We start from the raw sequence: 56,996 nt of genomic DNA, 5'->3' as shown, positions 1-56,996 counted from the left end.
CCGTCTCACACTTTCGGTCCTCGCCAGAAGTAAACCACAATGCGCATTAGATATCCACCAAATGAATATATATCTCACAAAGGCGCTAAGATGGTGGTGAAAGGGAGCCCGTACAATAGGGCCGAAAGCGGAGGGAAGTCATGACGACGAAGGAACCGGGCGGTACACAAGCCCTTGAACGAGCAATGGCGCTCCTGGCCTGCTTCAGCGACGAAGCCGGCGAGTTGAGGGTATCCGAACTGTGCACCAAAACCGGACTCAACCAGTCGACGGTGTCCCGCATGATGTCGGCGCTGGAACGCACCCGCCTTGTGGTCCACGACGGGCGGACCGGCCTGTACCGTCTGGGACCGACGGCGATCAGCCTGGGAAGCGTCGCACTGAACGGTTCGGTCATCTACCGCGCCGGCCGACAGATCGCCCAGAACCTCGCCCAGCGAACCGGGCTGGGGGTCAACATTGCCGAGCTCAGTGATGATTCCCTCTACTACTTGGCGAACTTCGAGGGCGAGCGGTCTCCGAAATCATTCTCCATGGCCGGGCGGGTGGGGCCGCTGCACGCTACTGCCATGGGCAAGGCCCTTCTGGCGACCTGGGATGATGCAAGGATCCGGGCGTACTTCGAGACCGAGCGGGTGGGCTACAGGCCGCGCACGATCGTCGACGTCGAGACCATGCTTTCTGCGGTTGAGGATATTCGTGGACGCGGTTACGCCACCGAAGTTGAGGAACTCACCTTCGGACGCGCCTGCGTGGCGGCGCCGATCCGGGACCAGGGCGGCGCGGCCGTGGCCGCCATGTCGATCTCCGGATCGCTCTCAACAGTGGGTGTCGGCACGCCTCGTCAGGCTGAATTGGCCCAGCTCATCATTGAGGCATGCGACGAAGTCTCGGTTGCGTTGGGGTACAGCGCGTCCACGAGCCGGATGCTCGGATAGGGGCGGCTCCGATGATTATCGAACTCGTGCAGGCATTCCCGCTCTATGTCGACCCTGTGCAGGGAAACTACCTGGGTGCGAACGGGCGCGCCGATGGCCGCAAATACCTCCTCAACCCCCCATATCGAAGCCTGTACTCCGCGGGCTATGAGACCTTGGTGGTCAAGGTCATTGCGGACGGCGTTGTCGGCTGGGGTGAGGCGCTTGCTCCAGTCGCCCCGCACGTCGCGGCGCAGGTGGTGGAGCGGCTGCTGTGCCCCTTGCTGATCGGCCAGAATGCCCGGGATGTGCCCGTGCTTTGGCATCGAATGTCGGAGTCGATGCGTGAGCGCGGGCATCTGACCGGCCATCAGGCAGACGCCATGGCCGCAGTTGACATTGCACTTTGGGACCTCCGCGGCCGTGCCGAAGGCCGCCCGGTCGCCGATCTCATCGGCGGTCGCTTCCGTGAAAGCATCCCTACTTATCTCTCAGGGTTGCGCGGAGACAACGACGCCGAGCGGGCCGACACCGCCGCGGAGTTCGCCGAGCGCGGCGTGCGGAACATCAAGCTCCACCTCGGTCGCGGGGTGAAGTCCGACCTTGCCACCGTTGACGCCGTGCTGGGCGCAGTGCCGGATGCGCGCATCGCAGTCGATGCACACTGGTCCTATTCCCTGGGCGAGGCCAAAGCCCTGGGTCGTGGCCTGGATGAGCGGAACGCCTGGTTTTTTGAGGCTCCCTTGGCGCCGGAGGACGCCGAGGGACATCGGGACCTCGCTGCCCACATCGCGACGCCGGTCGCAGTTGGCGAGGCCATGCGCAGCCGGTTCGAATTCGCCGACTGGCTGCAACGCCGGGCAATGCAGATCAGCCAGCCCGATATTGCACGGACGGGCATCACCGAGGGCATGGCGATCGCCGGGCTAACTGATGCGTTCCACGGCCGTGTCGCGCCGCACCACTCTGCGGCCCTCGGAATCGCGATGGCTGCGGGACTGCACGTGTCCGCAGCCACGCCCTCACTGCTGGCTTTTGAGTATCAGGCACACACCATGACGGTCGCGAGCCGCATCCTCGGGCAACCGCTCGAGGCGGCCCCCGACGGGAGCTATACCGTGACCGACGCGCCCGGGCTCGGCGTGGAGGTGGACGAAGACGCAGTTCGGAGCTTTATCGCTGACTAGCCAGGCGCCCAGGGCCCGGCCTCAGCCCCATCGCGGAGCGAGGCATCCCGCCGACGGGGCGGCTACAGCGTAAAGGTAGCCGCCCCCGTCAGCGTGGTCCTCTACGCCGACGCTGGCCGTCGTTATGACCAGGATGTCGCCAGCCAGTGCGACCGCGGTGGGCCGAAGCGCCGGCACCCGAACGCGCTGCATGATCCGGCCGCGGGGGTCGAGGCGAATAGCTTCTCCGGCATCCCAGACAGCCACCCATAGGCAACCGTCTTCATCGATCGCCATGCCGTCGGGGTTGCCGTTGTCTATACGCGCAACTGTGCGCCGGCCCGAAAGCGTGCCATCCGGTCCAATATCGAACGCGTCGACGGTGCGGTGAGGGAGCGTATCGATGTAATAGAGGGTCCTTGCATCAGGAGTGAGGCAAATCCCGTTGGAAACTGTCACGCCGTTCAGCCGCTCCACGACCGTTCCGTCGGTCTCCAGGGAATACAAAGCTGCCACGGGTTCTCGTGGAACTGCCTGGGTACCTGACCAAAATCGACCCGTGGCATCGCACACGCCGTCGTTCATCACGCCGCCCCCGACTGGGAGTGCGGCGATCTCAAGTGACTCGCCGGCCGTCGAAAGGCGGTGGAAGGCCCTGCCAGCTCCTACCAGCCAGTCCTCGCTCCCCTTCACCCGAGCCGCCGATCCGATGTGACCACGCACCTGGAACGCCCGCTCGGGCACGACCACTCCTCCAGAAAAGCGCCCTACGTGCAGCGTGCTGGTAATCAAGTCCACCCAAGCCAGTTCGTTCGGCGCGGTCCACCGGGGAGACTCGGCCTGGGCGTACTTCTCGATGCTGATGCGGTCGGCTAGAGCTGTCATACGTAGGTCCAATTCTGATGGGTATTTACTAGTGACCACACTCGGCCATATTATGGCAGGATAATGCATAATGTGAATGTCCATTTTGCAAAGAGAAAGGTCGGCCACCGTGCCCACTTCGCTGCGCGGGCTCATGCCCATCCTCGCGACACCGTTCCAGGCGGACGGTTCGCTCGATTTGCCGGGCCTTCGGTCCATTACCCAGTTCCAGCTCGAGGCGGGCGTTACCGCCGTCGCCGTGTTCGGCATGGCCAGTGAAGGATTCGCCCTCACCCGGCCCGAACGTCGGGAAATTCTGAACTCCGTCCGGGAAGTCACCGCCGATGAAATCCCCGTCATCGCCGGGGTGAGCGGCACATCCACTGCGACTTCCATCGAGCTGGCCCTCGAGGCCCAGGACGGAGGCGCTGATGCCCTTATGGTCATTCCTCCCTACATGGTGAAGCCCGCCGCCGGCACTCTGCCGGCGTTCTACGCTGAATTGGCCGCCGCCGTCGAGGTTCCGATCATGGTGCAGGACGCTCCCAACATGACCGGGGTGGCGATTCCGCCGCACATCATTGCGGAGTTGAGCCGGATCCCTGGGGTTGAGTCCGCGAAGGTGGAGGCACCCCCGACAGTGCCCAAGATCGACTTGGTCCTCAGCGCCGTGACCGACCCCGAATTCTCAGTGGTTGGCGGACTCAATTCACAGTTCGTGCTTGAGGAGTATGCCCGTGGAGCCGTCGGCACTATGCCGGCGTGTGAGTTTTCCGACGTGCTGCAGCCAGTCCTGCGCGACTGGACCGCAGGCCGGGCTGCCGAGGCCCGCCAAGGTTTCCAGCGTCTGCTTCCCCTCATTCTTTTCGGCCTCCAGCCGGGCCTTGCCTGGGCAGTTCACAAGGAAGTTCTCGTGGCCCGGGGCCTCATTGAAAACCCGTTCGTTCGCTACCCTGCATCGCCCATCGACGACCGTACCCGCGCTTCGCTGGCCGACATTCTCGCGGATCTGCACTTGCCCTCTCTGGCCAAGCCGTTGGCGGTCCTGTGACCGCCGCTGCGGCTCCCCGCCGGGTGCTGGTCGTCGGGGCGAATTCCGAGATCGCTGCAGCGATTGCCGATATATTCTCGGCCGCCGGCGGTCAAGTTGCCGGCGTCGGACTCGACCACTCACGCACCGAGCACTACACTCACTTTGCTGTCGCGGACGTCGCTGTTTCCACGGAAGCTGACCGGGTTGTGCAGTGGGCAATCGAGTCGATGGGCGGCCTTGACACCGTGGTGCTCGCGGCGGCACGCATCACGATGGCAAGCGCGGAGGAAACGACCGACGAGATGTGGCGTTCATCGCTGGCGTCCGTTCTCGACACAGCGTTCTTCGTCTCACGGGCTGCTCTTCCGCACCTCAGCGCGGGATCCACCATCGTCGCGGTGAGCTCGGTAAATGGACACATCGCGGCACCAGCGTTGCCGGCATACGCTACAGCGAAAGCCGGCTTGGAAGGACTCGTCCGGCAGCTTGCGTTCGAATACGGCATGCGCGGCATCCGCGTCAATGCCGTGGTCCCGGGAACCATCAAAGCGCCCCCATACCCTCCGCAGGACGGTTACCCGCTCGGCCGCACCGGTACGCCACAAGAAGTCGCAGAAGCCGTGAAGTTTCTTGCCACGCCCGTCTCATCCTTCATCACGGGGGCCAGCCTGCCGGTGGACGGAGGTTTGATGATCTCCTCTCCCGCGGCCTGGCTGCGGCCGGACCTCCGGGAGCGCTGGCTGCCAGAAGAACGACGGTAAAAAATCACTAAGGCACTAAGTGCCTGCCGTCGCGTGCAGGTCCTGCCTCCAATCAAGGACCCACGGGGGCTCCGCGGCCTGGCTGCGACCTCCGAGTCGGGAGGGACAGCCCCGGAGCCACGGCTGTTCAACCATTTTTCACAAGGCTTACCGCTGAGCCGTATCCAGCAAGCTGAATAGGAAACCGCCCACCATGCCCATCATCACTGCCGCCCGGGCCTACCTGGTCGACCTAGAGGTCGAGACAGTCCGCACCGATGCCGTTCAAAGCTTCCTCAAACAAGAGACCGTATTCGTCGAGATTGACACAGACGACGGTATGACCGGGACCGGTTACGCCTACACGATCGGAACGGGCGGCCACGCAGTACTGTCGATGCTGCGCCAGCACCTGCTCTCCCAACTTCCCGGCCGGGATTCGAGCCACATAGAAAACCTGTGGCACACGCTCTTCGCATCAACCAGGGCCACCACTGTCGGGGCCATCACCTCGCTGGCCCTGGCGGCAGTAGACACGGCGTTGTGGGATCTGAAGTGCAAAGTTGCGGGGGCGCCCTTGTGGCAAGTCGCCGGCGGGTTCCGCCAGGCAGTCCCGTTGTACGACACAGAAGGCGGCTGGCTGCACCTGACGACCGATGAACTTGTCCGGGGAGCCCTCGCTTCCCGGGACGCCGGATGGGGAGGGCTCAAGCTCAAGGTAGGAAAACCCAATGCCCGCGAAGACAAAGAACGCTTGCTCGCCGTACGTGACGCCGTCGGTGACCGCATGGACATCATGGTTGACGCCAACCAATCGATGACTGCTGCTGAAGCGATTCGTCGCGCGCACGCCTTCGAGGATGTTGATCTGTTCTGGTTGGAGGAACCACTGCCCGCCGACGATGTAGCCGGCCATGTACGGCTGGCCGCGTCGACAAGTATTCCCATCGCTGTCGGGGAGTCCCTCTACTCCGTCGGGCAGTTTCGGGACTATCTGGAGCGCGGAGCGGCTGGCATCGTGCAGGTCGACGTAGCGAGAGTGGGGGGTATCACGCCTTGGCTCAAAGTCGCGCACCTGGCGGAGGCGTTCAACGTGTCCATTTGTCCCCACTTCCTCATGGAACTCCACGTAAGTCTGGTTGCCGCCGTCCCAAACGGGCGGTATGTAGAGCACATACCCCAGCTGCGGGCAGTCACACACGGGGAGATGACCATCGAAAACGGCCATGCCCTTGCCCCCCAGACCCCAGGGCTCGGCATCGATTGGGATCGGGACGCTGTCGATAACAGGAGGGTTCTATGATTTCAACGAATCTGACATGTCCTCGATTTATCCGGGAAGCGGGCGTGGGCAAGCCATGCGTGGCGAGGCCGGGTCCTCAGCGCCCCCTGGAAAAACACGACGATCCCCTCTCGCATTCAGCTGGTTCCCACACGGTCGTGTCTGCGCTGCACGCCAATCCCGGAACGACAGGCGTTGGACTGTCCAAAACACGCATAAGTTTCCACGCATCGATGTGCCACTCGCGCAGTTGGAGTCAGCTGTGGAGGTGATTGCACTGCATACCCGCCTGAAAGAGGGACGCATTGACGAATACGAAGCCGTGCACGCGGTCATCCCGACAGAACTTGATTCGGCTCTACGCCGCGCCGGCGTCAAGAGCTGGCGGATTTGGCGGGACGGGCTCGACCTATTCCATTGGGTCGAAGTGGATGATTTCGCGATGATGAAAGCAGCCTTGGCCGCTGAACCTGCCGACGTTGCCTGGCAGGAACAGATAGCGGAGCTGCTTCAGGCACAAGAGAGCTATACAGACTCGGACAGCGGATTGCCGCTGGTCTGGGAGCTACCGATACGCCCGGCAGAACTTTAAAGCCTTCCCGAACACTGGAGTTCGAATGAGAACTTGTCAATGACCGCCGAACCATTGAATGGCCCTGCCGTAGTCGATGCCCACCATCATCTGTGGGATCCAGCCGTGCGCAGTTACGAGTGGATGGACGACAGCGTCGCCGAAATCAGCAGGAGGTTCGACGTCGACGATCTCCAGCAGGCGGCGGCGCCCACTCCGGTCGCGGCAACAATAGCGGTGCAGGCCACGTCCGAGATGGAGGAAACCCGGGACCTTCTGGGCGTCAGTTCCAGGCAGAATCCCGTCGCCGGTGTTGTGGGGTGGGTAGATCTATCTGCCCCGGACGTAGCGGATCAGCTCTCGGAGCTGATGGAATTGCCCGGGCGGCTGGTGGGCATCCGCCATCAGACGCACGACGAACCAGACCCCTGGTGGCTGTTGCGCGACGACGTACTTGGCGGCCTGTCCGCGGTGCGCGATGCCGGTCTCGTCTTTGATTTGCTCATCCGCCGCCGCGAAGCCGATGCAGCTATCCGGCTGGCCGAACTCATCCCTGACCTTGCCCTGGTATTGGACCATGCTGGCAAACCGTCGATTTCCTCGGGCGAGTGGGACCAGTGGCGAGAGTGGGTGAACCGCCTGGCAGCCCATGAGCAAGTCAGCTGCAAAGTCTCAGGACTCGTCACGGAAGCCTCCCACGGTCGGTGGCGTTCACAGAGCCTGCCCGATTATGCCAAAGAGGTGTTTTCCTCCTTTGGTGCAGAGCGTTCTCTGTTCGGCTCGGACTGGCCCGTGTGCCTGCTCGCAGCGAGCTACACCGATGTATACGACCTTGCCTCCGCTGCGGCAGCCACATTGTCAACAGCCGAGCACGACGCGTTCTTCGGAGGTACTGCCGGCCGCGTCTACCACCTGCCCCAATTAGACCAAATGCCGGACAGGCGCTCCGCCGGTCTGCAGATCAACCAGCCCCCGAAGGAACTCCAATGACGTCCCAAGCAGAACACCCGACACCTGGCACAGGGGAAAACATCCGGCGTGCCCTGACTGCCGGCCGGCCACTCGGCAACCGAGGTCTGCGCGTCGGGCCCTGTTCCTTCGGAGCTGCCCCGATCGCCAACCTCGGGCGTCAGATCACCGAGACAGATGCACATGCAGCGGTCGACACCGCCTGGGATGCGGGAATCCGCTATTTCGACGTTGCCCCCCACTACGGGCTAGGGCTCGGAGAGCAGCGCCTTGGCGCAGCTCTGGATGGCCGCCCCCGTGGGGACTATGTTCTCTCCACGAAGGTCGGACGCCTGCTGGTGGATAACCCGGAAGGGGTCAAAGAAGACCCCGAAGGGTTCGCGGTGCGCTCACCGCTGACCCGTCGGATGGACTATAGCCGCGACGGGGTTCTGCGGAGCATCGAGCAGAGTCTGGTTCGGCTAGGTGTGGACTACATCGACGTCGTATTTGTCCACGACCCTGACGACTACTACCGCGACGCTTTGGAAGGGGCTTTTCCCGCACTAGAAGAACTCCGCTCACAAGGCATCATCAGGTCCTACGGCGCGGGTATGAACCAGTCCCGGATGCTTGCCGATTTTGTACGGGAGACTGACCTGGACGTCGTGATGTGCGCAGGCCGCTACAGTCTTCTCGACCAGGGCGCGCTCGACGACCTCATTCCGGCCGCTACCGAACGTGGAGTGTCGATCGTCGCAGCCGCGGTGTTCAACTCGGGCATTCTTGCCCGGAACCGGCCCTCCACCCAGGCAACCTACAATTACGGGCCCGCCCCGGCCCATGTACTGTCGCGGGTGAACGCCATCGCCGATGTCTGCGAACGGCACGCAGTAGCATTACCCGCGGCCGCGGTCCACTATCCCATTCGTCACCCGGCGGTCTCGACCGTCTGCGTCGGGGCACGCTCCGCTGAACAGGTCTCCCGCAACGTCGCGCTCTTCGAGACGCGGATCCCCGAAGCACTCTGGGAGGAACTGGCGTCCGAGGGGCTCGTGCGCACAGAGACTCCCTGACCAGCTGAGCACCAACGCCGAAGCCGTAAACTTACCGGGGCTGACCAGCGGGCCGGCCGGTCAGCCCCGTCGCTTCCCGCGTTTCGCCGGTGCAGTGTTTCGCGGATTCCGCTCCGGCCGGATATGGCCCTAACTGCCTGGCCCCGGACACCACGCATGCCGCCGGGACTCCGGGTCGGGGAGATTACTTGATGGGACCTAGGCGCAGTCCCTGCATGCCGCCGTCGACAGCCAGCGCGGTTCCCGAGGTCGACCCTGATCTCGGGCTCGCCAGATACGCCACTGCCTCCGCCACTTCCCCGGCCTCTACGAGCCTTCCATGGGGTTGACGGGCCTGGAGTGCAGCACGGTCCGCTTCCGGGTCCTGCGCTTGGCTGAGCAATCGGGACACCCATGGCGTGTTTACTGTTCCGGGGTTCACGCAGTTCACGCGTATGCCTTCACGCACATGGTCAGCCGCCATGGCGAGGGTCAGAGAAAGCACGGCGCCCTTGGAAGCTGAATACAGTGCACGGTTGGGGAGTCCAGCTGTGGCAGCAATAGAACAGATGTTTACGATCGCGGCCGCGGGCGATTGGCGTAACGACGGGAGGGCAGCCCGCACCACTCGGGCTATTCCGACAACGTTGACGTCCAGCACGCGAGCCCATTCGTCATCGTCATTGGCGGCGATGTCGCCAGTTGCCCCGATCCCTGCGTTATTGACCACGATGTCGAGCCTGCCGAAACGCCTTGTGACGCTGGCGACGGCGGCCTGCACCGAAGCGTCTACCCCCACGTTGCATTCGACTCCGAAGTGGGGTGAACCATCCGGGATTAGATCGAGGACTGCCACCCTCGCGCCGCACTCGGTGAGCTTATCTGCAATCGCTGCTCCGATCCCTGACGCTCCGCCGGTCACCAAAGCAACCAGCCCCTCGAACTCTCTGTTCAAAGAACCCTCTACGGAGGCCGTCACTGGGTTACGCCTTCACGATAGAACTGCTGGCGTTGGCGACCGAGGCCTTCAATATGGAGTTCCACCTCGTCTCCCGGCTGGAGATACGGGAACCGTCCGGACAGTGCCACTCCCTCAGGAGTCCCGGTAAGGATGACGTCGCCGGGTTCCAGGAGCATGTATTGGCTGACGTGGTGGACCAGGGTCGGGACGTCAAAAAGCAGATCAGCTGTCGAGGAGTCCTGCCGTATTTCTCCGTTGACGAGGGACCGTAACCTCAACCGTCCTGGGTCGACCTGGTCCGCGGGAACCAGCCACGGGCCCAGGGGCGTGGAAGCAGGGAGGGACTTGCCCTTTGTCCACTGGCCGGCGTCACCTGGCAGCTGGTATTCGCGTTCGGAGAGATCATTCGCGACGAGGTATCCCGCGATGCAGCTCGACGCCTCCTCGGGGTCCGACAAATAGCTGGCTTCACGTCCGATGACCACTCCGAGCTCGACTTCCCAATCGTATTTTTCCGCCGACGGCGGGATGGGAGCGGCGTCGAACGGTCCACACGCAGTATTGGCCGGCTTGAGGAAAACCACCGGCGTCTCAGGCGGTGCTGAGCCTGATTCAGCGGCGTGGGCGGCGTAATTCATACCGATGCAAACGATCGACCCGGGACGGGTGATGGGTGATCCCACTCGAGCACCCGAGACCAATATCTCGGGCAATTCCCCTGCCGCCAAGGCCTGCCGTGTTCGCGCAATGCCGTCAGCCGCAAGGAAGGGCCCATCTATATCGGGAGTCAGGGAAGCGAGGCTGAAGTACTTCCCATCATCGCTTCCGTCCACCATGATCACCGCCGGTTCCTCGTTGCCGCGTTCCCCGATTCGGATCAATCTGATGTTCATAATTTCCTCTGAAAGTTGCACATGGACCGGAATAACATCCGAGCTTTGAAGGCGATTATCCCAATAATACAAAATTTATCGACCTTGACAAGCCTAAACATCCGATGTTTAGCTTTGGTCTGATAATCCCCCTACCTCCCCGTGTTTGGCGCCGCGCCCCGGCCGCCACACACCGCTGCCGCACACTAGGAGCATCTTGAGCATCGTTACCTCGCTGGAAGTCCTCGACATTCGGTTCCCGACCTCCCGGGACCTGGACGGCTCAGATGCGATGAATGCAGATCCGGATTACTCGGCCGCCTACCTGATCATCGGCACCAATGCGGATGATGGGCTGGAGGGCCACGGCTTTGTCTTCACCATTGGGCGGGGGAATGAGGTCGAAGCTTCCGCGATCGCCGCACTGCGTCCCCAAATCCTCGGACGGGACGTTGGCGAGCTGCTGGCGGACATGGGAGCGACGTGGAAGCTGCTGGTCCACGACTCCCAGCTGCGCTGGCTCGGCCCGGAAAAGGGCGTTATGCACATGGCGATAGGTGCTGTGATCAACGCCCTGTGGGACTTGAAAGCCAAGCTTGCGGGTCTCCCCCTGTGGGAAATGTTGGCTGGACTGAGCCCCGAAGAAATCGTGGCTTTGGTGGACTTCCGCTACCTCACTGATGCCCTCACCCCCCAAGAAGCATTGGAAATCCTCCGCCGCGCGGAGCCCGGACGGGCTGCACGACGCGCCCGGCTCCTCCGGGAGGGATACGACGGCTACACCACCACCCCCGGGTGGCTGGGGTACAGCGACGAGAAGCTTGCCCGCCTCGCACGCGAGGCCGTTACTGACGGGTTCAAACAGATCAAGCTGAAGGTGGGAAATTCGCTATCTGACGACATCCGTCGCGTTCAAGTGGCCCGAGCGGCGGTCGGGCCCGACATTAGCATCGCCATCGATGCCAACCAGCGATGGGAAGTAAAGGAGGCCATCGAATGGGTACGGCATCTCGCCCCGTACGACATAGCCTGGATCGAAGAACCCACGAGCCCGGATGACATCCTGGGACACGCCGCCATCGCCAAGGGCGTCGCCCCCATACCCGTAGCGACCGGAGAGCACGTCCACAACCGTGTGATGTTCAAGCAACTACTGCAGGCAAAGTCCCTCGAAATACTTCAGATCGATGCCACCCGGGTAGGAGGGGTGAACGAGAACATCGCCATCCTCCTGCTCGCTGCCAAGTTCGGCGTCCGCGTATGTCCGCATGCCGGCGGTGTTGGCCTTTGTGAAGCAGTGCAGCATTTGTCGATGTTCGACTACATCGCCGTTTCGGCCGACAAGGACGGTCGCACGATCGAATTCGTTGACCACCTACATGAGCACTTCATCTCCCCCGTCGACGTCCGTGGCGGCTGCTATTGGCCGCCCTCAGAACCGGGCGCCGGCACAGAGATGCACAGGCAGTCGCTGACGACCTACAGCTTTCCCAACGGGCCGGCATGGACCGGCGCAGTGTGCTCCGACGTAGCCGGCCCACGCGACCAGCTTCAGTACGACAACGCGCCCGACGAGAGGAACCGCTCCCACGGCACTGCGGTCGCGGCGGAGAGCGTACCAATGGTTTAGCTCGTTGCTGGCGGGATGGTAATCGGGCTGCCCCGCGCACCAGAGGCAAGCAGTCCTCTACAGAGCCTGCCTGAGCCAGCTCTCCACTCCGCTAATGTGGACCAACACCAGTGCTTGGGCCAATTCACCGTCGCCGCCTTTGAGGGCTTCAACGATCGCCCTGTGTTCCGTAAGCGTGCGCTCAACAGCCCGATCCTGCGTGAGACCACGCCAAATGCGGGCCCGCACGGTACTGCCGGAAAGGGCATCCAGCAGGCCTTCCAAGTACGCGTTACCGGCAGCCCTGTTGATAATCCGATGGAACTCGAGGTCATGGGCCACGAGGTCCTCCACCTCTGTGTTTTCATTGATGCCGTCGCAAGTTGCGTCAAGTGCCAGCAGATCCTCGGCCGCGATTGCACCAGCCGCCATTCTTGCCGCTGCGGGCTCGAGAATGCGTCTGACCTCGAAGAGCTCCAGGACGGACTTGTCCCGGTGGAGGTCCACAACAAATGCGAGGGCCTCATTCAGCAATCGCGCGTCCAGGCTGGTGACGTAAGTGCCGTCCCCGCGCTTGACGTCCAAAACCCTGATTAGCTCCAGTGCCTTGACGGCCTCCCGGAGGGAACTTCGTGAGAGGCCGAGTCGCTCGCTCAGTTCCTTCTCCGGCGGCAGCCTGTCCCCCGCGCTCAGTTCACCCCGCAGGAGCATGCCCTTGATTTTCCCGATTGCTTCATCCGTTACTGCCATAGAAATGATGGTATCGCCATACATCGGATGTCTTACCAAGCAATAGTGCAGCTGCCGGGTCCCCGACGCGCACCAGAGCAACCCTGATCATCTGCCCGCCATGTCAGCGCAGGCCGTGCGCGAGGAGGCACTAGTGGCCTATCTCCGGGCTAGCCGGCTTCATAGGTGGTGTTGGTTCTCAACGCTCAAGTCCACCCCGTTGCAAGGTGCGGTCTTGGCCGCTCTTTACAGCCATCCTCGATGTGGTGGCTCCTGAGGGTTTCTGCGCGACAGCGCCTGCGGGATGGGTACCCTGGTGCTTGTCAGCCAGGAGGCGGGAGTTTACGGCTTCGCGGTCGCCCTTGCCCTCAAGGCTTTCGGACAGCTGCCGGCGCCGTTCGGCAGTATCCCAAGCCGGCTCGTTTCTGTCTGCCCGGTCTTGTCGGTTGGCGCCGGCAATTGCTGCGCCGGCCACGACCTCATCGGTGCGCGCGGCCGATTCTTTGATGCGTTCACTTTCGACCTCAAGGCGGGCTTGCTGTGCCCGGGCTAGGGCTTCGGATACGGAGGCCTCGTCCGCACCGGTGTTGTTCACGTCGATGCCGTAACGGCTCTGGACTTGTTCGCTAATTTTCTCGGCCGCCTGCGCAGCTTCGGGGTAGGCCTTCCACGCGGTGGCCGTCTCGTGCACCCGTTCGATCATTTCGGGGCTAGCTTTGTCCCACCAGTCCTCGCGGGAGACCGGCGCCAGCTGGGCCCGGGCGGCAGCGCGCTGGGCGTCGAAACGTTCCTGCAGCTCCCGGGCCCGTTGTTCCTCTGCTGCCGCGATGGTGCGCTGTTCCTGTTCGCGCATTCTGGCAAGCTGCTCGCCGATGCGGCCGGCAACCATCAGCCCGGTACGCATCGCCGTCTCCACTGCGTCTTCCATTCCGTCTGCTTCGCTCATGCTCTTCCCCTATCGCTCGATGCCTGGATTGTTCTGACCGCGGGTCTCTTCGGTCCGTGACTGCGCACCCTGCAGCTGCGCCGCATCCGGTCGGGTCAGAACGGGAGGCAGCAGTGAGCCGCCTCGTGAACGTTCGACCAGGAGCCTTGATTTGAGGGCTTCCTCGGACGCTTCCGGGTGCTGTTGGCGCAGCGTCTCCATGGACGTCGGCTGTGCCTTGAGTGTCTGTGCGGTGGCGCTGGCTTCGACAATCTTGCTGGCAGCCCGGACGGCTGTGGAGAGTCCCCGGATCCGGCGCAGATCGTCGGTGGCTTTGTGCATGTCATGGATGGCTCTTGCTGTCTGGGCGAGCTGCCGGAACATGAGGGCATAGGCGGCGCGGTCACTCTTGGAGGTCGCGGCCAGGAGGATCATGGTGGCCCCGCGTGCGGACGGCAGGGACACTGTCGGGCGTGCCGGGTACCGGCGCAGCTGGGCGGACTTGGCGAGTTCTCGGGCGGCGTCTGCGAGCGGTCCCGGTGTCGGTTCGATCCGCTTGGACCATGCACCGAACGCCGCGGAAGTCTCACGGGCTGCCTGCGCCCAGGCGGCGTGATCATCGTGGCCGGTGGTGGCCAGTTTCTCCCGGAGGGAACTGACGTCGTTGGCGTACTTTTTCCACAGCTCAGCAGATGGTTGCAGCGTCTCCCGGCCGGGGCTGACCGGCCGGCGGTTGCGCGCCGCGGCGTTCCATTCCGCGACAGCGCTCTCCGCTGACTCAGGGGTGCTTTCCCATTCGGCCCGGAGCTTGGGCAACGACAGGTCACGTCCTAACGAGTTGCCGCCGAACCACACGGCGCGTTCTCCCTTGCGGGGGCGTTCGGCCACGGAGTAGCCGGTCACGACGTCGGTACGCCCGGCCGCGTAGCGGGGACGCACGAGCATTCCTTCCTGGCGTGCCCGGCGGACAAACTCTGCCTCATCTGTCGATGCGCCGGCGCAGATGCGCACCTTGCGGGCGAGGCTGTGGCGCTCGACTTCCGGCAGTCCCTCGCGGATGGCTTTGGACTGTTCAGCCGGGGTGAATCCGCGCTCGGCACGCAGGGTCCCGACAGCGTTCAGTCCGTACTTCTTCTCCAGTGCCCGGGCCGCCTGTTGGGACTTGTACTTGCTCTTCCAGCTGTTCCATTTGGTGCCGTCGTCCCGGACCATGGACGCCACGATGTGGATGTGGTCGTTGCCGTTCTTGCTCAGTCCGTGGCGGACGGCGACCCACCGGGCGGGGGCTTTGCCGCCGTCCTCGGTGAAGTCCATTTCCTTCATGAAGTCGTTCGCGATGGCGCCCCACTGCTCGTCGGTGAGCTGGCCTTCTTCTGCGGCCAGACTCAGGGAGCAGTGGAAGACGTGGCCGCCGTCGACCTCGGTCTTGTAAAACTGCTTGGCCCGGTCGAGTGCGTTGGCAATATCCAGGGCAGCATCGCGGTTCAGCTCGTTGTCATCATGCCAGGCTATAAGCGCCGAATCGCCCGCAACGAGGTGCGGTTCTTCATGTTCGTTTGCCCGCCCCGGTCCCGCGAGGTAGATCATCAGACCCGCCATGCGGTCGCCCTGGGTAATGTTCGGAATCACGGAGAGATTACCGCCCGGCCATGTCGGCGAGCTGCCGGTCAATCCGGATGATGACAGCCCGTGCGTGGGCTATCGAGGCAGCAGCTTCTGCCGGCACTTCCCCCGTCGCATTCGCATGCCGTGCAATCTGGTTGATGTTGTTCGCCACGGTCCCGACAAGACGCTGCAGGGTGGAAAGCTGCATGAACTGATCCCGCCGCTCCGACGGATTCTCTGTCCCCTCGCTGAGCGCCGCTTCGATCAAAAGCCGCGGAATAGTCACCCGGTGCTTCTCCGCCAGGGCGAGGAGTTGGGCTTCCTCTTCGGGGCTGACCTTGACCTCGTGGCGGTGCATACGGCCGCCGTCAACATTCGCCCGGCGGCGGCGGGACTTCCAACCGGCGAAGCCATTGCCTTCACTCATATTTCCCGCCCTTCGTTCCTTGCCAGCGCAGCGACCCGGGAACTCCGGGATCAGACTTCAGTCTGCCGCGAACCGGATGGCGATCCGTGGAGCGACACGAACTTAGCCCGGCTAAGTTACCAGCTTGCTCCGTCCAATTTCGTGGATCGATTCTCGCCGGGTTTGTCGGGTGCTTGTGAAATGCCCGGCCCGACGCTGCGCGTCGATGCACGAAAACCGTGGTGCCGCATGGCTAGGGTGGATGCATGCCAGCGATCGATATTGAACAGACACGAAACCAGGCCCGCGCCCTCCTCGACACCCGCATCGAGTCCGTCACCGCCCTGGTCAGGACCCGGCAGCGGATCACCGATCTGCGCGAGCAACTGGCCGAGGCCGAACGCGAGGACAAGCGCGCCTACGTCCGCGCCACCAAGGACGGATGGAGCCCCGAAGAGCTCAAGAAACTCGGGTTCGAGTCCGGCGCCGCGGCCCGCCGCCGCAAACCGGCAACCACTCCATCTGCAACCGAGGGTTCCCGGTCTTCCACCAATGGGGCGTCCGCGGCTGAGTAGGTTTCCCCTCGCCCACCTGGGCACGGCAAAAGCAATTTCCTTCGGGCTTTTCCCGCACTCACGTGGACGACGGGACCCATCTGACCGGCTGCACACCGCCGCCAGGTCACCACGGGCAGGCACGTCGCCACCGGGACCGGCGATCGTGCACAGCCTCCCACCGCCGTGGCACAGAATAAGACCCGGCCGGGGACCGCAAAACCGGTCCCCCTCTACCCAGGCATCGCGCCTTCTCGGGTTCCGCCCCTGCCCCGTGTGCGTCGGCACGTCCCGGAGACCGTGAGCCCAATGTCGGGTAGGGTCCAGACCCGAGCACCCCACCAAAGGAAAAGAGAACCCAGCACCATGGCAGCCGACTACGACGAAGTGAAACCCGACGTCGCCGAATCCCGCAACGCCTCCATCGAAGCCCTCAAAGAGGCCAACTCCCCCGACGCCCGCAGCGTCGTCCTCGAACGCGACGAAGCAGACACCGTCGACGGCGTCGAACTCCCCGGCGCCGACCTCTCCAACGAAGAACTCATCATCCAGGTCATCCCCCAGGCGGACGACGAGTTCACCTGCTACTCCTGCTTCCTCGTCCGCCATAACTCCCAAATCGCGCGAACGAAAGACGGACACAACTACTGCGTCGACTGCGAAGGCTAACCCGAACAACAACCACCGCCTCGCCGGGACAAATATGACAGAGGAGCGCCTCTGGCACGGTGCTAGTCTCTGAGCCTTGCGCCGGGACCGACGGCACACGAGATCAGGCGAATCATGTTTGGAATTCTGGGCATTCTGTACTTCGTAGTGATGGCCGCAATCGCCGGAATGGTGATCTACGTGCTGGTACTCGTCATCATCTTTCTTCGCCTCCACGTTCGGGAGCTCAAGACAACCCAACCGCTGGAACCGGGCAACCCGGAAAACCACCCCTGACTCCCCCGTCAGCCCGGGCTGCCCTTCGCCCAGCATGTCCTTGAGAACGGCGGAACCCACCTGCAGTTAGGCTGGTGGTCATGACGCTGGGGGGCGCGGCCGCGGAGCCGCTTGTACACATCAAAGACTTCCGAATGGATTTCGGGGATACGACGGTCATCAAGGACCTCTCCTTCGATGTCCGGGCCGGCGAAACCTTCGGGTTCCTCGGCAGCAACGGCTCCGGAAAGACCACCACCCTCCGGGCGCTGCTGGGGATCTACCAGCCGACCGCCGGGACCCTCCACATCGGCGGCAAACCCTTCGCACCCCAGGACGGCGCCCGGCTCGGGTACCTCCCCGAAGAGCGCGGCCTATACAAAAAAGAGTCCGTCCTGGACGTCATGGTCTACTTCGGCCGGCTCAAAGGCCTGGACAAACACCACGCCAGGACCTGGTCGCAGAAGTACCTGGAACGCGTCGACTTGGCCGATAAAGCGGCCATGCGGCTCGATAAGCTCTCCGGCGGGCAACAGCAAAAGATCCAGCTCGGCGTGACCATCATGAACGACCCCGAACTGCTGATCCTCGACGAACCGACCAAGGGCTTCGACCCGGTCAACCGCCGCCTGCTCATGGACATCATCGAGGAACAAAAAACCGCCGGCGCGACCGTCATCATGGTCACCCACCAGATGGAAGAAGTCGAACGCCTCTGCGACCGGGTCATCCTCCTCAAAGACGGCACCTCCCGCGCCTACGGCACCGTCGCCGAAGTCCAGGAACAATTCGGCGGCACCCGCTACCGGCTCACCTACGACGGCGCCCTGCCCCCCTCGAACCTCTACGACATCATCAGCTACACCGGGACCGACGCCGAGCTCTCCCCCCGCCCCGGCGGGAACGAAACCGCCGTCCTGCGCGAACTCCTCGACCACGGCGTCGCCGTGAAGGCGTTCACCACCGCCAGGACATCCCTGGAAGAAGTCTTCATCAAGGTCTACGGCGAGAACCACGAAATGGCAGAGGTCTAGGAACCCGATGACACAGCAAACAACCACCCAGCTCCCCACCGGGTCCCCCGCCCCGGCACCGGCCACCCCGCCGGTCCCGCCCAAGCGCCCCTTCGCCCGGCACAACCTCCGCACCGTCGTGGACTTCGAATTCGGCCGCACCATGAAAAAGCGCGGCTTCTGGATCGCGACCCTGTCCATCCCGGTAGTCATGGCGATCGTGTTCGCCCTCATCTACCTCAGCAACTCCTCCACCGCAGCCAGCGCCGACGCCCAAAAAACCGCCACAGTGTCCTTCACCTACACCGACGACTCCGGACTCATCACCCCGGACATCGCCACCGCCATGGGCGGCAAACTTGCCACCGACCCGGACCAGGCCATCCAGGACGTCAAAACCGGGGTAACGGACGCGCACTTCGCCTACCCCGCCGAACCCGCCACCCAGCCGGTCAAGGTCTATGGAACAGACCAAGGCATCTTCGAAAACGGCAAATACGACGCCGTCGCCAAACAGCTCCTCACCGCCTCAGCCCAAGGCGCCGTCGGCAACCCGCAACTGACCGCGGCAGCCAGCGGCGACGTGAAAACCGAATCCCAAACCTTCAAAGACGGCCAGGCCACCAGCGGGTTCGGCGCCGCCATCCCGCCCCTGATGTTCCTGCTCATCTTCTACATCTCCCTCATCCTGCTCTCGAACCAGATGCTCAACTCCACCCTGGAAGAGAAAGAAAACAGGGTCACCGAAATGATCCTCACCACCCTGAACCCGACCACCCTGATCACCGGCAAAGTCATCGCCCTGTTCATGGTCGGCCTCGTCCAGATCCTGGTCTTCCTCACCCCCATCGCCGTCGCCTACATCTTCTTCCGCGACAAACTTGCCATCCCCGATCTGGACCTCTCGACCATTACCTTCGAACCCGCCACCATGATCGTCGGGGCGCTGCTGCTCCTGGGCGGGTTCACCGTCTTCACCGGCGTCCTCGTCGCGATCGGCGCGATCATGCCCACCGCCAAAGACGCCGGCACCATCTTCGGACCCCTCATGGCCCTGATCTTTGTACCCTTCTACGCGATCAGCCTGATCATCTCCGACCCCCGCGCCCCCATCGTGCAGATCTTCACGTACTTCCCGCTGTCCGCACCCGTCACCGCGCTGCTCCGCAACGCCTTCGGCACCCTGTCCCCGCTCGAATCCGGCATCATCATCGCCGAACTCTTCATCGTCGGACTCCTCATCCTCCGACTCGCCGTCCACCTCTTCCGCTACGGATCCATCCAATACTCCAGCAAACTCTCCATCGCCGGCACCTTCCGCAAACGCACCGCGCCCACTGGGAAATGACGCCTATGCCAACCCAGCTCACGGACCCTCAGACGTCCCGGCTATCCCGGCGCCTACGGTGGGCCCTCGGCATGTCAATGACAGGGCTCGCCATCTCAATGATCTTCTCGTGGGACGGTGGGTATCTTCCGCCCATGCTTAGGCCAATACTGGTTCTGGTCTTCTTTGTTTGTACGGCGATCAGCGTAGCCGCACTAGCCGGCATCCGAATCAAAAACATGTCCACCAGGTACGAAGCTTCACGACACTGAAGGTGCCCGTACATTGCGGCGAAGAACCGTGCCAGCCGGTTCAATTCTTCTGTTCGGTCTTCCGGCTTGATCAGAGTGATGGCGAACCACACGCCACCGCCATTGACGTAGCTGTTATCCATCAGGGCACTCGACCACATCCGAAGTTTTGCGCTGCCGGAACGCCCAAACATATGGCTCTTATCAGGGGTCCCTGACATACTGTCCGTCAGGATTACCTGACGGGAAGGCGTGCACCATGGGATGGGTTTCGAACGACAACGAACACGAGGGGTGGGCCGCCCCCGTCGCTCCGGACGGCCGGACCGCGGCCTCCTCCACCAGCGAAGGAATGCTCGTGGAGGGCCTCACCGGCCGTTACAAAGCGGACACAACGCTGCCCGACTACGAAATAGTGCCGGACAAAGAGATCAGCGGCTGGCGCGGAGCCTGTACATGCGGCTGGCGCGGCGAACTGTGGGAACGGGTGTCCTCTCCGACTGCCGCGGACTTCAGCCGCCGCCGGGAATACCTCGCCCCCACCGAATTCGCAGACGCTTCCACCCAAGTCGAAGACGCCATCCACGACGAATGGAAAACCCACCTCGCACCCCTGGAAGCAGTGGCCGGCGTGAAAGCCGCTGCGCGCGAATACACCCAGGCCGGGCAACGCCTCGACAAAACCGTCGCAGCGGCCAAAGCCGCCGGAGCGTCCTGGAGTGATATCGGCCGCGCCGTCGGAATCAGCCGGCAGTCCGCCCACGAACGCTGGGCCGACAAGCAATAACCCAACCCCGAACATCAATGGCGCCCGGCCAGTCGCGTTCGGTGATGTGCCCCTTCCTTGGAACCAACAGGACCCTGATGGGGCACTCCCCCGCCGCTATCACCGTCACAGGTGCAATCTTCGGTCCGGTTCGGTGCGGGCGGTCTTGTGCCAGGTGCCGACCAGGCCCGGCTCCTCAGCCCACTCGGATGCCATTGTCGGCGAGGAACTCGCGGGCGCGGCCTAGTTGGCGGTCGGTGGAGAAGGCGTACCACTGGTCGCTGAGGTTCTCGCCGTGGACGAGGTCGCGGAACCGGGCGAAAGCACCCTTGCCTTCGATCGCCCTCCCCAGCCGGCCTCGGAGGGCCTCATCGTGTTGCCGCTCGGCGAAGTCCGCCATATCGCGCCAGCCATCCTGCGAACCGGTGCAGTTGAGTCGAAGCCATCGGGCCGGGTCCTCTTCGACGTCGATGGCGGCGTCCTCCCCGACGATCATCGGGTCAGTGGCGCTCTCGTCGTACACCTGCCCGGTGCGCAGGTCGAGATAGCCACCGGTCGACAGTCCGGGATCCCCTTCCAGCACCGTGCTGAGCATCTCCAGGTCTACCGGCACCACGCTGCCTGACAGCGGCTCGCGGCGCAGGCCGGCCAGCAGGTCCTCGGCGAGCAGCCGGTCACCAGGGCTGTCGCGCGAGGTCAGCCGGTTGATGACCGACAGCGCCACCGGCTCAGCCTCCCGGCGTCGCTGCTTCAGCGCCATCGGCATGCCGGCCCCCACCTGTTGCAGGGCATCGTCAATGACGTGTCCCGTCACCGCCTCGAGGAAGCGAGCAGCGTCTGCTGCCGCGATGGCCCCACGCAGCTCGGACAGGTCGAGCCCGGGCAACCGCACCTCTGCGGGCCATGAATGCAGCAGCATCGGGTGCCGTTCCACCGGTTTCCCTGGGGCATGGCCCTCCCCGTCGTCGGAAGCCCACCGGCGCCCGTACTGATCCGGGATGCCGCCCCAGCCCCAATACGGCAATGGGACATCAGGACAGATGCCCAATACCTCCAGCGGGTCGACCTTCACCTCCCCGACCACACACCGGTGCATCCAGGCGTCACCGAGATCGAACGTGAACTGAAACTCAGCCCCCAGCCCCACCGTCCGGGCAACCTTAGCGGCCGTAATATCGATTGGTGCGAATATCGGCCCACGGATCGACGAGGCCCATTCGGCGCCCGTGTCCTCGTCAGTGATCACCCGGCCGTCGGCCAGAGTGAACACTGACAAGTGCGAGCGGTCCCACCGAGCGAAGGCATCATTGATGGCACCGGCAAGATCCGCGAAGGTATGCGACGGTCCCACAGCGAAGATACGCCCGGGCCACGGCCACAACTCCTCACCACGACCACCGAGCAACTCCACCGTCACCGACAACCAAGTTCGCGCCATACCCCAAGGATGGCACGCGCCGCGGTGCTGCCTTACTCCCCCGAGCGCCATCATCCCGCGGGAGGACGCTGTTCCGAGGGACGGACGAGTAGACATTCTTGCAGGCGCTTGCAGGTCTGATGATGGCCCTGCAGTCCCGGTCCAGAGCAGCCCCCTGTTACCCCGTTTGAGGATCGTCCTTCGCACCAAGCGAGGGGTCGGAATTCTGCGACCAAAGTCTGTACAAGAGTGTGTCGAGCGCTATCCTTGCATTTGAATAATTTCGAGGGAGAAACACTGTTGCCTTATGTAGCTGTAGCAGTTGGAATCGTGATCGTCGTGCTAGCTCTCCTGGCTTCCTATTGGTATATCGTCCTGCCAATTGTGCTGATTGCTCTATTGGCAGCGAAGCTGCCTCGGCTGATCCGGGACTATCGTAAGAATCGCTACTTTGCGAGCGAAGACTTTTTGGCGAAGAAGGCTGCGATCACCTCGGTCGTCGATGAACACAACGAGATAGCTGAGTACACCTCTGAGATTCGTGGCCGCGGGATGTTTAAGCTTGGCACAGCGGCCACGGGCGCTCACGCGCACTTGGCCTCGTTCGATAATACGAGCAGTCATAACTACCGCCGCGACCGAAATGTAGCCAACTACCAGGCACGGAATGTGCATAACTGCTCGCTTCAAGTTGTCCGCAATGCTAGCTCCGATCCCATCAAGTATCTGATGAAGTACTTCAACATCAAGGCGGACGAGGCAAGTCTCTCTGACGTGGAACGTCTGGGAGAGGAAGTCGCCCGACTCGAAGACGCGGTCGACAATTTGCGCCGACGCGAGTCGAGTATTACTGCGTCGTTCAATCCTCCTGCCTTCATCCTGGAGCACTACGCTGACGAGTTCATGGAGCACGCCGGAGTCGAGCTCTCGCCAATCAGTGTTCCCTATCCTGAATATGCCTTCGAATACGTAAGCGCTGGCGGGAACAGCTCGCAGAGAACGAACATCACCCTGAATACCAGGACCATTGACTCACTCGTCGAGATGCTTTCCCAGAAGATCCGGTTTAGCCAAAGTGCGGCCGGACAGCGAGCCCTTATGACTGCGAAGCTCCGCGAGTTCATCAAGACGAGAGACCTCCACACCTGCCGATACTGCTCAGTTTCGCTTGCTGCGGAGCCCCATCTTCTTCTCGAGGTGGATCACATAGTTCCTGTCTCGAAGGGCGGGTTGTCAACGCCGGAGAACCTGCAAGCCCTATGTTGGCGATGCAACAGGACCAAATCGAACAAGGTCGTGCCCGCTTAATTACGTATCGCCGAAAACTTTGCGGCCCGTTAGCGACCGGAGGCGCTATGACCACCGGGGGCGGAACAGGGTGGCAAGGTGTCCACCCCCACCCCTGTGGACTAGCAACTCTGGTTGCTGACCACGTTTAAAGTTGGTGGCGACAAGGTGGAAGCCCCACTGGGGGCATCAAGTCACGTACTCGGGGGAATGGATGGGCGACGCAAGCAAGTTCTGGGAAATCATGGCCACGGTTATTCCGGTCATTGCGTTGGCCTTCGTGGTCGAGGTTCGGTACCTTCGGCTGGACGAAATGGGGCCTTTCAGGCGGTTGGCCACGTCATTGGCCCACGCAGCCACCATCCTAGTTTTGTTGTTCAGTGAGCTTGCCGCTCTCAGCAACCTGGCAGGAACTCCTCAGGCTCGCTGGGCGGAGTTGGTGGCTCTTAACGGCTGCGCTGCGGGGCTGGCCGTCGTCTTGTCCGGGCCAGCTATCAAGTTTCTCATCATCGGTATCTATGGAACACATCCTGAAACGTACAAAGGGTACTGGCGGGTATCTCGCCTGCTCAGAGAGCACGGGAATCTCGTTAAGCAGATCCACCGCCAGCTGAAGAAAAACAGTCGCCAGCAGGAGGACCTCCGAAAAGTGATATCCGCGCTTGAGGCAAGGAGGGCCACGTTGCCGCCTGCCCGTGATCTTCACACTGTATGGGCAAGAGAAGTGAACGAGGATTCCCTCGCGACGGCCCGTGCCGTTCTGGTTGAGGTAGAAGCCGCCCAATCAAAGATGATGCAACAGAAAAAGGACGCCGAGAAGAACCAGCGGAAGAACGAGCGCCAGATAGTCAAGCTGGCAGGCAGCCAGACGAAGCGCATACTCCGAGAGTTCGAGAGGAATCAGGCCTAGTCGTCGCTTACAGCGCAAGCGTCTCGCAACTCTAGGGATTCGAGGCGCTAAGGTTGCGAGACACCGAGCAGGGATTACCACTCATCCTTGCCTCGATCTGAGTTAGGTACTAATACCGAGGGCACGAACCAGTTCAATATGGAGGGTTTGGAGTAGAGCCATCCCGTCCTCGCAAGGGATAGCCTTACCGTGTTCAGCGATGTAGCTTGCTACATCGCGCTTGCCGGGGATTCGCAAGCCTGGAATGTTCTTCGCCCAGGCCTCCAACTGCTTCGGTCGAGGAACGCCACTGCGCTCGTCCAACGGAGGCAGACCCGCGATAACAGCGGTCGGGTTCCACTCTCGGAGCAGCTGGGCGTACGTCTCTCGATAAACATCGCGGTCAAGAAGGTGCTCAAGCATGAGCGCCCCGAGCCTAACTATGTTGTCCTGGGAGACTCCTGCAGCGAGAAGGTTCTTCTCCAGCTTTTTTCCGCCAGCATCACTGTCTACGAGGAAGGCCACTCGCGCTCCCTCCAGGTTCAGGTCTCTGTAGTCCTCGGGAGAGGATTCGGACAGGCCCGGAGCTATCTGATACTGCAGCTCAGTTAGGCCAGTTGCAGCTCGAATTAGGGATGGCAGAACGAGCATCTCCGTCGCACCTTCGGCGAGCACCACAAATCTAGCTGTGGCGAACGCGGATGCTCCCGCTCCCATCGCGATCATCAGTGGAGTGAAACCACTTGCATTGCGCCAAAAGCTATTTTCGAGAGAACTCTCTTGTGAATTCTCAACTCTTGGAAGCACCGCGCGAACGTTAGTGCCGAGATCAGCAGGCAAGCACGCGGGCGAGTGGGTCGTGTAGATGATTTTCGCGACCTCTTGCTGGCGGGAGAACGAGGCAACGAGGTCCGCCTGCGCATCCAGGTGAAGGTGAGTCTCCGCTTCATCGATGAGGAGAACCGGTTTGACTTCATGTGTGCGCCGTTCGAGAAATGCTACGAGAGCCACGTACATCCGAAGTCCGGCGCTTCGCTCGTTGATCGGTGTGACAATGTCTTCATCTTGGAGAATCTCGATATAAATCGTTGAATCTTCGAGGTTGAAAGCAACTGAAAGATTCGCCTGGCGCCAAGATTCGTTGAACTTCCTCTTGAGCACAGCATTTGCTCGCCGAATGCGTGATCCGTGCGCCGCCCGATTGCCATCCTCAATCTCAGCTAACAGTTCGGGCAGGGAAAGTCCGGCCATGTCCGCGAGGTTCTGAATCGACGCGGGCATGCCTTCCAGTGCGTCTTCACTAAGAGTGAATGTCGAGGGTAACGTTCTATCGCCGTCAGAGAAGAGCAGCGCCTCGGGGAGCATGTTTCCGAGCCGCTGCCGAACCTCCGTACCCGGCGAGCCGGCCTCTACCCAGCTGAGCAGATCGCTGACGGCTTGACGCACGTCCGCTGCACTCTCAATGGCTTCAGCGGACTCCAGAAGATCACGAAGGTCAGGAAGTGCTTCGCGCAGTCGGTCGGCTCCCTCCGCTTCTTTCAACTTCGCGCTCAAGTTGTTGATGACGTGAAGTTCACGCGCCTTTTGTTCCGCCCAATCCTCATCGGTTTCGCCGTCATCACTTGGGCTTAGATCGAATAAGGAGCTATTCGTGAAGGACCGCTGGAACTCTGCGGCTAGTGCAGCGACCTTGCTCCTTGAGCGCTGAGGGAGAGGTTGAACCAGCATGTAGCGAGTGGTGTCTCCAGCCTTCCGGGAAAGTTCAAGCGTTCGCGGAAGTTCCTCAAGATCCATGTCGGCAAAGGACTGTGTTTCATCCTCTTCAAGCACATAGATTCCCCTGACTACGGTTGTGTCATCGCTTGGCCTAGCTGTCCGGGACCGACGGGCAGACGGAAGTGTAGATGAAGTGTCAGTTAGGTAGCACAGCGCATCGAGTAGCGTCGACTTTCCTGCCTCATTTGGTCCTACAACGGCGACGAGCCGCGGAGTCAGATCAATCGATCCCGCAGCGATTCTTCCGAAACCGTTGATGAACGCCTTGGTTAAACGCAACACTGACCCCCTGATAATCCTTAAATGAACAATGCCCCGCCACCGCTTGGCACTCAGGTGTTAGCACCCTGAATCAGAAATCGCGCCAGAACAACGTTGCAACACTAGTCGAGAGGCACGAGATTGACACAGCACTACGTTCTATCTCGATGATTCGATGCGGTCGGCACTCCTTCGGTCAATCGAGGTCGCTTCACTACTAGCCTTTGTCTCGAAACCCATGAGATACGAGACGTCTCGCGGGGCCCACGAAATCCGCGCCGACGGCGGCCAAAATTCCGCCAATTCTCGGGAAACTTCGCGGCGCCCGCGATTCTCATAACTACGTCTCGAAACCATCTGGTTGAATCGGTGTATTCACAGTTAGTTATAAGACACCTTGAGAGCAGGCATGGCGAAACTCATCGGCTACGCGCGCGTTTCAACTCGGCAGCAGTCCACCGACCGGCAGCAGGCAGACCTTCTGGCCGCCGGCGTCCGACGGGATGACCTCTACATCGACCACGGAGTATCCGGGGCCCGGTCCTCGCGTCCGCAGTTCGACCGAGCACTGGACGCGCTGGTCGAGGGCGACACTTTGGTCATCACCACTCTGGACAGGCTCGGGCGATCTACCCAGAACATGCTCGCCTTCGCCGATGCTCTCCGCGCCCGCGGCGCCGGTCTCCGGGTCCTGAACTTGGGCGGGGGCGACGTTGATACCTCGACACCGATGGGGTCGATGCTGTTTACCGTCATGGCCGCTCTCGCCCAGATGGAACACGAAATCAAACGCGAACGCGTCACCGACTCCATCAGCAAGCGGCGGCAGGCCGGACTGGACCTGGGAGGCCGGCCCCGGAGGATCACGGACAGTCAGGTCCGCAGCGCGGTGCGCCTGGTCGAAGGGGGCGCTCCTGCTGCGCAGGTTGCCCGCGACCTTGGAATGTCCCGCGCGACGTTCTATCGACGTTCCCAAGCTCTGGCACCCTAGAGGGTCACATTTGCCACTCCCCTACCGCCGGCGGTTCGCCGCGGCCCCGGGGCCGCGGTTCCGCCGAGGATAGCTAGTGGGCCTCGTCGTACGCTTTCATGATGTCCTGGCTGATGCGCCCACGGGCGCTGGGGTTGTACCCGTTCGCCTCTGCCCATTCCCGGATCCGCTGCGTCTGTTCCCGGTTGGACGTCGTGACCCTGCCGCCCTGGGCCGCAGAGGAGCTGCGAATACGCCGGCCGTGGGCAATGTAGGTCTCCATCGCCTTGCGCAGCCCGACGGCGTTCTCTTCGGCCAGGTCGATTTCGTATTCGACGCCATCGAGGGCAAAACGGACCGACTCCTGGGCGTCTTCGCCTGAGATGTCATCGATCAGTTGAACATGAACTTTGCGGGCCAATGGGGTTCCTTTGCTCGGATTTAGCGGTGTTGCTCCCCCACGCCAACGCCAGTCTCTGAGCTCTACACTATTTCACTCGCGGTTCATCGTCGTTTCCTCATCGGACGCCTCAGAATTCATCTCTCCCGTGATTTTGATCAGGAATCTCCTCGAACGTTCCGCAGTCGAGTTCTGCCGCTGCGCATGAACGCCGAAGAGGACGCCTCGGCCCCGGCTCATAGGCCCCCAGACGACTAGCGCACAAAGGGTCGTTTTTGATGCACTCACGTTTCGGTATAGCCGCTCATTGGGCCCCCGCGACGAAGGGATAAATTCGGGTGACAAGGGACTGGCCGTCGCCACTTCACCGATGTGAGTGCCCCGAGCGGAGCAATCTTCCGCTCTCCCCATACAATTCAAGGCAAGTACGTGCGTGATCGATGAACGCTGCACGGCAATGGGGGCCCTGCCAGCGGCAACTCGCGAACCAACCTCGCCCTCTTGCCCTGCGGCAAGGAAGTAGGGCAAGTGGCCAGCAATAACAACGCCAATCTGGTATGGAGCATCGCGAATATTTTGCGAGGCACCTACAAGCCGGCACAGTACGGCTCCGTGATCCTGCCGTTCACCATCCTGCGCCGCCTCGACTGCGTCCTCGAAAAAACCAAGGACGCCGTTTTGGAAGAACAGGAGGCCAAAAAGGACCTGAACATCCCTCTGGACACCTTCCTGCAGAAGGCGTCGGGCCACAGCTTCTTCAACACCTCCAAGTTCGACTTCGCCAAGCTCCTGGACGACCCCACGAACATCAAGGCGAACATCCTCAACTACGTCCAGGGGTTCTCGGAGAACACCCGGGACATCTTCGAGCGCTTCGAGTTTTACAAGACCCTCGAGAAGCTGGACAGCTCAGACCTGCTCTACCACGTCACCAAAGACTTCGCCGCGATCGACCTCCACCCCGAGACCATCAGTAACATCGAGATGGGCCTCATGTTCGAAGAACTCATCCGCCGCTTTGCTGAGGCCTCCAACGAAACCGCAGGCGAGCACTTCACCCCGCGCGAAGTCATCCAACTCATGGTCCAGCTTCTGCTGAACTACGACGACGACGTCCTCACCAAAGAGGGCATCGTCCGGTCCATCTACGATCCCACCGCCGGAACCGGCGGCATGCTCACCGTCGCCCAGGAACACCTGCACGCACTCAACGCCAGCGCTTCCCTGGTTGCATACGGCCAGGAAATCAACGACGAGTCCTACGCGATCTGCAAATCAGACCTGCTGATCAAGGGCCAGGACATCTCCAAGATCTCCGTCGGCGACACCCTCGCCAACGACCAGAACATCGGCCAACAGTTCGACTTCATGCTCTCCAACCCGCCCTTCGGCGTGGAATGGAAGAAGATCCAACCGCAGATCCAGAAAGAGCACGAGCAGTACGGCTTCGACGGCCGCTTTGGCCCAGGCCTCCCCCGCGTCAGCGACGGCTCACTACTATTCCTGCTGCACCTGGTCCGTAAGATGCGTCCCGCGCATGACGGCGGCTCCCGCATCGGCATCGTCCTGAACGGCTCACCGCTGTTCACCGGCAGCGCCGGCTCCGGCGAATCCGAGATCCGCAAGTATCTGATCGAAAACGACCTCGTCGAGGCCATCATCGCGCTGCCCACGGACATGTTCTACAACACCGGCATCGCCACCTACATCTGGATCCTCTCGAACAGCAAGAAGCAGAAACATCCTGAGCGCGTTGGAAAGATTCAGCTCATCAACGGTGTCGACTTCTACCAGAAGATGCGCAAGAGCCTCGGATCCAAGCGCAAAGAACTCGGCCTAAAAGACATCACCAAAATCGTCCAGCTGTATGGCGTGTTCGAGGACGACGGCGAAACCTCCAAGATCTTCAACAACCAGGACTTCGGCTACTCCACTATCACGGTCGAACGACCGCTCAAGCTCAACTTCGCCTTCACGCCAGAGCGCATTGACGGCGTTCTGGCACAGAAACCAGTCGAGAAACTCTCCGACGACGACCGGCAGCTGCTCGAGAAGACGCTCACCCGGCTCGGCGAAGACGAAACGAAACTCTGGAAGAACCGCGATGCTTTCCTCAAGGTCCTCAAGCCGACTCTGGCCGGCGCCGGTCTGAAGCCCGGCGCGCCGGTGCTGAAAGCTGTTCTCGCCGGGCTTTCCGAACGCGACGAAACGGCCGACGTCTGCAAGGGCCCCAAGGGCACACCCGAAGCAGACACGGACTTGCGCGACACGGAGAACGTCCCGCTCGGTGAAAACATCACGGCGTTTTTCGAGCGCGAGGTTCTTCCCCACGTCCCCGACGCCTGGATCGACGACACCAAGATCAGGGTCGGCTACGAGATCCCCTTCACCCGGCACTTCTACAAGTACGTCGCGCCCAGGCCTCTGGAGGAAATCGACGTCGACCTCAACAAGCTCATCGGTGAGATCACGACCCTGCTGGCCGAGGTCGAGAAGTGAGCCAGCTTCAGCCATATCCGGAATACAAAGAGTCTGGGGCCGAATGGCTTGGCAGAATTCCAGCGGAATGGGAGGTACTGCGCATCAAGATGTCGGTGCAGACTGCGCGAAACGGAATTTGGGGCCAAGATCCACAGGACGGTGATTTCCCTATCTGGTGTGTGCGGGTGGCCGACTTCGATCGCAAGTTGCATTCGGTGAAAACTTCAGAGCGAACAATGCGGTCGATCACTTCAGACGAACTCATTCCGCGCAAGCTCAACCGCGGAGATCTACTGTTGGAGAAATCCGGAGGCGGGGAAAATAACCCGGTCGGCTTCGTGGTTCGCTTTGACCACGACGATGTCGCAGTATGCTCCAACTTCATAGCGAAGATGCAGTTGAGTCCTGGGATGGACTCCCGGTTTTGGACTTACGTGCATGCGACGACATATTCGGTCCGCTTGACGCAGCGTTCAATCAAGCAGACCTCCGGAATCCAGAACCTTGACCAAGCCAGCTACTTCAACGAGCTTGCGCCGTTTCCGCCTCTCAAAATGCAGAGCGGGATCGCTGATTTCCTCGATCGTGAAACCGCCCAGATCGACGAACTGATCGTTAAGCAGGAGCGGCTCATCGAGCTGCTCGCCGAGAAGCGCCAGGCCATCATCACCCACGCTGTCACCAAGGGCCTCGACTCGACCGCCCCCACCAAGCCCTCCGGTATCCCCTGGCTCGGCGACGTGCCCTCACATTGGCAGGTGTCCCCGGTGGGTTCGGCTGCTGAATTGATCCAGACCGGGCCCTTTGGGAGCCAGATACACGCCGATGACTACGTGTCCGGGGGAACGCCTCTCATCAACCCGTCGCACCTCATTGAAGGTTGTATTGCTCCCAACCTTGAAGTGGCAGTTTCCGAGGACAAAACACAGGAACTTCGACGTCATGCTCTGCGGAAAGGTGACGTTGTGGTTGCCCGAAGAGGCGAGCTCGGCAGAAATGCAGTAGTAACAGGGCAAGACGAAGGGTTCCTCTGCGGGACGGGCTCGCTGCTCATACGTCTGCAGCCAAGCGCCTATCTGCCTGAATACTTTTCGCTGGTATTCGGTGGGCAGCACACGCGCGACCGCCTCTCACTACATTCGATAGGGGCCACTATGGACAATCTGAACGCTGGCCTTATCGCTGGCCTACGACTCGTTCGCCCACCCATAGCTGAACAGAAATCGATCCTCCGGTGGCTCGGCAAAATGATCGATGTCCTTGATGAAACCACCAAGAAGGCCGTCCGGTCCATCGACCTGTTGCGGGAGCGCCGTTCCGCCCTCATCTCCGCTGCCGTGACAGGCAAGATTGACGTTCGAGAAGGAGCGGCATAGCCATGACTTTGCCTCAGTGGCACGGCTTCGTAGACCCTGTACTGCGGGTCATGTCGGACGGCCAGATCCGCCGGAACGCTGACATCAGGTCGGCCGTGGCTGAGCGCACCCGCCTCACCGATCAGGACATGGCGGAGGTGATGTCTTCCGGCGAGGCCCGCTGGTCCAACCGGATCAACTGGGCGGTCTTCGATTCCATGAAGGCTGGCCTGCTGGTCCGCGAGGTACGCGGGCAGTACAAGATCAGTGACGAGGGCCTCCGCCGGGTCTCCTCCACTGCGGAAATCACATACCAAACCCTGCTGGAATACGAGCCTTATCGCACTTACCAGAACGCGTCGAAGGCACCCAAGAAGTCGATCCTCCCGGGCGGAGAACCGGTTACCGCAGTCTCCGAAGCGGCAGTCGACGCCGATCCGTCCGAGGCCCTCGAGCACTCGGCAGATCAGCTCAACCGGGTTGTCATCGATGAGATTTACCGCAATCTGCTCGAACTCTCCCCGGACGCCTTCGAGCGCCTCATCCCGTTCGTCGTGCGGGCGCTTGGCTACGGAACAGACCGCGAAGACAACCTGAAGCCTACGCAGCGATCAGGGGACAAGGGCATCGATGGGATTGTCTGGCAGGACGCCCTCGGGTTCGACCGGGTGTACCTCCAAGCCAAACGCTATTCCGAGGGCAATAATGTCGGCGCGCCGGAGGTCCAAGCCTTCAGCGGCGCCCTGGGCCAATTCCGCGCCACCAAGGGCATCTTCATCACCACCTCGACATTCACCACCGGGGCGCGCGCCGTCGCACGCGACACGGCGCACTACACGCTGATTCTCATCGACGGGCAGCGGCTGGCGTCGCTCATGTTCGAGTACGGCGTCGGCGTCCAGGTCGACCGCACGGTGGTCGTGAAAAAGCTGGACCAGGACTTTTTCGACAGTTTCTAGGGGGAACAGAATGGCGCAGCACAACGAAGTGACGTTTGAGGACGAGATCTGCCAGGCCCTTGCGGCGGAGGGGTGGATCTACGAGCCGCACCGGAAGGCGGGCGAGCTGTATGACGCCACGCGGGCTCTGGTCCCGGAGGATGTCTTTGGGTGGCTGCAGGACACGCAGTCGGAGCAGCTGGCCAAGGTCTTGAAGCCTACGGACTCCCCCGCCGAGCAGGGGGTGGCGAAGCTGCTGCTTCTGGACCGGCTGTGCAAGGTCCTGGACAAGCCGGCGGCGAAGGAAGCCGGCATGCTCTCCGTGCTGCGCACCGGGTTCAAGGATGTCGCGGCGAAGTTCGAGATGTGCCAGTTCAAGCCGGCCATGGGCCTGAACCCGCAGACCCTAGAGCGCTACGGCAAGGTGCGCCTCCGGGTGATCCGGCAAGTGCACTACTCCACTGTGGACACCATGAAGAGCATCGACCTGGTCTTGTTCGTCAATGGCCTGCCGGTCGCAACCATCGAGCTCAAGACGGACTTTACACAGAACATCAATGACGCCGTCGAGCAGTACCGGAAAGACCGACTGCCCCGCAACGGCAAGAACAAGGACGAGCCGCTGCTGTCCTTCGGCCGCCGCGCCCTGGTGCACTTCGCCGTCAGCAACGACGAAATCCAGATGACCACCGAGCTCAAGGGCAAGGACACCTACTTCCTGCCGTTCAACCTCGGTAACGACGGGCACGCGGGCAATCCCGTCAACCCCAAGGGATCGGCCACCAGCTACCTCTGGGAACAGGTCCTGCAGCGTGACTCCTGGCTGAACATCATTGGCAAGTTCCTGCACCTGCAGATCAGCGACAAGACCAACCCTGTCACCGGTGAACGCGAGCTCCGCAAGTCCCTGCTGTTCCCGCGCTATCACCAGTGGGACGTGGTCAACCAGCTGATTGAGACGTCCCGCGCCGAGGGACCGGGCAACCGATACCTTGTCCAGCACTCCGCCGGGTCCGGCAAGACCAACTCCATCGCATGGACTGCACACCAGCTCAGCGCCCTGCACAACGCCCAGGACCAGAAAATATTCGACTCTGTCATCGTCGTGACAGATCGCACCGTCCTGGATGCTCAGTTGCAGGACGCGATCTACCAAATCGAGCACAAGTCCGGCGTCGTGGTCCCCATCCGCGGCAACGCTGGCTCTAAGTCGAGCGAACTCACCGCAGCGCTGGTTGCACGCACTCCGATCATCATCGTCACCATCCAAACATTCCCGTTTGCTCTGAAGGCCATCGCCGAGTCCCAGGCGCTGAAAGGCCGCAATTTCGCGATTATCGCGGATGAGGCGCACTCCTCGCAGACCGGATCCACAGCCAACAAACTCAAGAAGGTGCTTTCCGCAGAGGAACTGGCGGAGGTCAACGACGGCGGCGAGTTCGACATGGAGTCCTTCCTGGCCGCGGAAATGGCCGAACGGGCTGACGCTAAGAACATAAGCTACTTCGCCTTTACCGCCACACCGAAGGCCAAAACCTTGGAACTTTTCGGCCGCAAGGGCCCGGATGGGCTGCCGCAAACCTTCCATCTGTACTCCATGCAGCAGGCCATCGAGGAGCGTTTCATCTTGGACGTGCTGCAGAACTACACCAGCTACAAGGTGGCCTATCGACTCACGCATGAAGGCCGGGATTACGACTCGGACGATAATCAGGTCGAAAAGTCTGAGGCCCTGAAGTCCTTGATGAAGTGGGTGAAGCTACACCCGTACAACATCAGCCAGAAGGTCCAGGTGATAGTGGAACACTTCCGCGAAAACGTTGCCTGGCGCCTCGGCGGCAAAGCCAAAGCCATGGTCGTCACCGGCTCCCGCAAGGAAGCAGTCAGGTACAAGCTCGCGATCGACAAGTACATCAGCGAGGCCGGCTACACCAACTTGGGCACAATGGTCGCCTTCTCGGGTGAAGTGACCGATGCTGACTCGGGTCCTGAGGCATTCACCGAACTGAATATGAACCCGGGTTTGAAGGGCCGGACGCTACCGGAAGCTTTCTCCACGGACGAATACAAGATCATGCTCGTGGCCAACAAGTTCCAGACCGGGTTCGACCAGCCACTGCTCGTTGCCATGTACGTGGACAAGAAACTCTCAGGCGTCTCCGCAGTTCAGACACTCTCCCGGCTGAACCGGACAGCGGTCGGCAAGGACCAGACCTTCGTGCTGGACTTCGTCAACGAACCCGCCGAGATCCTTGCCTCATTCCAGCCCTACTTCCGCGAGGCCGCGCTGGAGGATGTGTCCAATCCCAACGTGGTGCACGACCTCCAGACCAAGCTCGACGCCGCCCAAATCTACCTCGAATCCGAAGTGGATGGTCTGGTGAAGTCCTACGTGCTGGAAGCCGGAAACAACGCCTTGTCCAGCTGGGTAGCACCAGCCAAATCCCGCTTCAACACCCGCTATAACGAAGCCGTAGCCAACGCCAACAAGGCCGCCCAGGACGAACTGGACCTGTTCCGCAAGGACCTAGGCTCGTTCGTCCGCGCCTACGACTTCCTCTCCCAGATCTACGACTACGCCGACACCGACCTAGAGAAGCGCGCAATCTACTACAAGCACCTCCTGCCCGTGCTGCGGGTGAACGACGCCAAGGTGGCACTGGATCTCTCCGGCGTTGTGCTCGCCAAATACGCCCTCAAGGACAAAGGTGAGGCACAACTGCAGCTCTCCGGTGAAGGTGAGCTACTAAAACCCCTTACTGACCCCGGAACTGGCCAGGTCAAAGATCCCGTGCTGGTCACTTGGGAAGAGGTTATCCAGCAGGCAAACCTGCCCTTCGAAGGAGAGGAACTAGACGCTGTGGCCCACTTCGTGGAAGGCGTCCGTCGGGAGTTAGTGAAAAACGAGACGCTGCAGAAACAGGCCAAGAACAACTCCCGGAGCCACTTTGGAAGCAGCCCGCATCTCGAAAAGGCGGTCAGCGACGCAGTTACCAATTCCATGGACAGCCACTACAACCTGAGCCTTCAAGCTTTAGGGGACAAGACAAAGATGCATGCCTTGCTCAAAATGTTGAGCGAACTGGTCTACGAGGAACTGCAGGACTGAGCAGATATCCGTTCTTGTGCAGCAGTAGTTTTGCGGGCGCGCTCGGACCCTGAAGTTAGTGACGGCTATGCCACAGCACGTCTGCGAAGTCAGCCCACCAGTGCAAGCGAGTGGGCTTGCCATGGTAATCACGTCGGCGGTTGGCCCCACTTGGGCTGGGGAGCACATAGACGCAACCAATAAAGCGCGAGTGCCGGCAGCCCCGCAGCCAAAGCCCAAAAAGTAGCCCAATAGAGCCGTCGGCGGGCAAGGCGCAGTCCCAGGTTCACCACCCACAGCAGGATGACTCCCAAGATAAGTAAGTCCACGGGCGAGGGCCTCATGCGGCAGGCCGACTTCGACGCCGTAAACGCCCCCGCCAGCCCACCGTCTCGGTGCACATCATGTCTGAGTCCCCGGCCATGCCGCCAAGCCTAATGCTGGTACGCGCCGTCTGCCTTTCAACTCGCATTCGTCGGCCGGATCCTAACGGGGCCGCCAAAAACAATCCTTTTTGACTGGGCGCCTGTTCGGACGCATCGGCGGAGCGAGACCGACACGGCATCCGCTTTCGATGCATCTAGGGTGGATCCATGGGGGAAACTACGAGTGAGCGAATTTCCAGTTGGACACCGGGCAGCCGCAGGAGGAATGTCCTCGCCTGGGCGGCCGTGGCAGTGATCCTGGTCCTTGGTTGGGGGGCCTACGCCGGCACGCTTCTATCGATCGCCGGAATCGACGGCTGGTCCGGGATTGCTTGCGATGGCGAATACCGGTCGGCGTCCTGCGTCTCTTCGTCAGGGTGGCGGCAATTCGAAATGACTATCACCCTCGCTCAGCTTGTCGCCCTGCCCATCCTGGTCTTCAAAGGGATCAGATCGGCTTCGGGGGCCTGGTTCGACCGCGGCTGGATGCTTTGGTTATCCGCGGCCCTGCTGATCTGTATCGCAGTGGCACCCCTGAACAACTCACAGCTCAGCTACCTCCCGTAGCTTCTGCCGAAAATCGATCGTTTCTGACCTACATGGCTAGTCAGTCCACACGAAGTGAAAACCAGCTCCATCGGGTTCCTCGTTGTACGTGTAGCTGGTGAGTCCCAAATTCCGTTCGCATGAGATCAAAGCGGTGTCAAAGATACCGTTCTGACTCCGTCTCTCCCACCGCCAAGGATGGTCCTCGTCCCACCAGGTATGCGAAAGGTCGGGTCCCGTAAGAACCAATGGGAGGCTGGGACTGTTTTGACCGCTAGAAGTCATAATCATGGTTGATCTTTCAACTAGTGCGCGCAGGTCTTGACGCTCTTCCGGAGAGAGCTCGGCTTTCAGTGTTGCGAAGACTAGGAGCGACCTGACGTTATTTTCGGTCAGTTTTGTACGGAGGAACTCGAGGTTCGCGATGTCTTTGGCGTCGATTCTGTTGGCGGTCTTGACCTCTCCTAGGACTGCTAGCCACTCTCGCTCCGCAAGGTAGGTGGCGATGTCTGCTTCAACCTTTCGTCCTTCTAATGTGATCTCAAATCCGAGTACCAGAGGCGGCGAGCCTTCGTTATGGCGCAGTTGCTGCAGTACCGAAGTTGTAGCAAGTGCCGGCAGAAGCGCTTCGATCTGGTCGGCGCGAAGGTGCGCAGCTAGTCGGTAGCGCCACTCAGGGAGGGCCAGACTATGGGAGAGCGCTAAGTTGTATGTCTGCCCGCAGAATTCGCACAGCATGGAAGGACCCAGTCCTTCCACAGATACATAGCTGTCAACGCGACAGTGACTGCAATGGACTCTCAAAGTGGGGACGAAAAGCCCGCTGTGAAACAAGTGGTTCACTGCACGGGTGGCGTACTCTTGCGGGCTCATGTCGCTGTCCATGAGGGGGTGTGGCCAGTTCCCTCTGTTGTTTTCTACGGAATTACGGAGATGGGGAAGGGCTATGCCGGCCGCCTTTCCTGCGGCCAATGTCACGGCCGCTCGTACGCCAGTCTGATTAAAGGTTCCGCTATAGGGGCCGCCAAATCTTTCGGCGGCGCGCGTCTGAAACTTGCCGACGTCCGACTGGCTGATTTTTGCCGCTTTGCTGTCGAACAACAGGCCGAGGACGTCCTGGCAGTATAAGAAGGGAACTCTTAGGTGCTCCGACGTGGCATCCAGGCCAAAAACCACGCCGTTGTATCTAGACCGAACGTGGTCAGCGCCGTGAACGCCATACCGGTCCTGGAGCAGCGCAGCGTGCCGGCGGTACGGTGGGATCTGTGCCGTGAAACGGGGGTCTTGGCCGCGTATCTCTCGGAGCTCCACTTCTACGGCCACGATTCCCCGCATGAACGAGCGCCGAGTACTGCCGAATAGTGGCACTTGTGGCAGGTCAACATCGACGCCGTGCGCCTCCGGTCGAAAATCCACCCGAATGGTCTTACTTAAATCTGTATCCAGTCCTTTAAAAACGAAGGAAGACATTACCTCTGGATGCCCTGGTTGGACCATGAGTCCATCGGCGTGCGCAGCGGCTTCAATCGCCTTCATCACTTCCGCGGATGCCCTGTCAGCCCCAGTGATGTACATAACTTCCCGATCTTCCCCGCCGGTCGTCACTCTGTGGCGAGGAAGTGGTTGGGAGAGCAGATAATCGACTAGATCTGGGTCCCCTTCCGATGGGATTCCAATTACGTTGCACCCAAATGCCCGTGCGTTCCAGAACGCCACAACGTCGCCCGGGAGGTCAGGCTCCATGATGAATATGCCGTCCCCAATCCCCCGATGGTGCGTCCGGGTGCCGACGTCGGTGTGCACCATTGATTTGGCTAGCAGCGCGCATTCGATTGCGCCTAGGTCCTTCCGCGCCAGGACTCCCGAAAGCGGCAGCCGAGTGCACTGTGCACCAATTTTGTCCGGGAGTCCCCACAACGCGGCTAGCACTAGATCTGCAGGGTCTTCCGGAGACCAAACGGATTGAACGAGCTCTGCGGGGTCAAGGATTTCCCGAAGCGGAAGAAGTCCTTTCCGGAACTTTTCATCCCCCTCCTCGCCGAACGGTCCCCATGGCCCACCACCTCGCCAAACCCACCCAGGCTTCCTCAAAAAATCACTGAGCGGACCTTCTGCATTCTCGGCATACATTGAGTCGACATCGAACATCTCGCCCTGCTTTTCCAGCGACTCAATGCCAGTGTTTTTATCAAAGATCGGCATGGACCGTCCGCCCCATACTGAGCTGAGGTTCACAATTGCTTCACGGACTTCGACTCGAGATTTTGTGTCTATTACCAGGCCAGTCCGCCACGGACGGACTGTTACCTTCCCCCTGGCCTCAGCCATCTCAGTTCTCATGATGTGATCGTACTGACCCAGCAATACCAAGAGGGCGCAGCCTCACATCGGAGCGGACAGTATTTCGTATGATTTCTCACGAGGGCGCTTATGAACTGTATTTGCTACGTACCCATTAACATTGCAGATGCACGTCGACCTTGATCTCGCGTTCACGTGCAACCTGCTGAGTTGGGGTATCCGCTAGGACGTCCCCTTCTGACAATACTTAATTTGGGGGACCACTTGAACGACGCACGACGCGGTAGAACGATTGCACTGGCCGGACTACTGGCCATACTGGCACTTACTGCCTCAGGATGCCAGGTAGCGCCCAGCCCTTCAGCAACTGCCTCAGGCGAAACGAGTACCACCGAAAAAGCCGAGTCCGGTGTCGTCGGAACCGGGGAAAAGATCGATACGGCGGCTGGCCCTTACGAAAAGAGCAGCCTCCCCGCGAATGACCCGGCCTACAGCTACAACCCCACTTTCCACGATGCGTCGTCGGGGTGGACTGTCGACGAAGCCAGTGCTGCGCAGAAGCTCGCCATCGACTACATGTCTAAGGAGTTTTTGGATTCCACCGCTCTTGAGGGCGGGGACGCAGAATTCCAGAATTGGTATGCCGCCAACGCCAAGAAGTACTTCTCCGAGAAGGTCATCGATATAGCTGGGCAAAACCCGGGAGAGAATAAGATCATCCTAGGTAATTTTGGGACGAACAGATTAATCCCGAACCTCATCCATGACGGATCGCCCCGGGTGAAGGAAGCGCACCTGGGCGTGACTGGGTTTGGCTTTGTCAACACCCCTGAACTTGGGAATTCTGTCGAGTTCAGCATCGAGTGGAACGCCGGGTATCGGGTCGATGACACCAACGGAGCTGCCTTCGTCGGACACCACACCGGCATGACCGGCGAGCAGGTGCTTAACTCCAAATACGCCACAGACAAGCTCAAGGACGGCTCCGGGGAGAACGTCTACCGTGGGACCGGATCGGCAAATGTAATGGTGACCAAGGATCCGGACGGCCTGAAAATCGTCAGCTTCAGCTCTAAGGCTGACTTTGATACACGGGACTTCGCCAATCAGGACGCCGTATAGGTCGACCACGCAAGATCGAGTTCGCACACACCTGAAGTGCCTACGCGGGTGGTTGGGCGTCTGCCTTTCTATCTCTTCAACACGACGGACAGGATCTCGGGCCAGTTGTCCTGATATTAAAGGGCAAAGGACGTCTCTGGTCGAGTCCGCGATCAGCGCGGCAGGTGGTGGTTGCTCCGCGTGGTCGCGGTTGATGGCGGTCCGTCGCTGGTGAGTGGCTGCTGTGGTTCGCCCTGGGCGACGGACCGCCCGGCGTACGGCAGGTTCCGTGCCCTGCGAATGGAAGGGCCGGGCGGCTGTATTGGGGGATCAGCCGCCCGGCCCACTTCAAATTATTCGGTATCGGCGGTTTGCTTGTCGAGGATGATCTGCTCCACGGCGCTGGCGGTGTAGCCCCAGGCGGTGAGCTGGTTCAGGTAGTGGAAGTGCCGCTTCTCGGCACTCCGCCATGAGTCTTTCTGGATGGTCTTTTCATACCCGGCGCAGATCAGGGCGATGAGGGAGAACTCGGGCCGTGCGGTGGTTTTGGCGGTGTGTGCCCGCAGCGGGTTCCAACCCCACCGGTCGGTGTCCTCTCCGGTCTTGGTCCCGAGCATTTCGGTGGCGACTTTGCCGTCGTAGCCGCTGGCGGTTTCGGGGTTGTGGGTGATGGCGTGGACGGTGAAGTGCTGCCAGCCCTTCGGCGCGGTCTTCCGGGAAAGCAGGGTCTTCACGAACTCGCGCCTGACCTTGGTGGCGCTTTCCATCTCGCGGTTGTTGGCTATCAGGGTTTTGCGTTCGGCTTTCTGTTCCTCGGTCATCGGGCCTTTCTGGGCCTGGGTGCCGCCGTCGTAGCGTTCGTGCTTCGGGGTGAAGCCGAGGTCTTTCCAGCCGGTGATGACGGGGGTGGCGTTGTGCTGGCCCCGGTAGTCGGTGCTGATCTTGTAGGCGTTGGCGTCCTCGTCGGTGGCGGGTTCGCCGTCGGCCCGCTTTGCGGCTGAGACGTACAGGTTCTCTTCGTTGGCGTAGTGTCCGGCGTCCTCGACGATGGTCTTGCCCGCCGCCTCGAGCTCGGCGATGAGCGCGGTGAGGGCGGCGGCGCGGTCGCGGCGGTCCCGGAGCATCTGGGCGACGTGCAGGAGCTGGTCGGGTTCGTCCGCGATCACGGACTCCAACTCCTCCGTGTCCTCCTGGCTGCCTTCAAACTCGACCATGATGAGCGCTTCGTCGATGGTGTAGCCCTTGCCCAGGGCGGCGGCTCCGGCGGTCGAGGCTTTGGCTTTCAGCGCCCCTTCCACGCTGGTCTTGGTCCGGCCGGTCTTCTTGGCGATCGCGGCGGCCGAGACGCCGATCAGGGACAGCTGGTGGTAGGCGTCGGCTTCGTCCGCTTCGGTCAGTTCGGCCCGCTGGATGTTCTCCACGACCTGGGTCACGATGCGTTCTGTTTCCTCGGGGGATTCGATGATCATCACCGGGATCTGGGGCCGGGCGGCTTCGACGGCGGCGCGGGTGCGGCGCTGTCCCATCAGGACGTGCACGGTGCCGTCGTCTTTGCGGTGGGCGATCACGGGTTCCATCACGCCGTGTTCTTTGATGCTGGCGATGAAGTCGGCGGTCAGGGCCGCGTCTTTGCGGACGTTGATGTCGACTGTCAGGGTGGCCGGGTCGATCATTTCGAGGGTGGGGTTGGTGTTCATGGGTGTTGCTCCTTTTTGCCCAAGGATTTCGGTGGGTGGGGCGGCCATGGTGACCGGCCAGCGTCCCCTCTCCCCCCGTTGTTTTTGGCTGCTGGCGGAGCTTGCGGAGCTGTGCCCGACGGAGGCCTGTCTACCCGTGAGGGCAAGGCGCGGGAAATTCCCGAAGGAAATAAGCGACGAAGGAGCGCCGCAGGGACATTTCCTGCACCGCAGGCCCCGACGAAGGAGGGGCTAGACGGGCTGGAGCGGGCACGTACGATCCGAAGGACAGCAGCCAAAAACGTCGAAGACGTGGGAAAGGGCCAGGGATCCCGGAGCTCTGCGACGGAAGCCCTGGACCCCGACAGCCGGCCGCGAAGCGGACGCCCCAAAGGGTGCGAGCCCTGCGAGCACGCCCATCCTGAGTATGGTGAGGTCATGACTGAGCGGACCCCACACGATGGCGGCCCCGGCCGTGCGGGGCACGGTACCCGGTGGGACTCCCTGCGGGTCTACCGGGTCCTGGCCCGGTTCTTCACGGTCACCGCCAGCGTGGCACTGGCGGTGGTGATCCTGGATCTCTTCATCGGCCGGCCGATCGCCGGCGACCTTTTCAACCTGACCCTCAACAGCCTCGCGGCCGCCGTTTTATGGCGGCGGTCCAAGGAAAGGTCCCAGGCATGAAGAAGGCCGGCACCTTGCGGTACCGGCCTTCCCGTTTTCCCTTGGGCAAAGGAAATCTGTGGGGCAGCGTCTCGCTGCCTGGTCGTCAGAACCGGTTGTGCTCTTCGTCGGCCCAGCGAGCATCAACCGGGCCGGTTGGTTCGCCGGCCGTGAGCAGGCTGAGCTCAACGATGTCCTCAGCCAGACTGGGATTGGCGGGTAGGGCATCGTCCCCGGTCATCGTGTACTCGTGGTTCATACTGGCGCTCCCCCGCATTGGTGCCGTGCTCGTTTCTCCACTCTAGCCGGGATTTCTGCCCGCTTCCTGGATCCCGCGGCTGCGCCCGCGCAAGCGTCCAGGCGGCCGGAGGAGCGCCAGCGGGGGAGGCCGCCCCGCCACCGGAAAAAGCCGGGCCGGGATCCTGTCGGACCCGGCCCGGCCTGTGTTGTCCGCTTAGATGATGCGGCGCCGGTAGGACTTTGCGGCGTCCTTGGCGACGTCGGCGACGTAGCCGCGGCCGATCAATTCGCGCAGCAGGACCGCGAGACGGAAATCAGAAACGTCGTTGAGGGCGTGCTTGAAGTAGCGGTCCGCTTGTGTGCCGTTGCCTTTGAGCCATTGAAGCCAGCCCATCAGCGCCATCATGGGTGCGCGCTGACCTGCCGGAACTGCTTTCATCAGCTCGAAGGCCATTGCTTCGGCCCGGTCGATGCGGTCCCAGTCGGGCCGGTCAGTGAACTTCCCGAGCATCACGTCGCCGAAACTGCCGTTGTGCGCGGTGATGGTCTCGCGGAACATGAAATCCCGGATGAAGGTGTTCTGCAGCGCGGCAGCAAGGTACCGGGCGCTCTGCTGGTCGGGGGTGCCTTCCCCTTCGAGCAGGGCCGCCCACGCTTCACACGCGGCGTCAGTCTCTGCCGCGGTGCTCTCGGGGGCTTCGACGCGCTGCGCCCATGTTCCCAGCAGGGACGGGTTGTAGACGTCGACGTCGGGGGCGCTGCCGAAGTAGGTCAGTGCGGCGTTGGCCTGGCTGTCGGTGATTTCTTCCAGGGGGCGGGTTTCGTCGGTGCCGAACTCGGACCAGTGGGTGGAGGTCACGAGCCAGACGTTGCGGACCGGCATCCGGGCCACGGCGAGTTCGTTGACGAGGGCGGCGACGTGGGCGGCGTAGGGGTAGCCGTCCGGATGTTCGTCGGTGTAGACGACGACGTAGGACGCGGTGGCCTCCTCGTCGCGGGCCGCGTAGCTGGTCAGGGTCTGGGCATAGCCGCCCGGTTCTGCGTGCTCGGGGGCGTCTACCCGCAGAGTGACGCCGAGCGTGCCGCCCTGCGCGGTGATGATGACGAAGGATTCGGCGGGCGTGGTGCCCAGCAGGTGCGGGACTGCCGCCAGCAGGTCGGCGGGTCCGGTGATGTTCAGCTTCTCGTTCATGGTGTTGCTCCTTTTTGCCCAAGGATTTCGGTGGGTGGGGCGGCCATGGTGACCGGCCAGCGTCCCCTCTCCCCCCGTTGTTTTTGGCTGCTGGCGGAGCTTGCGGAGCTGTGCCCGACGGAAGCCCGTCTACCCGTGAGGGCAAGGCGCGGGAAATTCCCGAAGGAAATAAGCGACGAAGGAGCGCCGCAGGGACATTTCCTGCACCGCAGGCCCCGACGAAGGAGGGGCTAGACGGGCTGGAGCGGGCACGTACGATCCGAAGGACAGCAGCCAAAAACGTCGAAGACGTGGGAAAGGGCCAGGGATCCCGGAGCTCTGCGACGGAAGCCCTGGACCCAACAGCCGGCCGCGCCAGCGGACGCCCATCAGGGCGCGAGCCCAGCGAGCACACTCTTTTGTCCAACAGCCTGTTGGACCACTTCCCCCCTGGGCCGAGCCCAGGCGACCGGCGACCCGGGCCTCGGCGGCGGCTGGTTCCGGAACGTTCCGGAAATGGCGGTCCGCCGCCGGTGACCAGCGACGCTACCCGGCCACGGGCGGCGGACCGCCCGACCCCAGGGGGCCCTGCCGGGCGGTGTCCCCGCCCGGCAGGTTCTGGTCGGGGTCTTAGGCGACGTTGGACATGTAGGGCATCCGGTAGCGGGACGGGAGTTCCGCGGCCGCCTCGGGGAGGTCGTCAGGGCCGTGGGCCTGCCCGTTCTTCCAGTGGAAGTACGCCTGTTCGCTGATCGCGTCCCACTGGCGGGCTTTGGTCCGGTAGTAGGTGCAGGTCACGTCACCTTCGCAGTAGGTGGCGACTCCGAACAGGTTCCCGATGTCGTCCGCGGTGCGGGTCGCGGCGACCATGACGTATGGCCAGTTGCCTAGGTCCCAGCCGTCTGCGCCCCAGCTGGGGATGACGGCCCAGCCGTGTTCGCCGATGAGTTCCATCCAGTCGTAGCCGCCGTTGAGGTGGTAGTCGCCCAGCACGGTCACGCCGTCGATGGTTTCGCCGGTGTCCTGCGTGGTCACCGTCTTGGTGATGATTGCGTTCATGGTGTTGCTCCTTTTTGCCCAAGGATTTCGGTGGGTGGGGCGGCCATGGTGACCGGCCAGCGTCCCCTCTCCCCCCGTTGTTTTTGGCTGCTGGCGGAGCTTGCGGAGCTGTGCCCGACGGAAGCCCGTCTACCCGTGAGGGCAAGGCGCGGGAAATTCCCGAAGGAAATAAGCGACGAAGGAGCGCCGCAGGGACATTTCCTGCACCGCAGGCCCCGACGAAGGAGGGGCTAGACGGGCTGGAGCGGGCACGTACGATCCGAAGGACAGCAGCCAAAAACGTCGAAGACGTGGGAAAGGGCCAGGGATCCCGGAGCTCTGCGACGGAAGCCCTGGACCCCGACAGCCGGCCGCGAAGCGGGCGCCCGAAGGGGTGCGAGCTCTACAGAGCATTGATCTTCCCTCCGACCCTCGTGAGATAAAGGGCGATAAGGTCAGTCAGACGAGACTCGGACAGAAGTCTCACTGACCTGGGGGTACCAGTAGTGAACATCAAGAAGAAGGTCGGGTTGCTCCTCGCGACCGCCATGGTTACAACGGGGGTCGGCGTGGCTGCTGCCCCGGCGGCATCGGCAGCCTCGTGCTGGTCCGGGTCAGTCTGCTACCAGGAGGTTGGCGGCCCGTACCGGTACAGCCTGGAGAACTGCAAGAACGATCACTGGAACCGGTACCTTTGGGCCCAGCGCCAATGGCCCAACAAGCGGATCAGTGCCAGCGGCTGCTACAGAACAAACGTGAACTGGGGCTGGAACTATGTCATCACGGTATGGAATTGACCTGGTCCGGCGTCCTAGTTATGGAGATCTCGTAGAGCATCTAACCCACGGACTGCACCGCCCACGCGGCGGGCCATCGAGGCAGCAGGTCATTTGTCCCGGTGGTTAAGTAGGGCCAGATAAAACTCGGAACTGTTCCAGCAACGAAGAACCCCGCGCCGGGAACAGTGCGGGGTTCTTCGGTGCTACTAAGGATATAAGCGACGCAGGAGCGCCGAAGGGACATTTCCTGCACCGCAGGCCCCGACGAAGGAGGGGCTAGACGGCGCGGCAGCGCTCTCGCGTCCGGATGGCTGTCGGGTCCTGATACTGCGGCATGGTCCCTTAAAGTAGGGCAACACAGCGGCACCGGCCCCCATCGGATGAATCCGTTGGGGGCCGGTGCCGTGTTGTCAGCCGCTCTGGCTTTAGCGGCCCCCGTAGAAGGGGTGGGTCAGGGTTTCCCGGTGCTCGAGCAGGTCGAGGTGTTCGTGCTCGGATCGTCCGATGACTGCCTCGCGGGAGGCTTTGGCGGTGGCTTCACGGGCGTTCCTGCGTACCTGGGTTTCGTCCGCGGCTGCCGGGTCCACCCAGAGGGAGACGAGGGCGATGGTGTCCTGGTCCTGTGTGATCAGCCCCTCGGCGACGGTGTCCAGGATGCCCTGGGCAATCCCGACCTGGGATGCGCCGAAGATGAGGGTCTCCTGGAAATCCGTATCCGGTTTGGATTTGTTCAGGATCACTGTGGGCGGATTGAGAGTGACGTAGGAGGCCTGGTCCGGGCCCAGACTGGCAAGAATGGGGGTGAAGCCGGGCGAGGGCGAGGTGAAGGCGGTGGTGATTGACGCCGCTGTTGGGCTGCCCCTTCTGGCCAGGAGGACGTTGACGTGGACGCCGTTCGGGGCTTCCCCGCCCCATCCCTGGGAAAATTTGCCGTCGATATCGTAGGTGTCAGTCATTGTCATTCCATTCGTTCGATTTATGTCAGTTGCTGTGTGCGGGCGGTTCTCAGATCCTGGTTTTGTGCCTGGTGCCTTCGACCCGCCCTTGAGAGGGGAGTATTGGGGTGGCGCATTCTGTGAGTGTCTTGTTCTTTGTTTCTGGCGCCCAGAGCCAGGACACGACGAGGCCGAAGGCAAGGATCCCGGCGAGACTCAACATCGTGACGACCACTCCAAACTCGATGAGCATGACGGGCAACAGGAACGTGCTGACGACGGACCCCAGACGGCTGATTGCTGTTGCCAAACCGATACCGGAAGAGCGCACGGGGGTTGGGAAGCTCTCGGCCGGGAAGATACCGACGAGATTACTAACCGCTGAAAGCGTGAAGGTGAAGACCGCGAAGAAAGCGACGGATACGAGGGTGGCGCCGGTGGGGACGAGGGCGAGGGCAATCAGGGAGATGGTGAGAACGAAGAACCCTGTGATGAGGAAGCCTCGACGGGAGAACTTCGCCGTGAAATAGATTCCGGCGAGTGCACCGGCGAGCAAGAACATATTCAGGTACACCTCGACGGCGTAACCACCACCGCTTTCGGCTAGGTCAGAGAGCCCCATTTGCTTGAGCAGTGTCGGCAGGAACGTGTAGATGGCGAAGTACGGGGCAACAATGCATGCGAAGAAGGTGCAGTTGAAGAGGGTCCGTCGGATGTATTTGGGCTTGAAGAGTGCCAGCATGCCTTCTGTGGGACCTTCAGCGTTTTCCTCATCGCCGAGCGTGACGTGCGTGCCGAAATGCTTGTCGAGGATTTGCCGGGCCCGGGCGTCATGGCCGTTGCGCTTGAGCCATCGGGGGGACTCGGGGATGCCGAGTCGAGCGACGAGAACAATGGCGGCGATGAACCCGGGAGCGATGAGCATCCAACGCCAGGCTTCCGGTACGTCTGACTGCAGGAACCAGATACCGAGGATGGTTGCCAGTACGTAGCCGATGGTCCAGATTACGGAGAAGGAGCCGAGAATCTCGCCGCGTCGTTTGCGGGGAAGGACTTCGGCGAGCATGGTGTGCCCGACCGCGTAGTCGCCTCCGATACCGAGCCCCATGATCAGGCGAAGAATGAGTAGTTGCCAGGGTTCCTGGACCCAGAATTGGGCGAACGTCGCGAGGGTGATGACGAGGAAGCTCAGCGCGAATACCCGCTGTCGTCCGATCTTGTCGGCGACCGCCCCGAAGATGAGCGCGCCGAAGAAGAGCCCGAGGAGCGCGGCGGCGCCGAGGGCGCCGGTCAACCACGCGTCGAGTTCCATGGCGCCATCTCTGGCGATCATGACGATGGCCATGCCAATAATACCAACGGCAAACCCGTCGTTGAAGTGCGCACCGAACGTCAGGGCGGTCATGCGGATGTGGAAGCGGTTAATGGGGATGTCATCGAAATCAACGTTTTCGACACGCTTCTGGACTGGTGTGATCATGCTCGTTCGTTCCTTGCTTCGTCATTGAAGGTTGAAAGATCAGGAGGCAGGGCCCGGGTGTGCGTTGAGTGTCCAACGCACACCAGGGTGTTCTGCTACTTCGGGGCCGAAGGCCCGGCGATACCGACGTACACGGTCTCGAGGTACTCGTCGATGCCTTCGAAGCCGCCTTCGCGTCCGATGCCGGATTGTTTGACCCCGCCGAAGGGAGCGGCGGGGTTGGAGACAATGCCGGTATTGATACCGAGCATTCCGGTTTCCAGGGACTCCGCGAGGCGGAGGGTGCGGTCCAGGTCGCGCGTGTAGGCAAAGCACACCAACCCGTACTCCGTCGCGTTCGCCAGGTCCACTGCCTCCTGCTCGGAGCTGAACGTGATGATCGGGGCGACAGGTCCGAAGATCTCCTCCTTCAGAATGCGGGACGTGGACGGTACGTCGACGAGAACTGTCGGCGGGTAAAACCAGCCCTCTCCGTCCGGCACCGTGCCCCCGACGGTCACGGTTGCACCGTCCGCGACGGCTTCGACAACGAGATCATTGACTTTGTCGCGGGTGCCCTTGTCAATGAGCGGGCCAATTGTGGTCCGGGTGTCCAGCCCGTGTCCGGCGACATTCTTGCCCATGCGTTCCGTTAGTGCAGTTGAGAAGCGTTCTGCAACAGATTCATGCACGAGGATACGGTTAGCGGCCACGCAGGCCTCGCCACCGTTGCGGAGCTTGGCAACCAGCGCGCCCTCGACGGCCGCGTCGAGGTCCGCGTCCTCGAACACGATGAAGGGCGCGTTGCCCCCCAATTCCATCGAGACACGAAGCACCTGATCTGCGGCTGACTTGATGAGCTGCTTCCCGACGGCCGTCGAGCCGGTGAAGGAGAGCTTGCGGAGTTTGTCGCTCCCGATGAGCGGACCGGTCACCGCGCCGGCCTGTTGGGTCGGGATGACATTGACAACGCCCGCGGGAACCCCTGCTTGCTGGAGCACCTCCGCGAAAAGGAGCGCCGTCAACGGGGTCTGCGCAGCCGGCTTCAGTATGCTCGTGCATCCTGCAGCCAGCGCGGGCGCGATTTTCCTCGTGGCCATAGCCAGCGGAAAGTTCCACGGTGTGATGAAAAGGCAGGGACCAACCGGGCGTCGGAGCACGAGCAAGCGGCTGCCTGCATCCGGAGCAGTCGAATAGCGGCCGGAGATCCGTGGGGCTTCCTCGGAGAACCAGCGAAGGAATTCGGCCCCGTATTTCACTTCCGCCCTGGCCTCAGCAAGGGGCTTGCCCATTTCGCGGGTGATGGTCTCTGCGAACTCATCGGCCCGGGCGGTAACAATTTCAAACGCACGACGCAGTATCTCGGCGCGCACCCGCGGAGCGGTTGCCGCCCACTCCCTCTGCGCTGCGTCCGCGGCGCGCAGAGCGTCCTGCCCGTCTTCGGGGCTCGCGTCGGCAACCTGCTCAATCACCTCTCCGTTGGCCGGATCCAATACCGGGAAGCGGGCACCGTTTGAGGCTGGCCGCCACTGCCCGCCGATGAACAGATCCGTACGGAAAGTCAGACTCATCGTGCAACTCCTGACAAGGTTTCGGACGTGAGGCGCAGCTCGGTTCCGAGCAGGTCCTCATATAACTTGAACGGCGTCATCTCGCCAGCCAGATCCCCGTAGCCGCGCTTCGCGCGCACGAAGATCTGCTCGACCAGTGCCGACAGCTCGCTCGGCATCCCAACGCTGCGCGCCAGATCGATCGACAGGCCCAGGTCCTTGCAGGCCAGCTTGATCGCGAAACCCTCGTCATAGTCGCCGTCGTTGAGAATGGAAAGGACATCATGCTCAAGGAAGTTGCTGTTTGCCGGGCTTGCGATGAGCGATCGGCGCAGAACATCGAGGTTAACACCAGCAGCTGTCCCAATGGCAAGGACTTCCGCCGTGGCTATCACGTGGGAGAACCAGAGCTGGTTAATCATTAGTTTGACCGCATATCCGGCCCCTGCTGCGCCGACGTGCAGAATTCGTTCCGGATCCCCCATGGCGCTCAGGACCGGGAGGATGTTCTGGTACTGCCCGGTCGTGGCCCCCACGAAAATCTGCAAGGTTCCGTTCGCCGCCCCAACCGACATTCCACTGACCGGCGCATCAACAATGTTGAGATTCCGCTCCGGGAACCGCGAACGTACTTCCTCCGCGACTTCAGGAACCGACGTCGACATATCGATCCACGTGCCGCCATCCGGAATCCCCTCAAGGATGCCGTCGGCGCCGAAGACGACATCACGGACGATGCGTGGAGTCGGCAGCATCGTGATCACAATAGTGGCCGAAGCCGCGACTTCTGCCGGACTCGATGCCCAACGGGCTCCTGCGGCAACAAGCTCGGCCGCCGTTTCGCGGCGAACATCGTTAACCACAAGGTCGAAACCGGCTCGCTGGAGGTTCCGGGTCATGCCTATCCCCATATTGCCGAGACCGATAAAGCCAATCGTAGGCCTCCGCGACGCCCCAATGCCCCCGTCTTCACTGACGAGGCTCTCATCGTTCTGACTGTCATTCATCGCTTGAATCCCTTTCCTCTGGTGACGCCGCTCTGCGCCACCGACGTGATCTTGAATACAGAATGAACAATAATTCCGCTTATCGCGACAGTAGTTGCGCATATCGGAACATTCCGTCATGGTTGTGGAATGGAAACACCGGCTTCAAACCACCAGCCCGGCACGAACAACACTTCCGGACTCACCCGCGACGTCCGTCTCCTGGAGCTCCTTGCCGGCGACCGATCCGCGCGCTCAGGCGGACTTAGCGTGACCGAACTGGCCCAGCTGACGGGGCGAAGCAAATCGATCGTTTCCCGAGCCCTCAGCACCCTCGCAGAAGCCGGGCTTGTCCGTCGCGACCCGGAAACCCGCGCTTTCACGGTCGGGCCTCGAGTATTCGCGATAGCATCCAAATCCTCAGAAGCGCAGCTCGTTCAACTCGGCCGCCCCGTGCTGCGAGGACTCGTCCGCGCCACCATGGAGACCGCGCACCTTTCAATCCTGCACCGCGGAAACGTCCTGACCCTGGCCAGTGAACTAAGTCCCAACGAAGTCCGTTCAGCAGGCTGGGAAGGAGTAACCACAGCAGCGTGGCGTACCCCTTCAGGGCGAGTTCTCGTCAGCGACTGGGACGATCCCTCACTGCTGGCCTGGTATGAGAGCCACGGCCGCGACACCGCCGTCATCGACGCAGAACACTTCGGACGAGAACCCAGCCCCTTCCAACTGCACACAACTCCGCCCAGAACCGCACAAACCATAACCGATGCCAAAAGTCTGCTCGCCGAAATGCACCGCATCCGGGTCCAGGGCTACTCCGTCGTCGATGGCGAACTCGAAGCAGGAGTCATCGCAGCTTCGGCCCCCGTATACGACCACACCGGCCGCATCCATGCCGCTCTAAACGTAAGCGGCCCCCGGGAACGGCTCGCCCCTCACATCACCGATCTCGGCGTCCTCCTCAATGAAGCGGCCACCGCTCTTTCCCGCTCGCTGGGCGCTCCCTCCCCAAAAAGTCGGAGTCGCGGCCAGCAAGCACGCACGAGGGTCCCGGGCCGCCACTGACAGTCCCGCCCCACCCGCCGGCCGCGCCAGCGGACGCCCGAAAGCAGTGTCGCTGAGCCCGCGGCGCCCGTGGGCCGGGGGTCTCCTGTTCTGCCTTCGGGGGCCTGGACCTTTGGGCGGGTGGTTCACTCACTTCGTTGTCACCGGCAGCTGTTAGGGTCCGGGCATGGATGAACTGTTGCTGGGACCGGGTCCTGCTGCTGCACGCGATCTGTCGGGCCGGTCCGGTTTCGATGCTTGCTTCCTCGGTGTGCCGGTGCCCGTTCCGACCCTGGCAGGGGTCGAGACGGTCCTTCTGCCCTACACGCATTTCTCCGTACTCATGCGACCGGACAAACGCCTGGCCGCGGTGACGGCCCTGGGCATCGACGGGGCGAAGCTGATGAACCTGGACCGATCCGGCATCCAGTGGCGGCTCGATCCCCGGCTCGGCGAAAACCAGCAGACCGGGGAGAGGGTTTACGCCCGCAACGACATCGACCGCGGCCACCTGGTCCGCCGGGCCTCAGCCGTCTGGGGCGAAACCCGGGAAGAGGCAGCCCGGGCCAACGAGGACACCTTCCATTACACGAACGCCGCGCCCCAGGCGGCAAAGTTCAACCAGGGCCTGGGCCTCTGGCTCGGTCTGGAGTCCTACCTGCAGGAGAACGCAGCCGGCAACGGCCGCCGGCTCGTCGTGTTCACCGGCCCGATCTTCAGTGACACCGACCCCGTCTACCGCGGTGTCAGCATCCCGCTGCGGTACTTCAAGGTCGCCGTATTCCTCCACCACGGGGGCCTCGCCGCCACCGGCTACGTCGTGGACCAGACACCCGAGCTCGCGAACCTGCCCGACGTCCCGCGGCCCGGCGCCATCGACGAGGCTCCCCCGCTCGGCCCGTTCCGCACCTTCCAGGTCCCCGTCCGAGACATTGCCGCCCTGACTGGCCTGGACCTGGACCCGCTCGTGGCCGCAGACCGGATGCCGGTCGCCCGGGCGCTGACCACCGCCCCGATCACCTCCACCTGGAGACGGTTGAACTCGCCACTGGACCTCGACCTGGATTTTGACCTCAACGCCACCGACTGACATCTCCCGACCTGACCTAACCCGGGCACCGGAGTCACCCGGCAAGGCAGGCTCCGACGGGTGGCAAAAGCAACAGTCTGGGCACAGCAAAGCCCTGCCACGGCCACACCTAACCGGGCCGCCGGGCCGCAACAGCGGACGCCCAAAAAGCAGTGTCTTGAGTCCGGGGGTTCCCGCCCGTCTCGTGGGCAGGGCCGTGGCAGGATGGGGTCCATTATGGACAAGCGGTTGCGGCGCGCTCCGGACGCGGAATGGGTGCTGATGTACCGGCTCGGACTGAGCCGGAAACGCATCGCTGAGCTCGTGCGCGCCGAACCGGCGGCCGTCGGCTACCACCTGGTGATCGCCCGCCGCCAGGACCCGGGACTCGAAGCCGACCACCGGGCCGCAGCCGGCGCCGCTCCCGTCCCTCACCCCTCCCCCGCTGACCTTGCCCGCATGACGGGGGTCATCACCTGGGTACTGGCTGAAGGCCGGCTCCCCGAGGACCGTGCCGGTGACCGGGACGAAAGGTCGATGGCGCGATGGCTGTCCGCACGCCGCCGCGAAACGGCCCAGGGCACCCTCGACCCTGCCTACAGCCAGGGCCTGGCCCGAGTGCCGGGGTGGGCCGGGAACCGCAGGGAAGCAACGGACGAGGCCAGGTGGCAGGGCCGATTGGCCGAGCTGGTGGAGTTCCGTGCCGAGGGCCACGATTGGCCGCGGCACCACGGCTACGACTCAGAGCGGGAACATACCCTCGGGGTCTGGATCCACACGCAGCGGTACAAACGGCGCCGGGGTGAACTGGACCCGGTGAAGGCCAAGTCCCTGGACGAGACCGTTCCCGGCTGGCAGGCCGGCAGAACCCGGGGCCGGCGTCCCCAAGTGTGACCGGAAAGACCCCGCTTCGCCGCAATCCGCGAGGGAGCGCGGGCATAGACTGGGCCTGGTTCTCCAGTCCCCCCAGCTTGGAGAACCGGGCGCCTCCGCGCTTGAGTCCCTTGGGATTCGCGCGGAGGCTTCCTCATAACCCCGGACAGGCCCGCCGCGTACCGCACCAATCCGGGCCAGCAGCGGGAACCCTCCGGGTTGTGCCCATTGGGGGCTGGTGGAGCCCTCCGCACAGCTCAAAGCTGTCCCCACTGGCGTGCAACCCGCCCCGGCCGCAGGCCGGAACCAAAGTCGGTGGCCATTCCGTCGGACCCAGGGCTTACACTTAATCGAACATATATTCGAATAAAGGTGTGTTGTGGGCGTTATTGTTGGCCCCCGTGTGATAGATGCGGGCGCGTCGTTGTTGTCGGTGCTGGTCTCTCCGGTCGCTGTAGCGGCCGGGTATCCCTCGCCTGCGCAGGATTACTTTGAGGGCCGGATCGACCTGAACGCGCACCTGATCAAGGACGTCACGAGCACGTATGTGGTGCGGGTTTCCGGGGAGTCCATGGCCGGGGCCGGGATCAGTGACGGGGATGAGCTGATCGTGAACCGGGCGCTGGAACCGGTGGACGGGTCCGTGGTCGTAGCGGTCCTGGACGGGGAGCTGACGGTCAAACGGCTCCGGATCACACGCACCGGTGTCGTGCTTCAGGCAGAGAACCCGGCCTACCCGGACATTGTGGTTCCCTCACTCTCGGACCTTCTCGTGTGGGGCGTCGTCACCCGATGCCTGCACGTCGTTTAGGGTCGGCCGTGGGCGCACCGGCGGTGATGCGGCAGCTGCCGCAGATCGCGCACGTGGACGTGAACTGCTTCTACGCCTCGGCGGAACGGGCGTTCAACCCGGCCCTGGAGGGTAGGCCCGTGATCGTGCTGTCGAACAACGATGGCTGCGCCGTCACCCGCTCCCCCGAAGCCAAACGCCTCGGGATCGCCATGGGCGATCCGTGGTTCAAACTCGCACCGCGAGCCAAAGAATGGGGCCTCGTGGCCCTCTCCAGCAATTACGAGCTCTATGGGGACATCAGCGCCCGCGTGATGGAACTCCTGGGCCGGTACTCGGCCTGGCTGGAGGTCTACAGCATCGACGAGGCCTTCCTCGGCGTCAAGGGCACCCCCGACGAACTTCTGGCCCTCGGCCGAGCCATGAAAACCACCGTGCGGCGCAATGTCGGGGTGCCCGTCTGCGTCGGCATCGCGCCGACGAAAACCCTGGCGAAGCTCGCGAACAAATGGGCCAAGAACAACCCGGCCTTCGATGGGGTCTGCCACTGGGACGCCGTACCTGCCACCGACCGGGAGGCCCTGATGCGGCGGCTGTCCGTCATTGAGATCTGGGGTGTGGCGACCAGGCTGACCAAACGCCTCAACGCCCTGGGTATCCATTCGATCCTGGACTTGTCCCGGGCGGATCCAGTGATGATCCGGGACCGGTTCTCCGTGGTCATGATGCGCACCGTCCTGGAGCTGCAGGGCACACCCTGCATCCCGATGGAGGAAGAACGCATCGGCCGGGACCAGCTCATCTTCTCCCGCTCGTTCGCCACTCCCATCACCACCGCCGCCGGGATCCGGCAGGTCATGAGTGTCTACGGCCAGCAGGCCTCCGCCCGGCTGGCCAAACACGGCCTTCAAGCCAAAGTCCTCACCGCGTTCGCCGGCACCTCGCACTTCAACCCCAACGACATGTCCTACCCCACCGTCAGTGTGGCACTGCCGATGCCCACGGCTGATCCGGTGATCCTCACCAAGGCCGCCCACGCCCTGATCCCCCGCATCGTCGAAGGCATCCGATACGCCCGGGCCGGGATCATGGTCACCGACCTGCGCCCCAGCGGCAACCAAGCACCCCTATCCCTGTTCGAAAACCCGCACGAGGAACGCCACATCGGCACCCTCCTCGAGGACGTCACGAAAAAGTACGGGCGCGGCTCCATCGGCCTGGGCCACGGAGGCATCCGCGGCGGCCCCGACTGGACCATGAAACGCGACATGCTCTCACCCCGCTACACCACCCACTGGGACGAACTCCCCCTCGTCAAAGCCGCCTAAACCACCGCACTCCAGCACCACGAAAGAAGCACCACCGAATGACCCTCGCTCCCGATGCACCCACCCAAACCCCCGACCTCCAGGTCCGCACCGACCCGACAGGAAAACCCCTCGCCATCCGCCACGACGGAACAATATGGCTTGTCGACCCGGACACGGATTCCCAGCACTGGTTCGGACGCGACTCCTGGTGGAACACCCGCCGCACAGCCGCCGTCGGCAGCGGCGACCTGGTCAGCATCGAATACTGGCGGGTGCAGGCCCGCCCCGGCGCCTCAGGCTCAGCCCTGCGGACCTTCACGCTGCGCCGGAACCCGCTCTCGGCCCAGTGGCGGCTCGAAAGCATCACCGATTAGAGAGGCCAGCCGTACAAGCCAACCGGCCCCGCGCAGACTTGGGACCACTTCCGGAGCGGGTTCAGCCGGCCCAGTCTCGACCATGTCCGCCGCCGGCTCTGCGAGCTCAAGGACTCCCCCGGACCGAACATGCGACCGCTTGTCCGAATCTTCATCGACGACGGACCTTCTGCCCGGGTTTCCAGTTCCTCCCCGGCGGGCAGCTCCGCCCGCAGGTCGTTGAGCTTTTCGGAAGGCGATGGAACTGGACATCCCGCATAACTACTTCACCGTCTGGATGGTCACGACGTCCCGGGATCTTGCCGGCTCCCGCCCCGTTGACCACCTGAAAGGTAACCCCGCTCCCCTGGTTCGTGCGCTGGAATCCCTACCGGTGGCGCTAGGACTGGCTCTTGACCGCGAGGGCGGGGTGCGTAGCGTTGGTCCATGGGACTCATCTACGACAGCCCAGGACTTATTCAAGTTCTGACCACGCTTGTTTATTACCGGACTGCGGTTACTGCGGCGGGTCATGGCTGTCGATCCTGAGGGGTTTCTCGGCTGATTCCAAACTCCCCGGCCAGGCCAGTCTTCTACTCCCCCGCGCGCCGCCCCGCTGGCACAGCTACCCGCTTGCCCGGCGTGAGTGCTTTCCGGCGTCTGCGGAGGGCCCCTCCGTGCCGTTTGCCCGAGGATCATTCGTGGGCTCGGCAAGGACGCCCGTCCAGCCAGCTTCGTCGCGGCTGCCTAAGCCGCAGCGCGCTACGATTCGGGGCAATGGCGCTCCGCCCGTTGCCCGGTCCTGGCGACCCGCGGGGACACCAAGGTCTTCACTCCCCCAAATGACTTCGTCCGGTTGGCACGCGTTGTCCCGCACGTACAGACAGCTACGATGTTCCCGCTGCGGCCACTTCGCCAATATAGAGCGGCCGGAGCAGGTACAACAGCTGCCAGATAGCCTCCGGTCGCTCGTGGGGACCCCCGACGGTGAGCGAACCGTCACCCCCGATGCCGGCCTCCCCGGATCTGGAACGCCCAAGCGACGCGAAGAGCTCTTATTCGCCAACCCAACTTGCATCGCCCGCCGGACATGGACTCACAGACTCCCCAAGTCTGTTACTCCGGCACTTCGTGCCTCCGGGAGTCACAGAGTCAGTGGCTACACACGCAGCCCCTTCGACCCAGCAACGCCTGGCGCCCACCGCAACACCGCCACCAACAAACAGACAGCGTGACTCACGAACTCCGTGAGTCCGCTACTCCGGAAGTCCGGAAGTCACAGAGTCCCGGAGGACGCCGCGACT

The 56,996-nt window shown here is 62.3% G+C and carries 52 protein-coding genes; 32 read left to right on the top strand and 20 right to left on the bottom strand.

Annotated elements, in window-relative coordinates; translation table 11 throughout:
• Positions 1-140 precede the first annotated feature (140 nt).
• Together ACTWQD_RS16385 and ACTWQD_RS16380 are read left to right on the top strand one after the other, a co-directional pair.
• Positions 141-938: an IclR family transcriptional regulator gene (locus tag ACTWQD_RS16385; RefSeq protein WP_443197190.1), complete on the top strand. Its 798-nt coding sequence runs from the start codon at positions 141-143 to the stop codon at positions 936-938.
• An 11-nt stretch (positions 939-949) separates the two neighbouring features.
• Positions 950-2,104 carry a mandelate racemase/muconate lactonizing enzyme family protein gene (locus ACTWQD_RS16380; protein WP_443197189.1) on the top strand — a complete coding sequence of 385 codons (1,155 nt, stop codon included), beginning with the start codon at positions 950-952 and terminating at the stop codon, positions 2,102-2,104.
• Positions 2,105-2,125: 21 nt separating this feature from the next.
• Here ACTWQD_RS16380 and ACTWQD_RS16375 read toward each other — a convergent pair whose 3' ends face one another.
• The gene (locus ACTWQD_RS16375; protein WP_443197188.1) at positions 2,126-3,103 is read right to left on the bottom strand and encodes an SMP-30/gluconolactonase/LRE family protein; all 978 of its coding nucleotides are present in this window, start codon (positions 3,101-3,103) and stop codon (positions 2,126-2,128) included.
• Between ACTWQD_RS16375 and ACTWQD_RS16370 the strand changes: the two genes are divergently transcribed.
• The 6 genes from ACTWQD_RS16370 (at position 3,102) to ACTWQD_RS16345 (ending at position 8,597) form a co-directional block, all read left to right on the top strand.
• Entirely contained in the window at positions 3,102-3,998 is an 897-nt protein-coding gene (locus ACTWQD_RS16370) for a dihydrodipicolinate synthase family protein (RefSeq protein ID WP_443197187.1), read from the top strand. The two genes, ACTWQD_RS16375 and ACTWQD_RS16370, sit on opposite strands and share 2 nt — an antisense overlap.
• Entirely contained in the window at positions 3,995-4,741 is a 747-nt protein-coding gene (locus ACTWQD_RS16365) for an SDR family NAD(P)-dependent oxidoreductase (RefSeq protein WP_443197186.1), read from the top strand. The genes ACTWQD_RS16370 and ACTWQD_RS16365 overlap by 4 nt, the downstream gene beginning before the upstream one ends.
• A gap of 193 nt (positions 4,742-4,934) precedes the next feature.
• Complete coding sequence (locus ACTWQD_RS16360) at positions 4,935-6,023, top strand: mandelate racemase/muconate lactonizing enzyme family protein (RefSeq protein WP_443197185.1); 1,089 nt, start codon at positions 4,935-4,937, stop codon at positions 6,021-6,023.
• Positions 6,024-6,264: 241 nt separating this feature from the next.
• A complete protein-coding gene (locus ACTWQD_RS16355; protein WP_443197184.1) occupies positions 6,265-6,594 on the top strand; it encodes an L-rhamnose mutarotase in 330 nt (109 codons plus the stop codon).
• A 39-nt stretch (positions 6,595-6,633) separates the two neighbouring features.
• Positions 6,634-7,563 carry an amidohydrolase family protein gene (locus ACTWQD_RS16350; RefSeq protein ID WP_443197183.1) on the top strand — a complete coding sequence of 310 codons (930 nt, stop codon included), beginning with the start codon at positions 6,634-6,636 and terminating at the stop codon, positions 7,561-7,563.
• The gene (locus tag ACTWQD_RS16345) at positions 7,560-8,597 is read left to right on the top strand and encodes an aldo/keto reductase (protein ID WP_443197182.1); all 1,038 of its coding nucleotides are present in this window, start codon (positions 7,560-7,562) and stop codon (positions 8,595-8,597) included. Before ACTWQD_RS16350 ends, ACTWQD_RS16345 begins: the two co-directional genes overlap by 4 nt.
• 184 nt (positions 8,598-8,781) lie before the next feature.
• Here ACTWQD_RS16345 and ACTWQD_RS16340 read toward each other — a convergent pair whose 3' ends face one another.
• Together ACTWQD_RS16340 and ACTWQD_RS16335 are read right to left on the bottom strand one after the other, a co-directional pair.
• Entirely contained in the window at positions 8,782-9,555 is a 774-nt protein-coding gene (locus ACTWQD_RS16340; protein WP_443197181.1) for an SDR family NAD(P)-dependent oxidoreductase, read from the bottom strand.
• On the bottom strand, positions 9,552-10,430 hold the full coding sequence (locus ACTWQD_RS16335) for a fumarylacetoacetate hydrolase family protein (RefSeq protein ID WP_443197180.1): 879 nt from the start codon (positions 10,428-10,430) through the stop codon (positions 9,552-9,554). The genes ACTWQD_RS16340 and ACTWQD_RS16335 overlap by 4 nt, the downstream gene beginning before the upstream one ends.
• 196 nt (positions 10,431-10,626) lie before the next feature.
• Between ACTWQD_RS16335 and ACTWQD_RS16330 the strand changes: the two genes are divergently transcribed.
• Positions 10,627-12,039 carry an enolase C-terminal domain-like protein gene (locus ACTWQD_RS16330; protein ID WP_443197179.1) on the top strand — a complete coding sequence of 471 codons (1,413 nt, stop codon included), beginning with the start codon at positions 10,627-10,629 and terminating at the stop codon, positions 12,037-12,039.
• 57 nt (positions 12,040-12,096) lie between these two features.
• Here the strand turns inward: ACTWQD_RS16330 and ACTWQD_RS16325 are convergent, their stop codons facing one another.
• The 4 genes from ACTWQD_RS16325 to mobC form a co-directional block, all read right to left on the bottom strand.
• Positions 12,097-12,768 carry a FadR/GntR family transcriptional regulator gene (locus ACTWQD_RS16325; RefSeq protein ID WP_443197178.1) on the bottom strand — a complete coding sequence of 224 codons (672 nt, stop codon included), beginning with the start codon at positions 12,766-12,768 and terminating at the stop codon, positions 12,097-12,099.
• A 178-nt stretch (positions 12,769-12,946) separates the two neighbouring features.
• Entirely contained in the window at positions 12,947-13,693 is a 747-nt protein-coding gene (locus tag ACTWQD_RS16320) for a hypothetical protein (RefSeq protein ID WP_443197177.1), read from the bottom strand.
• A gap of 9 nt (positions 13,694-13,702) precedes the next feature.
• On the bottom strand, positions 13,703-15,301 hold the full coding sequence (locus tag ACTWQD_RS16315; RefSeq protein WP_443197176.1) for a relaxase/mobilization nuclease domain-containing protein: 1,599 nt from the start codon (positions 15,299-15,301) through the stop codon (positions 13,703-13,705).
• 7 nt (positions 15,302-15,308) lie between these two features.
• Positions 15,309-15,704, bottom strand: a complete 396-nt coding sequence (gene mobC, locus ACTWQD_RS16310) for a plasmid mobilization relaxosome protein MobC (RefSeq protein WP_409017547.1) — start codon at positions 15,702-15,704, stop codon at positions 15,309-15,311.
• Positions 15,705-15,949: 245 nt separating this feature from the next.
• On the opposite strand from mobC, the gene ACTWQD_RS16305 reads away from it, so the two are divergent.
• From ACTWQD_RS16305 to ACTWQD_RS16285, 5 genes are all read left to right on the top strand, one after another.
• On the top strand, positions 15,950-16,258 hold the full coding sequence (locus tag ACTWQD_RS16305) for a hypothetical protein (RefSeq protein ID WP_443197175.1): 309 nt from the start codon (positions 15,950-15,952) through the stop codon (positions 16,256-16,258).
• Between the two features lie 345 nt (positions 16,259-16,603).
• Complete coding sequence (locus tag ACTWQD_RS16300; protein WP_443197174.1) at positions 16,604-16,906, top strand: DUF4193 domain-containing protein; 303 nt, start codon at positions 16,604-16,606, stop codon at positions 16,904-16,906.
• A 114-nt stretch (positions 16,907-17,020) separates the two neighbouring features.
• Positions 17,021-17,182: a hypothetical protein gene (locus ACTWQD_RS16295; RefSeq protein ID WP_443197173.1), complete on the top strand. Its 162-nt coding sequence runs from the start codon at positions 17,021-17,023 to the stop codon at positions 17,180-17,182.
• A gap of 134 nt (positions 17,183-17,316) precedes the next feature.
• Positions 17,317-18,195: an ABC transporter ATP-binding protein gene (locus ACTWQD_RS16290; RefSeq protein ID WP_443197172.1), complete on the top strand. Its 879-nt coding sequence runs from the start codon at positions 17,317-17,319 to the stop codon at positions 18,193-18,195.
• Positions 18,196-18,202: 7 nt separating this feature from the next.
• Positions 18,203-19,522, top strand: a complete 1,320-nt coding sequence (locus tag ACTWQD_RS16285) for an ABC transporter permease (RefSeq protein WP_443197171.1) — start codon at positions 18,203-18,205, stop codon at positions 19,520-19,522.
• 28 nt (positions 19,523-19,550) lie between these two features.
• Here ACTWQD_RS16285 and ACTWQD_RS16280 read toward each other — a convergent pair whose 3' ends face one another.
• A complete protein-coding gene (locus tag ACTWQD_RS16280) occupies positions 19,551-19,895 on the bottom strand; it encodes a hypothetical protein (RefSeq protein ID WP_443197170.1) in 345 nt (114 codons plus the stop codon).
• 116 nt (positions 19,896-20,011) lie between these two features.
• Here ACTWQD_RS16280 and ACTWQD_RS16275 point away from each other — a divergent pair, with 116 nt between their 5' ends.
• Positions 20,012-20,539: a hypothetical protein gene (locus ACTWQD_RS16275; protein ID WP_443197169.1), complete on the top strand. Its 528-nt coding sequence runs from the start codon at positions 20,012-20,014 to the stop codon at positions 20,537-20,539.
• Positions 20,540-20,714: 175 nt separating this feature from the next.
• On the opposite strand, the gene ACTWQD_RS16270 is transcribed toward ACTWQD_RS16275, so the two are convergent.
• Positions 20,715-21,956, bottom strand: a complete 1,242-nt coding sequence (locus tag ACTWQD_RS16270) for a hypothetical protein (protein WP_443197168.1) — start codon at positions 21,954-21,956, stop codon at positions 20,715-20,717.
• Positions 21,957-22,208: 252 nt separating this feature from the next.
• Between ACTWQD_RS16270 and ACTWQD_RS16265 the strand changes: the two genes are divergently transcribed.
• Both ACTWQD_RS16265 and ACTWQD_RS16260 read left to right on the top strand, forming a co-directional pair.
• Positions 22,209-23,243 (top strand): HNH endonuclease, encoded by a 1,035-nt coding sequence (locus ACTWQD_RS16265; RefSeq protein ID WP_443197167.1) that lies wholly within the window; start codon positions 22,209-22,211, stop codon positions 23,241-23,243.
• 193 nt (positions 23,244-23,436) lie between these two features.
• A complete protein-coding gene (locus ACTWQD_RS16260) occupies positions 23,437-24,132 on the top strand; it encodes a hypothetical protein (protein ID WP_443197166.1) in 696 nt (231 codons plus the stop codon).
• A gap of 102 nt (positions 24,133-24,234) precedes the next feature.
• Here the strand turns inward: ACTWQD_RS16260 and ACTWQD_RS16255 are convergent, their stop codons facing one another.
• Positions 24,235-26,169 (bottom strand): AAA family ATPase, encoded by a 1,935-nt coding sequence (locus ACTWQD_RS16255; protein ID WP_443197165.1) that lies wholly within the window; start codon positions 26,167-26,169, stop codon positions 24,235-24,237.
• Between the two features lie 388 nt (positions 26,170-26,557).
• On the opposite strand from ACTWQD_RS16255, the gene ACTWQD_RS16250 reads away from it, so the two are divergent.
• Positions 26,558-27,139, top strand: a complete 582-nt coding sequence (locus tag ACTWQD_RS16250; RefSeq protein ID WP_443197164.1) for a recombinase family protein — start codon at positions 26,558-26,560, stop codon at positions 27,137-27,139.
• Positions 27,140-27,212: 73 nt separating this feature from the next.
• On the opposite strand, the gene ACTWQD_RS16245 is transcribed toward ACTWQD_RS16250, so the two are convergent.
• The gene (locus tag ACTWQD_RS16245) at positions 27,213-27,539 is read right to left on the bottom strand and encodes a histone-like nucleoid-structuring protein Lsr2 (RefSeq protein ID WP_443197163.1); all 327 of its coding nucleotides are present in this window, start codon (positions 27,537-27,539) and stop codon (positions 27,213-27,215) included.
• Between the two features lie 507 nt (positions 27,540-28,046).
• Between ACTWQD_RS16245 and ACTWQD_RS16240 the strand changes: the two genes are divergently transcribed.
• The 5 genes from ACTWQD_RS16240 (at position 28,047) to ACTWQD_RS16220 (ending at position 36,372) form a co-directional block, all read left to right on the top strand.
• On the top strand, positions 28,047-30,017 hold the full coding sequence (locus tag ACTWQD_RS16240) for a type I restriction-modification system subunit M (protein ID WP_443197162.1): 1,971 nt from the start codon (positions 28,047-28,049) through the stop codon (positions 30,015-30,017).
• Positions 30,014-31,375, top strand: a complete 1,362-nt coding sequence (locus ACTWQD_RS16235; RefSeq protein ID WP_443197161.1) for a hypothetical protein — start codon at positions 30,014-30,016, stop codon at positions 31,373-31,375. Before ACTWQD_RS16240 ends, ACTWQD_RS16235 begins: the two co-directional genes overlap by 4 nt.
• A gap of 2 nt (positions 31,376-31,377) precedes the next feature.
• On the top strand, positions 31,378-32,313 hold the full coding sequence (locus ACTWQD_RS16230; RefSeq protein ID WP_443197160.1) for a restriction endonuclease: 936 nt from the start codon (positions 31,378-31,380) through the stop codon (positions 32,311-32,313).
• A gap of 10 nt (positions 32,314-32,323) precedes the next feature.
• Positions 32,324-35,401 (top strand): type I restriction endonuclease subunit R, encoded by a 3,078-nt coding sequence (locus ACTWQD_RS16225; protein ID WP_443197159.1) that lies wholly within the window; start codon positions 32,324-32,326, stop codon positions 35,399-35,401.
• Positions 35,402-36,198: 797 nt separating this feature from the next.
• Positions 36,199-36,372 (top strand): hypothetical protein, encoded by a 174-nt coding sequence (locus ACTWQD_RS16220; protein ID WP_443197158.1) that lies wholly within the window; start codon positions 36,199-36,201, stop codon positions 36,370-36,372.
• Between the two features lie 36 nt (positions 36,373-36,408).
• Here the strand turns inward: ACTWQD_RS16220 and ACTWQD_RS16215 are convergent, their stop codons facing one another.
• On the bottom strand, positions 36,409-38,691 hold the full coding sequence (locus tag ACTWQD_RS16215) for a hypothetical protein (protein WP_443197157.1): 2,283 nt from the start codon (positions 38,689-38,691) through the stop codon (positions 36,409-36,411).
• 225 nt (positions 38,692-38,916) lie between these two features.
• Here ACTWQD_RS16215 and ACTWQD_RS16210 point away from each other — a divergent pair, with 225 nt between their 5' ends.
• Complete coding sequence (locus ACTWQD_RS16210) at positions 38,917-39,774, top strand: hypothetical protein (RefSeq protein WP_443197156.1); 858 nt, start codon at positions 38,917-38,919, stop codon at positions 39,772-39,774.
• A gap of 332 nt (positions 39,775-40,106) precedes the next feature.
• On the opposite strand, the gene ACTWQD_RS16205 is transcribed toward ACTWQD_RS16210, so the two are convergent.
• The gene (locus tag ACTWQD_RS16205; protein WP_443197155.1) at positions 40,107-41,450 is read right to left on the bottom strand and encodes a ParB/RepB/Spo0J family partition protein; all 1,344 of its coding nucleotides are present in this window, start codon (positions 41,448-41,450) and stop codon (positions 40,107-40,109) included.
• Between the two features lie 417 nt (positions 41,451-41,867).
• Between ACTWQD_RS16205 and ACTWQD_RS16200 the strand changes: the two genes are divergently transcribed.
• On the top strand, positions 41,868-42,113 hold the full coding sequence (locus ACTWQD_RS16200; protein WP_443197154.1) for a hypothetical protein: 246 nt from the start codon (positions 41,868-41,870) through the stop codon (positions 42,111-42,113).
• Between the two features lie 85 nt (positions 42,114-42,198).
• Here the strand turns inward: ACTWQD_RS16200 and ACTWQD_RS16195 are convergent, their stop codons facing one another.
• From ACTWQD_RS16195 to ACTWQD_RS16185, 3 genes are all read right to left on the bottom strand, one after another.
• Complete coding sequence (locus tag ACTWQD_RS16195) at positions 42,199-42,351, bottom strand: hypothetical protein (protein WP_443197153.1); 153 nt, start codon at positions 42,349-42,351, stop codon at positions 42,199-42,201.
• A 195-nt stretch (positions 42,352-42,546) separates the two neighbouring features.
• Positions 42,547-43,524: a DUF4192 domain-containing protein gene (locus ACTWQD_RS16190; RefSeq protein ID WP_443197152.1), complete on the bottom strand. Its 978-nt coding sequence runs from the start codon at positions 43,522-43,524 to the stop codon at positions 42,547-42,549.
• A gap of 609 nt (positions 43,525-44,133) precedes the next feature.
• A complete protein-coding gene (locus ACTWQD_RS16185) occupies positions 44,134-44,562 on the bottom strand; it encodes a hypothetical protein (protein ID WP_443197151.1) in 429 nt (142 codons plus the stop codon).
• A gap of 485 nt (positions 44,563-45,047) precedes the next feature.
• On the opposite strand from ACTWQD_RS16185, the gene ACTWQD_RS16180 reads away from it, so the two are divergent.
• Positions 45,048-45,338: a hypothetical protein gene (locus ACTWQD_RS16180; protein WP_443197150.1), complete on the top strand. Its 291-nt coding sequence runs from the start codon at positions 45,048-45,050 to the stop codon at positions 45,336-45,338.
• A gap of 407 nt (positions 45,339-45,745) precedes the next feature.
• On the opposite strand, the gene ACTWQD_RS16175 is transcribed toward ACTWQD_RS16180, so the two are convergent.
• The 4 genes from ACTWQD_RS16175 to ACTWQD_RS16160 all read right to left on the bottom strand — a co-directional run bounded on the left by ACTWQD_RS16175 (position 45,746) and on the right by ACTWQD_RS16160 (position 50,271).
• Positions 45,746-46,276, bottom strand: a complete 531-nt coding sequence (locus ACTWQD_RS16175) for a formaldehyde-activating enzyme (RefSeq protein ID WP_443197149.1) — start codon at positions 46,274-46,276, stop codon at positions 45,746-45,748.
• A gap of 49 nt (positions 46,277-46,325) precedes the next feature.
• A complete protein-coding gene (locus tag ACTWQD_RS16170) occupies positions 46,326-47,735 on the bottom strand; it encodes an MFS transporter (protein WP_443197148.1) in 1,410 nt (469 codons plus the stop codon).
• A gap of 95 nt (positions 47,736-47,830) precedes the next feature.
• Positions 47,831-49,285 (bottom strand): NAD-dependent succinate-semialdehyde dehydrogenase, encoded by a 1,455-nt coding sequence (locus ACTWQD_RS16165; RefSeq protein ID WP_443197146.1) that lies wholly within the window; start codon positions 49,283-49,285, stop codon positions 47,831-47,833.
• The gene (locus tag ACTWQD_RS16160) at positions 49,282-50,271 is read right to left on the bottom strand and encodes an NAD(P)-dependent oxidoreductase (protein ID WP_443197145.1); all 990 of its coding nucleotides are present in this window, start codon (positions 50,269-50,271) and stop codon (positions 49,282-49,284) included. The genes ACTWQD_RS16165 and ACTWQD_RS16160 overlap by 4 nt, the downstream gene beginning before the upstream one ends.
• Before the next feature lie 129 nt (positions 50,272-50,400).
• On the opposite strand from ACTWQD_RS16160, the gene ACTWQD_RS16155 reads away from it, so the two are divergent.
• The 6 genes from ACTWQD_RS16155 to ACTWQD_RS16130 all read left to right on the top strand — a co-directional run bounded on the left by ACTWQD_RS16155 (position 50,401) and on the right by ACTWQD_RS16130 (position 55,713).
• Positions 50,401-51,318, top strand: a complete 918-nt coding sequence (locus ACTWQD_RS16155; RefSeq protein WP_443197144.1) for an IclR family transcriptional regulator — start codon at positions 50,401-50,403, stop codon at positions 51,316-51,318.
• 166 nt (positions 51,319-51,484) lie between these two features.
• Positions 51,485-52,387, top strand: a complete 903-nt coding sequence (locus ACTWQD_RS16150) for a DNA/RNA non-specific endonuclease (RefSeq protein WP_443197143.1) — start codon at positions 51,485-51,487, stop codon at positions 52,385-52,387.
• A gap of 216 nt (positions 52,388-52,603) precedes the next feature.
• A complete protein-coding gene (locus ACTWQD_RS16145) occupies positions 52,604-53,260 on the top strand; it encodes a helicase associated domain-containing protein (protein ID WP_443197142.1) in 657 nt (218 codons plus the stop codon).
• Positions 53,261-53,618: 358 nt separating this feature from the next.
• The gene (locus tag ACTWQD_RS16140; RefSeq protein ID WP_443197141.1) at positions 53,619-54,050 is read left to right on the top strand and encodes a LexA family protein; all 432 of its coding nucleotides are present in this window, start codon (positions 53,619-53,621) and stop codon (positions 54,048-54,050) included.
• A 26-nt stretch (positions 54,051-54,076) separates the two neighbouring features.
• Positions 54,077-55,357, top strand: a complete 1,281-nt coding sequence (locus ACTWQD_RS16135) for a Y-family DNA polymerase (RefSeq protein WP_443197271.1) — start codon at positions 54,077-54,079, stop codon at positions 55,355-55,357.
• A 38-nt stretch (positions 55,358-55,395) separates the two neighbouring features.
• On the top strand, positions 55,396-55,713 hold the full coding sequence (locus ACTWQD_RS16130; RefSeq protein ID WP_443197140.1) for a hypothetical protein: 318 nt from the start codon (positions 55,396-55,398) through the stop codon (positions 55,711-55,713).
• The last annotated feature ends 1,283 nt before the right edge of the window (positions 55,714-56,996 follow it).

This window comes from Pseudarthrobacter sp. 1C304, from assembly GCF_052245515.1.
GTDB lineage: Bacteria > Actinomycetota > Actinomycetes > Actinomycetales > Micrococcaceae > Arthrobacter.
This window is presented reverse-complemented; position numbering and strand designations above follow the sequence as displayed.

Excerpts from the sequence above, each read along its gene's own strand:
- ACTWQD_RS16175 (WP_443197149.1), bottom strand. The coding sequence starts at position 46,276 with ATGACTGACACCTACGATATCGACGGCAAATTTTCCCAGGGATGGGGC.
- ACTWQD_RS16335 (WP_443197180.1), bottom strand. The coding sequence starts at position 10,430 with ATGAACATCAGATTGATCCGAATCGGGGAACGCGGCAACGAGGAACCG.
- ACTWQD_RS16260 (WP_443197166.1), top strand. The coding sequence starts at position 23,437 with ATGGGCGACGCAAGCAAGTTCTGGGAAATCATGGCCACGGTTATTCCG.
- ACTWQD_RS16375 (WP_443197188.1), bottom strand. The coding sequence starts at position 3,103 with ATGAGCCCGCGCAGCGAAGTGGGCACGGTGGCCGACCTTTCTCTTTGC.
- ACTWQD_RS16270 (WP_443197168.1), bottom strand. The coding sequence starts at position 21,956 with ATGGCGCGAACTTGGTTGTCGGTGACGGTGGAGTTGCTCGGTGGTCGT.
- ACTWQD_RS16300 (WP_443197174.1), top strand. The coding sequence starts at position 16,604 with ATGGCAGCCGACTACGACGAAGTGAAACCCGACGTCGCCGAATCCCGC.
- ACTWQD_RS16290 (WP_443197172.1), top strand. The coding sequence starts at position 17,317 with ATGGATTTCGGGGATACGACGGTCATCAAGGACCTCTCCTTCGATGTC.
- mobC (WP_409017547.1), bottom strand. The coding sequence starts at position 15,704 with ATGAGTGAAGGCAATGGCTTCGCCGGTTGGAAGTCCCGCCGCCGCCGG.
- ACTWQD_RS16385 (WP_443197190.1), top strand. The coding sequence starts at position 141 with ATGACGACGAAGGAACCGGGCGGTACACAAGCCCTTGAACGAGCAATG.
- ACTWQD_RS16345 (WP_443197182.1), top strand. The coding sequence starts at position 7,560 with ATGACGTCCCAAGCAGAACACCCGACACCTGGCACAGGGGAAAACATC.
- ACTWQD_RS16170 (WP_443197148.1), bottom strand. The coding sequence starts at position 47,735 with ATGATCACACCAGTCCAGAAGCGTGTCGAAAACGTTGATTTCGATGAC.
- ACTWQD_RS16215 (WP_443197157.1), bottom strand. The coding sequence starts at position 38,691 with ATGAGAACTGAGATGGCTGAGGCCAGGGGGAAGGTAACAGTCCGTCCG.
- ACTWQD_RS16250 (WP_443197164.1), top strand. The coding sequence starts at position 26,558 with ATGGCGAAACTCATCGGCTACGCGCGCGTTTCAACTCGGCAGCAGTCC.
- ACTWQD_RS16370 (WP_443197187.1), top strand. The coding sequence starts at position 3,102 with ATGCCCATCCTCGCGACACCGTTCCAGGCGGACGGTTCGCTCGATTTG.
- ACTWQD_RS16205 (WP_443197155.1), bottom strand. The coding sequence starts at position 41,450 with ATGAACACCAACCCCACCCTCGAAATGATCGACCCGGCCACCCTGACA.
- ACTWQD_RS16380 (WP_443197189.1), top strand. The coding sequence starts at position 950 with ATGATTATCGAACTCGTGCAGGCATTCCCGCTCTATGTCGACCCTGTG.
- ACTWQD_RS16135 (WP_443197271.1), top strand. The coding sequence starts at position 54,077 with ATGCGGCAGCTGCCGCAGATCGCGCACGTGGACGTGAACTGCTTCTAC.
- ACTWQD_RS16225 (WP_443197159.1), top strand. The coding sequence starts at position 32,324 with ATGGCGCAGCACAACGAAGTGACGTTTGAGGACGAGATCTGCCAGGCC.
- ACTWQD_RS16190 (WP_443197152.1), bottom strand. The coding sequence starts at position 43,524 with ATGAACGAGAAGCTGAACATCACCGGACCCGCCGACCTGCTGGCGGCA.
- ACTWQD_RS16280 (WP_443197170.1), bottom strand. The coding sequence starts at position 19,895 with ATGGATAACAGCTACGTCAATGGCGGTGGCGTGTGGTTCGCCATCACT.
- ACTWQD_RS16350 (WP_443197183.1), top strand. The coding sequence starts at position 6,634 with ATGACCGCCGAACCATTGAATGGCCCTGCCGTAGTCGATGCCCACCAT.
- ACTWQD_RS16285 (WP_443197171.1), top strand. The coding sequence starts at position 18,203 with ATGACACAGCAAACAACCACCCAGCTCCCCACCGGGTCCCCCGCCCCG.
- ACTWQD_RS16305 (WP_443197175.1), top strand. The coding sequence starts at position 15,950 with ATGCCAGCGATCGATATTGAACAGACACGAAACCAGGCCCGCGCCCTC.
- ACTWQD_RS16320 (WP_443197177.1), bottom strand. The coding sequence starts at position 13,693 with ATGAGCGAAGCAGACGGAATGGAAGACGCAGTGGAGACGGCGATGCGT.
- ACTWQD_RS16325 (WP_443197178.1), bottom strand. The coding sequence starts at position 12,768 with ATGGCAGTAACGGATGAAGCAATCGGGAAAATCAAGGGCATGCTCCTG.
- ACTWQD_RS16185 (WP_443197151.1), bottom strand. The coding sequence starts at position 44,562 with ATGAACGCAATCATCACCAAGACGGTGACCACGCAGGACACCGGCGAA.
- ACTWQD_RS16200 (WP_443197154.1), top strand. The coding sequence starts at position 41,868 with ATGACTGAGCGGACCCCACACGATGGCGGCCCCGGCCGTGCGGGGCAC.
- ACTWQD_RS16160 (WP_443197145.1), bottom strand. The coding sequence starts at position 50,271 with ATGAATGACAGTCAGAACGATGAGAGCCTCGTCAGTGAAGACGGGGGC.
- ACTWQD_RS16230 (WP_443197160.1), top strand. The coding sequence starts at position 31,378 with ATGACTTTGCCTCAGTGGCACGGCTTCGTAGACCCTGTACTGCGGGTC.
- ACTWQD_RS16295 (WP_443197173.1), top strand. The coding sequence starts at position 17,021 with ATGTTTGGAATTCTGGGCATTCTGTACTTCGTAGTGATGGCCGCAATC.
- ACTWQD_RS16275 (WP_443197169.1), top strand. The coding sequence starts at position 20,012 with ATGGGATGGGTTTCGAACGACAACGAACACGAGGGGTGGGCCGCCCCC.
- ACTWQD_RS16360 (WP_443197185.1), top strand. The coding sequence starts at position 4,935 with ATGCCCATCATCACTGCCGCCCGGGCCTACCTGGTCGACCTAGAGGTC.
- ACTWQD_RS16145 (WP_443197142.1), top strand. The coding sequence starts at position 52,604 with ATGGACAAGCGGTTGCGGCGCGCTCCGGACGCGGAATGGGTGCTGATG.
- ACTWQD_RS16150 (WP_443197143.1), top strand. The coding sequence starts at position 51,485 with ATGGATGAACTGTTGCTGGGACCGGGTCCTGCTGCTGCACGCGATCTG.
- ACTWQD_RS16165 (WP_443197146.1), bottom strand. The coding sequence starts at position 49,285 with ATGAGTCTGACTTTCCGTACGGATCTGTTCATCGGCGGGCAGTGGCGG.
- ACTWQD_RS16155 (WP_443197144.1), top strand. The coding sequence starts at position 50,401 with ATGGAAACACCGGCTTCAAACCACCAGCCCGGCACGAACAACACTTCC.
- ACTWQD_RS16195 (WP_443197153.1), bottom strand. The coding sequence starts at position 42,351 with ATGAACCACGAGTACACGATGACCGGGGACGATGCCCTACCCGCCAAT.
- ACTWQD_RS16130 (WP_443197140.1), top strand. The coding sequence starts at position 55,396 with ATGACCCTCGCTCCCGATGCACCCACCCAAACCCCCGACCTCCAGGTC.
- ACTWQD_RS16220 (WP_443197158.1), top strand. The coding sequence starts at position 36,199 with ATGACTATCACCCTCGCTCAGCTTGTCGCCCTGCCCATCCTGGTCTTC.